The organism is Burkholderia sp. BE17 (assembly GCF_009362305.1).
Taxonomy (GTDB): domain Bacteria; phylum Pseudomonadota; class Gammaproteobacteria; order Burkholderiales; family Burkholderiaceae; genus Burkholderia; species Burkholderia pyrrocinia_C.
Map to the genome: position 1 here is coordinate 341,888 of NZ_WHNU01000001.1, position 57,271 is coordinate 399,158.

51 protein-coding genes and 2 pseudogenes (1 of these 53 only partly in view) are annotated in these 57,271 nt (G+C 61.1%); 29 read left to right on the forward strand and 24 right to left on the reverse strand.

Annotation, left to right across the window (positions count from 1 at the left end):
* On the forward strand, window positions 1-820 hold the 3' portion of the coding sequence (gene norM, locus GD429_RS01615) for a multidrug efflux MATE transporter NorM (protein WP_034183069.1). It extends 569 nt beyond the left edge of the window; 820 of the gene's 1,389 nt are visible here — the last part of the coding sequence; its start codon lies beyond the left edge, outside the window; its stop codon occupies window positions 818-820.
* 142 nt (window positions 821-962) lie between these two features.
* Window positions 963-2,357, forward strand: a complete 1,395-nt coding sequence (fumC, locus tag GD429_RS01620; protein ID WP_152855380.1) for a class II fumarate hydratase — start codon at window positions 963-965, stop codon at window positions 2,355-2,357.
* A gap of 46 nt (window positions 2,358-2,403) precedes the next feature.
* Here fumC and GD429_RS01625 read toward each other — a convergent pair whose 3' ends face one another.
* Window positions 2,404-2,916, reverse strand: coding sequence for an acyl-CoA thioesterase (locus GD429_RS01625; protein WP_014897688.1), 513 nt, complete (start codon window positions 2,914-2,916; stop codon window positions 2,404-2,406).
* A 134-nt stretch (window positions 2,917-3,050) separates the two neighbouring features.
* Window positions 3,051-3,194 carry a hypothetical protein gene (locus tag GD429_RS40225; protein WP_193727041.1) on the reverse strand — a complete coding sequence of 48 codons (144 nt, stop codon included), beginning with the start codon at window positions 3,192-3,194 and terminating at the stop codon, window positions 3,051-3,053.
* A gap of 198 nt (window positions 3,195-3,392) precedes the next feature.
* Between GD429_RS40225 and GD429_RS01635 the strand changes: the two genes are divergently transcribed.
* Both GD429_RS01635 and GD429_RS01640 read left to right on the forward strand, forming a co-directional pair.
* A complete protein-coding gene (locus tag GD429_RS01635) occupies window positions 3,393-4,100 on the forward strand; it encodes an ArsR/SmtB family transcription factor (RefSeq protein ID WP_152855381.1) in 708 nt (235 codons plus the stop codon).
* A gap of 162 nt (window positions 4,101-4,262) precedes the next feature.
* Complete coding sequence (locus GD429_RS01640) at window positions 4,263-6,860, forward strand: DUF6600 domain-containing protein (protein WP_152855382.1); 2,598 nt, start codon at window positions 4,263-4,265, stop codon at window positions 6,858-6,860.
* 99 nt (window positions 6,861-6,959) lie between these two features.
* Here GD429_RS01640 and GD429_RS01645 read toward each other — a convergent pair.
* Window positions 6,960-7,169 (reverse strand): annotated as a pseudogene (locus GD429_RS01645) (thymidylate synthase); the annotation flags it as partial.
* 305 nt (window positions 7,170-7,474) lie between these two features.
* On the opposite strand from GD429_RS01645, the gene GD429_RS01650 reads away from it, so the two are divergent.
* The 7 genes from GD429_RS01650 (at window position 7,475) to GD429_RS01680 (ending at window position 16,096) form a co-directional block, all read left to right on the forward strand.
* Entirely contained in the window at window positions 7,475-8,707 is a 1,233-nt protein-coding gene (locus tag GD429_RS01650) for a tyrosine-type recombinase/integrase (protein ID WP_152855383.1), read from the forward strand.
* Window positions 8,700-10,820, forward strand: a complete 2,121-nt coding sequence (locus GD429_RS01655; protein WP_152855384.1) for a tyrosine-type recombinase/integrase — start codon at window positions 8,700-8,702, stop codon at window positions 10,818-10,820. Before GD429_RS01650 ends, GD429_RS01655 begins: the two co-directional genes overlap by 8 nt.
* Entirely contained in the window at window positions 10,817-12,706 is a 1,890-nt protein-coding gene (locus GD429_RS01660) for a site-specific integrase (RefSeq protein ID WP_152855385.1), read from the forward strand. The genes GD429_RS01655 and GD429_RS01660 overlap by 4 nt, the downstream gene beginning before the upstream one ends.
* Complete coding sequence (locus GD429_RS01665) at window positions 12,699-13,154, forward strand: hypothetical protein (protein WP_027805394.1); 456 nt, start codon at window positions 12,699-12,701, stop codon at window positions 13,152-13,154. The genes GD429_RS01660 and GD429_RS01665 overlap by 8 nt, the downstream gene beginning before the upstream one ends.
* Before the next feature lie 12 nt (window positions 13,155-13,166).
* A complete protein-coding gene (locus GD429_RS01670) occupies window positions 13,167-14,000 on the forward strand; it encodes a thymidylate synthase (RefSeq protein ID WP_027805393.1) in 834 nt (277 codons plus the stop codon).
* Window positions 14,001-14,306: 306 nt separating this feature from the next.
* A complete protein-coding gene (locus GD429_RS01675) occupies window positions 14,307-14,993 on the forward strand; it encodes an ImmA/IrrE family metallo-endopeptidase (protein WP_051656958.1) in 687 nt (228 codons plus the stop codon).
* Between the two features lie 44 nt (window positions 14,994-15,037).
* The gene (locus GD429_RS01680; RefSeq protein ID WP_227791514.1) at window positions 15,038-16,096 is read left to right on the forward strand and encodes a toll/interleukin-1 receptor domain-containing protein; all 1,059 of its coding nucleotides are present in this window, start codon (window positions 15,038-15,040) and stop codon (window positions 16,094-16,096) included.
* A 113-nt stretch (window positions 16,097-16,209) separates the two neighbouring features.
* Here the strand turns inward: GD429_RS01680 and GD429_RS01685 are convergent, their stop codons facing one another.
* The 5 genes from GD429_RS01685 to GD429_RS01705 all read right to left on the reverse strand — a co-directional run bounded on the left by GD429_RS01685 (window position 16,210) and on the right by GD429_RS01705 (window position 21,789).
* The gene (locus GD429_RS01685) at window positions 16,210-18,213 is read right to left on the reverse strand and encodes a DUF3732 domain-containing protein (RefSeq protein ID WP_152855386.1); all 2,004 of its coding nucleotides are present in this window, start codon (window positions 18,211-18,213) and stop codon (window positions 16,210-16,212) included.
* Between the two features lies 1 nt (window position 18,214).
* On the reverse strand, window positions 18,215-18,688 hold the full coding sequence (locus GD429_RS01690; RefSeq protein ID WP_124714686.1) for a three component ABC system middle component: 474 nt from the start codon (window positions 18,686-18,688) through the stop codon (window positions 18,215-18,217).
* Window positions 18,689-18,695: 7 nt separating this feature from the next.
* A complete protein-coding gene (locus GD429_RS40230) occupies window positions 18,696-19,997 on the reverse strand; it encodes an ABC-three component system protein (RefSeq protein WP_193727033.1) in 1,302 nt (433 codons plus the stop codon).
* 264 nt (window positions 19,998-20,261) lie between these two features.
* Window positions 20,262-21,260: an HNH endonuclease signature motif containing protein gene (locus tag GD429_RS01700; protein WP_152855387.1), complete on the reverse strand. Its 999-nt coding sequence runs from the start codon at window positions 21,258-21,260 to the stop codon at window positions 20,262-20,264.
* A 214-nt stretch (window positions 21,261-21,474) separates the two neighbouring features.
* Window positions 21,475-21,789: a helix-turn-helix domain-containing protein gene (locus GD429_RS01705; RefSeq protein ID WP_119566615.1), complete on the reverse strand. Its 315-nt coding sequence runs from the start codon at window positions 21,787-21,789 to the stop codon at window positions 21,475-21,477.
* Between the two features lie 327 nt (window positions 21,790-22,116).
* Here GD429_RS01705 and GD429_RS40235 point away from each other — a divergent pair, with 327 nt between their 5' ends.
* The 3 genes from GD429_RS40235 (at window position 22,117) to GD429_RS01725 (ending at window position 23,955) form a co-directional block, all read left to right on the forward strand.
* Window positions 22,117-22,662: a hypothetical protein gene (locus GD429_RS40235; RefSeq protein WP_321574343.1), complete on the forward strand. Its 546-nt coding sequence runs from the start codon at window positions 22,117-22,119 to the stop codon at window positions 22,660-22,662.
* Between the two features lie 248 nt (window positions 22,663-22,910).
* Entirely contained in the window at window positions 22,911-23,111 is a 201-nt protein-coding gene (locus tag GD429_RS01715; RefSeq protein WP_027805384.1) for a BPSL0761 family protein, read from the forward strand.
* Window positions 23,112-23,463: 352 nt separating this feature from the next.
* Complete coding sequence (locus tag GD429_RS01725; RefSeq protein WP_152855388.1) at window positions 23,464-23,955, forward strand: hypothetical protein; 492 nt, start codon at window positions 23,464-23,466, stop codon at window positions 23,953-23,955.
* 418 nt (window positions 23,956-24,373) lie between these two features.
* Here the strand turns inward: GD429_RS01725 and GD429_RS01730 are convergent, their stop codons facing one another.
* The gene (locus GD429_RS01730) at window positions 24,374-25,183 is read right to left on the reverse strand and encodes an H-NS family nucleoid-associated regulatory protein (protein WP_152855389.1); all 810 of its coding nucleotides are present in this window, start codon (window positions 25,181-25,183) and stop codon (window positions 24,374-24,376) included.
* A 344-nt stretch (window positions 25,184-25,527) separates the two neighbouring features.
* Here GD429_RS01730 and GD429_RS01735 point away from each other — a divergent pair, with 344 nt between their 5' ends.
* The 5 genes from GD429_RS01735 to GD429_RS01755 all read left to right on the forward strand — a co-directional run bounded on the left by GD429_RS01735 (window position 25,528) and on the right by GD429_RS01755 (window position 35,633).
* Complete coding sequence (locus GD429_RS01735; RefSeq protein WP_152855390.1) at window positions 25,528-26,922, forward strand: hypothetical protein; 1,395 nt, start codon at window positions 25,528-25,530, stop codon at window positions 26,920-26,922.
* 231 nt (window positions 26,923-27,153) lie between these two features.
* A complete protein-coding gene (locus tag GD429_RS01740; RefSeq protein WP_080289067.1) occupies window positions 27,154-28,050 on the forward strand; it encodes a PIN domain-containing protein in 897 nt (298 codons plus the stop codon).
* Window positions 28,051-28,101: 51 nt separating this feature from the next.
* Window positions 28,102-29,874 (forward strand): hypothetical protein, encoded by a 1,773-nt coding sequence (locus tag GD429_RS01745; RefSeq protein ID WP_152855391.1) that lies wholly within the window; start codon window positions 28,102-28,104, stop codon window positions 29,872-29,874.
* A 110-nt stretch (window positions 29,875-29,984) separates the two neighbouring features.
* Entirely contained in the window at window positions 29,985-30,809 is an 825-nt protein-coding gene (locus tag GD429_RS01750; protein ID WP_034196319.1) for a hypothetical protein, read from the forward strand.
* 840 nt (window positions 30,810-31,649) lie between these two features.
* A complete protein-coding gene (locus tag GD429_RS01755) occupies window positions 31,650-35,633 on the forward strand; it encodes a DUF4365 domain-containing protein (protein WP_152855392.1) in 3,984 nt (1,327 codons plus the stop codon).
* An 89-nt stretch (window positions 35,634-35,722) separates the two neighbouring features.
* On the opposite strand, the gene GD429_RS01760 is transcribed toward GD429_RS01755, so the two are convergent.
* The 3 genes and pseudogenes from GD429_RS01760 to GD429_RS01770 form a co-directional block, all read right to left on the reverse strand.
* Complete coding sequence (locus tag GD429_RS01760) at window positions 35,723-35,923, reverse strand: hypothetical protein (protein ID WP_027805380.1); 201 nt, start codon at window positions 35,921-35,923, stop codon at window positions 35,723-35,725.
* A 273-nt stretch (window positions 35,924-36,196) separates the two neighbouring features.
* Window positions 36,197-36,961 (reverse strand): annotated as a pseudogene (locus GD429_RS01765) (thymidylate synthase); the annotation flags it as partial.
* Between the two features lie 41 nt (window positions 36,962-37,002).
* Window positions 37,003-38,400 (reverse strand): sigma-54 dependent transcriptional regulator, encoded by a 1,398-nt coding sequence (locus GD429_RS01770; RefSeq protein WP_152855393.1) that lies wholly within the window; start codon window positions 38,398-38,400, stop codon window positions 37,003-37,005.
* A gap of 587 nt (window positions 38,401-38,987) precedes the next feature.
* On the opposite strand from GD429_RS01770, the gene GD429_RS01780 reads away from it, so the two are divergent.
* Both GD429_RS01780 and GD429_RS01785 read left to right on the forward strand, forming a co-directional pair.
* On the forward strand, window positions 38,988-39,224 hold the full coding sequence (locus GD429_RS01780) for a hypothetical protein (RefSeq protein WP_227791515.1): 237 nt from the start codon (window positions 38,988-38,990) through the stop codon (window positions 39,222-39,224).
* 273 nt (window positions 39,225-39,497) lie between these two features.
* A complete protein-coding gene (locus tag GD429_RS01785) occupies window positions 39,498-39,998 on the forward strand; it encodes a dihydrofolate reductase (RefSeq protein WP_152855395.1) in 501 nt (166 codons plus the stop codon).
* An 83-nt stretch (window positions 39,999-40,081) separates the two neighbouring features.
* Here GD429_RS01785 and pmbA read toward each other — a convergent pair whose 3' ends face one another.
* Window positions 40,082-41,452 carry a metalloprotease PmbA gene (gene pmbA, locus GD429_RS01790; RefSeq protein WP_152855396.1) on the reverse strand — a complete coding sequence of 457 codons (1,371 nt, stop codon included), beginning with the start codon at window positions 41,450-41,452 and terminating at the stop codon, window positions 40,082-40,084.
* A gap of 127 nt (window positions 41,453-41,579) precedes the next feature.
* Between pmbA and yjgA the strand changes: the two genes are divergently transcribed.
* Window positions 41,580-42,185: a ribosome biogenesis factor YjgA gene (gene yjgA / locus GD429_RS01795; RefSeq protein ID WP_321574346.1), complete on the forward strand. Its 606-nt coding sequence runs from the start codon at window positions 41,580-41,582 to the stop codon at window positions 42,183-42,185.
* Window positions 42,166-42,777, forward strand: coding sequence for a molybdopterin adenylyltransferase (gene mog, locus GD429_RS01800; protein ID WP_152855398.1), 612 nt, complete (start codon window positions 42,166-42,168; stop codon window positions 42,775-42,777). Before yjgA ends, mog begins: the two co-directional genes overlap by 20 nt.
* 34 nt (window positions 42,778-42,811) lie before the next feature.
* On the opposite strand, the gene orn is transcribed toward mog, so the two are convergent.
* Window positions 42,812-43,432, reverse strand: coding sequence for an oligoribonuclease (orn, locus tag GD429_RS01805; protein ID WP_152855399.1), 621 nt, complete (start codon window positions 43,430-43,432; stop codon window positions 42,812-42,814).
* Between the two features lie 117 nt (window positions 43,433-43,549).
* Between orn and GD429_RS01810 the strand changes: the two genes are divergently transcribed.
* From GD429_RS01810 to GD429_RS01820, 3 genes are all read left to right on the forward strand, one after another.
* Window positions 43,550-44,809, forward strand: a complete 1,260-nt coding sequence (locus GD429_RS01810; RefSeq protein ID WP_152855400.1) for a M48 family metallopeptidase — start codon at window positions 43,550-43,552, stop codon at window positions 44,807-44,809.
* Window positions 44,806-45,747 (forward strand): ribosome small subunit-dependent GTPase A, encoded by a 942-nt coding sequence (gene rsgA / locus GD429_RS01815; RefSeq protein WP_152855401.1) that lies wholly within the window; start codon window positions 44,806-44,808, stop codon window positions 45,745-45,747. The genes GD429_RS01810 and rsgA overlap by 4 nt, the downstream gene beginning before the upstream one ends.
* 62 nt (window positions 45,748-45,809) lie before the next feature.
* The gene (locus GD429_RS01820; protein WP_034183057.1) at window positions 45,810-46,127 is read left to right on the forward strand and encodes a hypothetical protein; all 318 of its coding nucleotides are present in this window, start codon (window positions 45,810-45,812) and stop codon (window positions 46,125-46,127) included.
* A gap of 63 nt (window positions 46,128-46,190) precedes the next feature.
* Here the strand turns inward: GD429_RS01820 and GD429_RS01825 are convergent, their stop codons facing one another.
* From GD429_RS01825 to rpsP, 6 genes are all read right to left on the reverse strand, one after another.
* Complete coding sequence (locus GD429_RS01825) at window positions 46,191-47,129, reverse strand: CobD/CbiB family protein (protein WP_152855402.1); 939 nt, start codon at window positions 47,127-47,129, stop codon at window positions 46,191-46,193.
* A gap of 120 nt (window positions 47,130-47,249) precedes the next feature.
* The gene (locus GD429_RS01830) at window positions 47,250-47,936 is read right to left on the reverse strand and encodes a CoA pyrophosphatase (protein WP_034183055.1); all 687 of its coding nucleotides are present in this window, start codon (window positions 47,934-47,936) and stop codon (window positions 47,250-47,252) included.
* A gap of 87 nt (window positions 47,937-48,023) precedes the next feature.
* On the reverse strand, window positions 48,024-48,416 hold the full coding sequence (rplS, locus tag GD429_RS01835; protein WP_011883860.1) for a 50S ribosomal protein L19: 393 nt from the start codon (window positions 48,414-48,416) through the stop codon (window positions 48,024-48,026).
* Between the two features lie 132 nt (window positions 48,417-48,548).
* A complete protein-coding gene (gene trmD / locus GD429_RS01840) occupies window positions 48,549-49,343 on the reverse strand; it encodes a tRNA (guanosine(37)-N1)-methyltransferase TrmD (RefSeq protein ID WP_152855403.1) in 795 nt (264 codons plus the stop codon).
* Between the two features lies 1 nt (window position 49,344).
* Entirely contained in the window at window positions 49,345-50,022 is a 678-nt protein-coding gene (rimM, locus tag GD429_RS01845) for a ribosome maturation factor RimM (protein ID WP_152855404.1), read from the reverse strand.
* Window positions 50,023-50,064: 42 nt separating this feature from the next.
* Window positions 50,065-50,319 carry a 30S ribosomal protein S16 gene (rpsP, locus tag GD429_RS01850; protein WP_006476550.1) on the reverse strand — a complete coding sequence of 85 codons (255 nt, stop codon included), beginning with the start codon at window positions 50,317-50,319 and terminating at the stop codon, window positions 50,065-50,067.
* Window positions 50,320-50,471: 152 nt separating this feature from the next.
* Here rpsP and GD429_RS01855 point away from each other — a divergent pair, with 152 nt between their 5' ends.
* Both GD429_RS01855 and GD429_RS01860 read left to right on the forward strand, forming a co-directional pair.
* Complete coding sequence (locus GD429_RS01855; protein WP_152855405.1) at window positions 50,472-51,611, forward strand: PQQ-dependent sugar dehydrogenase; 1,140 nt, start codon at window positions 50,472-50,474, stop codon at window positions 51,609-51,611.
* Window positions 51,612-51,720: 109 nt separating this feature from the next.
* Window positions 51,721-52,188, forward strand: a complete 468-nt coding sequence (locus tag GD429_RS01860) for an NINE protein (protein ID WP_034183440.1) — start codon at window positions 51,721-51,723, stop codon at window positions 52,186-52,188.
* Between the two features lie 52 nt (window positions 52,189-52,240).
* Here the strand turns inward: GD429_RS01860 and GD429_RS01865 are convergent, their stop codons facing one another.
* Both GD429_RS01865 and GD429_RS01870 read right to left on the reverse strand, forming a co-directional pair.
* The gene (locus GD429_RS01865) at window positions 52,241-53,419 is read right to left on the reverse strand and encodes a PA0069 family radical SAM protein (protein WP_152855406.1); all 1,179 of its coding nucleotides are present in this window, start codon (window positions 53,417-53,419) and stop codon (window positions 52,241-52,243) included.
* Window positions 53,420-53,509: 90 nt separating this feature from the next.
* Window positions 53,510-53,998 (reverse strand): Lrp/AsnC ligand binding domain-containing protein, encoded by a 489-nt coding sequence (locus tag GD429_RS01870; protein ID WP_012492860.1) that lies wholly within the window; start codon window positions 53,996-53,998, stop codon window positions 53,510-53,512.
* A 145-nt stretch (window positions 53,999-54,143) separates the two neighbouring features.
* Between GD429_RS01870 and GD429_RS01875 the strand changes: the two genes are divergently transcribed.
* The gene (locus tag GD429_RS01875; RefSeq protein WP_152855407.1) at window positions 54,144-55,430 is read left to right on the forward strand and encodes a D-amino acid dehydrogenase; all 1,287 of its coding nucleotides are present in this window, start codon (window positions 54,144-54,146) and stop codon (window positions 55,428-55,430) included.
* A gap of 103 nt (window positions 55,431-55,533) precedes the next feature.
* On the opposite strand, the gene GD429_RS01880 is transcribed toward GD429_RS01875, so the two are convergent.
* Both GD429_RS01880 and GD429_RS01885 read right to left on the reverse strand, forming a co-directional pair.
* Entirely contained in the window at window positions 55,534-56,469 is a 936-nt protein-coding gene (locus GD429_RS01880) for an electron transfer flavoprotein subunit alpha/FixB family protein (protein WP_152855408.1), read from the reverse strand.
* A gap of 16 nt (window positions 56,470-56,485) precedes the next feature.
* The gene (locus GD429_RS01885) at window positions 56,486-57,235 is read right to left on the reverse strand and encodes an electron transfer flavoprotein subunit beta/FixA family protein (protein ID WP_152855409.1); all 750 of its coding nucleotides are present in this window, start codon (window positions 57,233-57,235) and stop codon (window positions 56,486-56,488) included.
* Window positions 57,236-57,271 lie beyond the last annotated feature (36 nt).

The following is a 57,271-nucleotide window of genomic DNA, read 5'->3' on the forward strand; positions in this document are numbered from 1 at the left end:
GATCCACGGCGCATTCGGGCTGCCGCGCCTCGGCTTTCTCGGTTCCGCGGTCGCGACGACGATCACGATCTGGCTCACCGCGCTCGCGCTGATCTGGCTGCTGCACGGCCGGCAGCGCTTCCGCCATTTCGTGACCGCGGCACGCCCGAAGCTGCCCGTGATGGGCGAGTTGATCGGCATCGGCTGGCCCGTCGCGATCACGTACGGGGTCGAATCGACGCTGTTCCTCGGCACCGGCCTCACGGTCGGCGTGCTCGGCGCGACGTCGCTGGCCGCGCACCAGATCGCGCTGAACGTCGCGTCGGTGTCGTTCATGGTGCCGCTCGCGATCGGCCAGGCCGCCAACGTCCGGGTCGGCTACTGGGTCGGCGCGGGCTCGCCCGTCGCCGCGCGGCATGCGGGCTTCGTCGCGCTCGCGCTCGGCGTCGCGTTCATGTCGCTGTCGGGCATCGTGATGATCGTCGCGCCGCACACGATCGTCGGCCTGTACCTTCACCTCGACGACCCGGCCAACGCGGCCACGGTATCGCTCGCGGCGTCGCTGCTCGGCATCGCCGCGGTATTCCAGATCGTCGACGGGATGCAGACCGTCGCATCGGGCGCACTGCGCGGCCTGAAGGACACGCGCATCCCGATGCTCGCCGCGACCTTCGGTTACTGGGGCATCGGCTTCCCGACCGGCTACTGGTTCGCGTTCCACGCGGGCCTCGGCGCGCGCGGCCTGTGGTGGGGCCTCGCGGCCGGCCTCGCGAGCGTCGCGGCGCTGATGGCCTGGCGCTTTCATCTGAAGACCGCGTCGCTCATCGCGGCGCGGCACTGAGCGCGGCACGACACGAAATCGCGGCCGGCGCTATGCTTGTCGGTTGAAGTCCCGAAGACGCCGCGCGAGCGGCGCGACTGCCTCACGATACGCCCGATGCCGCGCAACGCGCGGCCTTCCCCCTTTCCAAGAGGAGTGCATCATGAACGAAGCAGTTCGGATGGAACGCGACACGTTCGGCGAGATCGCCGTGCCGGCCGACCGGCTCTGGGGCGCGCAGACCGAGCGCTCGCTGCAGAATTTCCGGATCTCGACGGAGAAGCAGTCGCCCGAGCTGATCCACGCGCTGGCGATCGTCAAGCGCGCCGCGGCGGCCGTGAATCAGTCGCTCGGCGTGCTGGCCGACGACAAGGCGCGCGCGATCATCGACGCGGCCGACGAGATCATCGCCGGCAAGCATCCGCGCGAATTCCCGCTCGCGGTCTGGCAGACGGGCTCCGGCACGCAGACCAACATGAACCTCAACGAGGTGATCGCGAACCGCGCGAGCGCGCTGATGGGCGGCGAGCGCGGCGAAGCGCGCAAGGTTCATCCGAACGACGACGTGAACCGCGGCCAATCGTCGAACGACGTGTTCCCGACGGCGATGCACGTCGCGGCCGCGTACGCGATCGTCAACCACCTGCTGCCGGCGCTGCGCACCCTGCGCACGACGCTCGACGCGAAATCGAAGGCGTTCGCCGACATCGTGAAGATCGGCCGCACGCACCTGCAGGACGCGACACCGCTCACGCTCGGCCAGGAGTTTTCCGGCTACGTCGCGCAGCTCGACCAGGGCATCCGTCACGTCGAATCGGCGCTGCCGCACCTGTACGAGCTCGCGCTCGGCGGCACCGCGGTCGGCACGGGGCTGAACGCGCATCCGGAGTTCGCGGTGCGCGTCGCCGACGAAATCGGCCGCCTGGCGAAGCTGCCGTTCGTGACGGCGCCGAGCAAGTTCGAGGTGATGGCGGCGGCCGACGCGCTGGTGTTCGCGCACGGCGCACTGAAGACCGTCGCGGCCGGCCTGATGAAGATCGCGAACGACGTCCGCTGGCTCGCGAGCGGGCCGCGCTGCGGGCTCGGCGAGCTGTCGATTCCGGAGAACGAGCCGGGCAGCTCGATCATGCCGGGCAAGGTGAACCCGACACAGTCGGAGGCCGTGACGATGCTGTGCTGCCAGGTGTTCGGCAACGACGTCGCGGTCAACGTCGGCGGTGCGAGCGGCAATTTCGAGTTGAACGTGTTCCGGCCGATGATCGCGCACAACGTGCTGCAATCGGTGCGGCTGCTCGCCGACGGCGCGCGGAGCTTCAACGACCACTGCGCGGCGGGCATCGAGCCGAATCGTGCGCGCATCGACCTGCTGCTGAACGAATCGCTGATGCTCGTGACGGCGCTCAATCCGCATATCGGCTACGACAAGTCCGCGCAGATCGCGAAGAAGGCGCACAAGGAAGGCACGACGCTGAAGGCCGCCGCGCTCGCGCTCGGCTACCTGACCGAGGCGGAATTCGATGCGTGGGTGCGTCCCGAGCAGATGATCGGGTCGCGGTAACGGCGGAACGACGGGCGCTGCGCGAAAGGCGCGGCGCCCGCGACGCTCAGACCGTGCCCTTCGCGACCTCTTCCGGCTTCATCTCGACGATCTTGTCGAGCGCGGCCCGCACGTCGGCCGCATATTTCGCGAGCACCTTCTGCTCGTCGGTCTCGGGTACGAACGGCGGCACCGGCACCGGGTTGCCGTTCTCGTCGACCGCGACGAACACGACGAGGCAATCGGTGGTCTGGCGCAGCACGCCGCCCTTCGGATCGCCGGCGTGCACGGACACATGGATGTGCATGCTGGTGCGCCCCGTCGCGACGACGCGCGCCTTCAGCTCGACGAGATTGCCGACCAGGATCGGACGCTGGAAACGGATGTTGCCGACGCTGACCGTCACGCAATAGCGGCTCGACCAGACGGCCGCGCACGCATACGCGACCTCGTCGATCCACTTCATCAGCGCACCGCCATGCACCTTGCCGCCGAAGTTCACGGACGACGGCTCGGCGAGGAAGCGGAATACGGTTTCGGTGCGGTCGAGGGCGGCCGGTACGGGGGACGGTTGGGACATCTTGTTGGCTCCAGGCGGCAGGGGCGCTGTAATCGGGCCATTATACGTTGCACTGCGGCAACGCGGCGCGGCGCGGCGCGCCCCGCTTGGCGCGACGGTAGCGCGGCACCTGAACGCATACGGATCGGCGCCCGTCAGCGGCGTATCGTGATGCCCTGGTCGATCGTCCCGTACATCTCGAGGCTGCCGCCCCGCTCGCCGACGGCGCCCGCGCCACCCTGCGCACAGGCCGCACAGACGAGCGCGGCCGCCAACAGGCAGAAAATCGTCTTCATCATTGCTTCGTGTCACGTGCGGCGGCCCGCTGCCGCCGCGTCCGGCCATTCTACGCGCGCCCCGCACGGGGCCGCAGTCCGGTCCGCCGCATGGCCTGTGCCCGTGCCGGCACCGGTGCATCCGACATTTCAGCCGGATCCGAAACATCGAATGCCCGCACCCACTACACTGCAAGTCATCCCGCCTGACGAGACACGACGATGACCGATCAAGACGACCACCACTTTCCGGGCCTGAGCCGCATCGGCGCGCTGATCGCCGACCCGGGGCGCGCCGCGATGCTGTGGGTGCTGATGGACGGCAGCGCACGACCGGCAGGCGAACTGACGATGATCGCGGGGCTGTCGCCGTCCGCGGCAAGCGCACACCTCGCGCGGCTGACCGAAGGCGGCCTGCTTGCGCTCGACGTGCGCGGCCGGCATCGCTACTACCGGATCGCGTCGTCCGACATCGCGGCATCGCTCGAGGCGCTCGCGAACGTCGCCCGCGCGGCCGCGCCGCACCGCCCGGTTCCGCCGCCGTCGCGCACGGTGCCGGCCGAACTGCGCTACGCCCGCACCTGCTACGACCACATGGCCGGCGAGCTCGCGGTGCGCATCTTCGACGGGCTCACCGCGCGCGGCTGGCTGCGCGCGGACGGCGATGAGATCGAGACCACCGAACTCGGCACCCGGGCGCTCGAGCAATGGGGCATCGACGTCGCCCAGCAGCGCGCGCGCCGGCGCCGCTTCGCGTGCGGCTGTCTCGACTGGAGCGAGCGGCGCTCGCATCTCGGCGGCGCGCTCGGCGCCGCACTGCTCGACAGCTTCTGTGCACATGGCTGGATCGAGCGCTCCGCCCGGCCGCGCGTGCTGCGCGTCACCGTGCCCGGACAGCAGGTTTTCGACGGGTGGCTTACGTCCACTTGACGCCTGCATTGCAGCTGCACGACAACGGCGCGCGATGGACAGGTTTTGTTACATGGCGTGCCATCCGGCTTACAAAACACCGAGCACTGAAACAGGCCGAGCGGATATCGTGAACTCAACGGCACGAATCGACGCGCCGCGATAACGACGAAGACGCTCACCATGGCACCCCTGTTCACGCTCAAGCGAACCGCCCGCTACACACTGCTCGCGTTCGTCGCGCTTGCGGCACTGCCCCCCGCATTCGCGCAATCAGCCGATGCCCCGCCGTATGCGGCCGCGGCCCGGCAACCGGGCGGCGATCCGCCGGGCCGCGTCGCACGGCTCAATTACCTGTCTGGCGCCGTGACGACCGAACCGGCCGGCACCGATACCTGGTCGTATGCCGCCGTGAACCGGCCGCTGACGACCGGCGACCAGCTCTGGAACGATGCCGGCGCGCGCTCGGAACTGCACATCGGCTCGACCGCGGTGCGGCTCGGCGATTCGACGAGCCTGTCGGTGCTGAACCTCGACGACACGACGACGCAGCTGAAGGTTGGCCTCGGCACCGTATCGACGCACGTGCGAGAGCTGCCGGCCGGCAAGTCGTATGAAATCGACACGCCGAACCTCGCGCTCGGCATCACGGGCCCCGGCGACTATCGCGTCGCTGTCGCGCCGGACGGCGCAAGCACGACGGTTACGGTGCGCAGCGGCAGCGCGACCGTCTACGGCAGCAACGGGCAGTACCCGCTGTCGCCCGGACAGCAGGTCGTGTTTACGGGCACCGACCTGCAGGTTGCGCAGCAATCGCAGGCGCCGGGCCCCGATGCGCTCGACCAGTGGGCCGCCAGCCGCGACGCGGCCGAGGAGCGCTCGGTGTCGGCCCGCTACGTGTCGCGCGACATTCCCGGCTACCAGGATCTCGACGCGAACGGCACGTGGCGCGAAACCCCGAATTACGGCTCGGTATGGGTGCCGAACGACACGCCGGCCGACTGGGCGCCGTATCACGACGGCCACTGGATCTGGCAGGCGCCGTGGGGCTGGACGTGGGTCGACGATGCGCCGTGGGGCTTCGCACCGTATCACTACGGCCGCTGGGCGTATGTGGACGATAGCTGGGCGTGGGTGCCCGGCCCGATGGTCGTCAGCGAGCCGCCCGTCTATGCGCCGGCGCTCGTCGCGTTCGTCGGTGGCGGCGGCGGTCCCGACTGGAGCGTCGCGCTCACCGTCGGCGGCGTCGCCGCGGCCGGCTGCGCATGGTTCGCGCTCGGCCCGGGCGAGCCGTGGCACCCCGGCTGGGGCGGCTGGAGCCCGCACTACTACGACCGCGTGAACCGCAACATCGTGGTGAACAACGTCAACGTCAACGTGAACAAGACCGTGAACGTGACGAACATCACCAATATCACCAACATCAACAAGACGTACGTGAACTTCCACGCGCCGCACGCGATCACGGCCGTGCCGGCCTCGGCGTTCGTGCACGGTCAGCCTGTTGCGCACTTCTCGCAGCACGTCGATCCGCAGCAATGGCGCAACGCACACGTGACCCCTGGTACGCCCGGTATCGCGCCGGTGCGCCAGAGTTTTACCGGCGGGCTGCGCAATGCCGCCTACCGTCCGCCGGAGGCGATCGCGCAGCACCCGTACGTCGCGACGCGCAATCCTGCCGTGCCGGCCGCGTATCGCGACCAGGCCGCCGCCCACCTCGCGCAGCAAGGCGGGCGCGTACCGGGCGCCGGCGCCCCCGTCGTGAAGACGAACGTGCCGGCCGACTACACAGCTCGCCCGGTTCGCGTTCCGGGCAACCCGAACGGCGGCGCCTGGGCGATGCACAACGTGCAGCTCGTGAATCCGCACGGCCCTGTCGTGCAGCCGTCACGCGCGCCGCGCGAAGGCCAGCCGCCAGCCGTGCAGGCCGGACGGCCGGGCGCACCGGTGCCGGTGCCGGTGCCGGTGCCGGTGCCGGTGCCGGGCGCGCCGAATGTCGCACGGCCGGCGAACGGCGAAAACCCCAACGCGCCGCGCTTCGCCAACGGCGGCATGCCGCAGGCACCGGGCAACCCGGCGCCGCGTCAGGCATTCGGGCCCGGAAACGGCGTCCCGCATCCGCCGGTGGCCGGCAATTTCCCGTCGGGCAACGGCAACGCGCACGCAGCCGAGGCGCCGTCACCTGCGTGGATGCAGCCGCACACGCCGATGGAGCGTCAGCGCCCCAACCCGCCGACCGCACTGCACGCGGCAGGACAGAATGCGCTGCCCCCCGTGCGCAGCGCGGTGCCGGTGCCGCATCCGGACGGCGCGCCGGCTCCGCAGGGCGCGCAGCCCGGCGGCCGGAACGAAGCGCCGCGCGCGCTGCCGCAACCGAGGATCGACAATACGGCGCAGATCCCGCAGCCGCGTCCGCGCCCCGAACTCCCGACGCCGGCCCAGCATGCGCAGCCGCAGCCGCAACCGGAACGGGCCGCCCCCGCGCCGCAACCGCGCCCCGAATTCGCGCAACCGGCGCCACACCGCGAAGTCGCACCGCCGCGCGTGAACGAGTACCGTCCGCCGGCCCCCGCCGTACATGAAATGCCGCGCCCGCAGCCGCAGCCGCAGGCGCCGCGCATGGAGCCACGGCCGTCGTTGCCCGCGCCGCACGTGGAACCGCACCCATCGATGCCCGCTCCCCGGATGGAACCGCGGCCGCAACCGGCGCCGCACGTCGAGGCGCCGCGCCCGAGCAACCCGCCGCCGCAAGGCGGTCACGAAGAGCGGCACCGCCAGTAAGTGCCGCAAACGTGAAACACGAAGGCCCGACCGGCTGATGCCGGTCGGGCCTTCTTTCTGCTGGAGCCGCGGGTCGGTGAAACCGCCCGGGCCGCGCGATCAGACCGCCATCGGCGCGGTCAGCGGCTCATGGTGACGATAGCCGACGAGCGAGAAGTCCGACGGCTCGATCTGCTCGAGCCACTCGGGCGCATAGACACCCGTCTTCGCGTAGTCGGGCACGCGCTCGGCAATCTCGAGCCGCGGGCTTTCGTACGGCTCGCGCGTGAGCTGCTGCTGCAGCATGTCGAGCTGGTTCTCGTAGATGTGTTTACAGAACCTAAAAAATCAGGCCAAACAACAACCAAAAATCCAGAAACAGGGGAATTTTCCGGCCGCCAAACCGACATTTAAAACAACTAGAAGTCGGCACCATTCAATCAACGAACGCTCGATTCCAACTTCCGCCGCACCTGCTCGCATCCCGTTCCCCGAAAATTTTTCAAACTGAGATGACGGACCATCAATTTATTTTAAAAAAAATTTCTAACTTTTAATCAAAATAGTTCCTACTGTGTATCCCAGCGGACCACAGGCCGCGCGGACATCCTCGAGATAAAGGGGGCGGGACAGCGATGGCAGCCGATGACTTTCTTGGTGCGCAGTTCATCCAGATAGGAACCGTCCCTAAGACGGTCACCATCCAATCGAAAGGACATTCGCTAGACCTGACCGCAGCGCGGAGCAGCGGCCCGGTTTATTGCATCCTAGATAGCCGTGGAGCTATCGTCGAGACGGTGACCGACTGGGTCAAGAGCCTCGTAGAGGCCGCAGGCGTCTCAAATGCGCTAAGTTCCGCCGTTCAGTACGGCCGCACGGCAAGTTACCTGTGCCGCTGGATTGAGAAGAGCGGCCCCTTTCCGCACCTGACCGTGGATGAAAACATCCTGCGCTTGAGCCGGCAGCACCTGACGGCATGGTTGAATCATATGAGGAAGGATGAAGGCCTCGAGCCCACGACCGTTCATAGTCGCGAGGTCGCCATCCGAACACTGATGGAGTGGCTCTCGACGAAAGATGCGGGGCGACTTCGAGACCCCGAAAACTCGCCTTATGGTCGCGATGGGATGCTTCCCTACATCACGCGGACACCGAAGGCGCTCAGCCCTAAGTTCATCCCTGCAGAGTACGTCGTCCAGATTCTGAACAGCATGTACAACGAGTGCGAGCGTTGCATGTTTCACACTCAATTTGATTCCGGCCTCCGAATCTCGGAAGTTGCGAATCTGAAAAGAAGCGATATTCCTGACCTCGCGCGTTTCGATACCGCTCACGAGTTCCTTCCTTTTGTCGCGAGGCGCAGTAAGGGAAGAGGCGGAAACAGCTCCGAGAAGACGACTTTGATTTCTCGCGCAGTGCTCAACCGAATCAAGCGGTATCACGCCAGCATTGAATACAAGCTCGCCCCTGATTGGAACATTAACGACCCCCACAAGCCTGCGTTCCTGACCTGCAACCAATTGAAATGGAGCACGAGGAACGCTTCAAAGCAGTTCAAAGAAGCTGTCCGCCGCTCCAATGTTCATCATGACGTTTCGACACACTGGTTCCGTCACGGGACCGCCTATTCCGTTCTGAGGTCTGACATCGGAAAGACCTACGAGGAGAAGATGCTGCTCATCCAGCAGATGTTGGGACACGCGTCTTTGAAAACGACTGAGATTTACACCCAGGTCCCGGCGGCGCTGCTGACCAAGTTGACCATAAAAGGTAAAGAAATCAACCGACTCCACGAGGCGGAATTCATCCGCGAACAGACGTTTCTCGGTTCTCTACAACATACGGAAAAGCGTGGCCACAATGGCTAACTTCGTCGAACTCCTATATAAAGCACCGGAGCCGACCTTTGACGACCCTCACGCTCAAATAAAATGGATGTTTGAGCAGCTTGAGTCAGAACATGTCGAACCGTATGTCTCCGGAATTAAATGGGCGAAAAATACATATATTAAATTTGTAATCGAGACTAACGCCTCATACCCTGAGCTCAAGAAAGACAATCGGTTTTACTTGAGCAGATACTGGGAACATGATGCATTGAGCAATTTCAACGAGTGGCTGATTTCGAGGAACGACATCACCAGCAAAACTCGCTATGGCGCGCACAAAATTGTGCGGCAGGTCATGCGTTTAGCCTATAGCCTTCGAATCATCGATACCGTGGTCTATAACGCAGCTTTATCGAAAGGCGTTCCAGAAACGAACCAAAAATCAGCATATGATTCGGAAGAAGAAGAGTTGGTCAACGCTGCCATTGCTCGCTGGGTCGGATTAGCCAATAGCGTGTTGCTTGGGTATAAGTCCACCGGCAAGGGAATCCGTTTCCGCCCCAACAAATTTGAACTCGCACCTTTGGTAATCGACGGCAAAACATACTCTGCCAACGAGGCGACGAAACATTTCGGCGTGTCATATAAACGCATTTCCGAGCGAATGCGAACAGGATGGACGGCTGCGCAGGCAGTCGGCGTAGAACCGTGCCCGACCTTTGATAAAGTCGAGAATTTTGAAGTTGAAGGGGTCGTCTACGAATCCTTGAGGGCGGCTGGAACGCGGTATGGTGTTAGTCACCGCGTTATTTCCTCAAGGCTTCGTAAAGGATGCTCGCCCGAACAGAGTGTCGGAATCACTCCCATCTACGTCCCTCACAAGGACGAGCGCGCGCTATTGTGGCTCTTTGAAAACGAATTCGAATGTGACGCCAAGAAGATGTACGACCGAATCTATCGGGAAAAATGGCACCTGATACCTTCATATGGATGCAGGCTCTCCCGCATCCGCAGTCTCTTTATGCGATGGGGCGTATGGCCGTTTATTGATGACCGGCTCATCATGCCACTGGCCGCCGAGCTTGCAGTAGTTTCAGGACTGAATGTCGAAGCGTTGAAGAAACTAGAGATTGACAGCTTCCAAAAGCAACATCGGCTTACCGGACAGCCCGTTCTTACCTACGCGAAAAATAGGTCAGCAACCAGCAGAAGGCCGGCCGAGAGAGAATTGCATGTTCCTATTATTGAAGAAATTTTCCCGGACGAGAAAGCGGCAGAACAGATAGAAAAGCTGCTCTCAATGGTCATCTGCCTGACCGCAGAGATAAGGAAGCTTGCACCTGCCAATATCGCCAATCGGTTATTTATCTTCGAAGATGTGGACCACTACTACAAAACCGATACTCAAAAAATTGTCGCGATAGAGCCGAAGGGAAAGGTTGCGACCTGGTACAACCGATTTTTCGCGGAGGAGCGACTCGAGAAGGCCATTGGCAAGAAATTCAGATTCACTTTGTCTCGCTGCCGCCCTACCTTGGCAACGAATATGGTGCTCGCCGGTGCGACGCTTTTCGACGTTCAGGTCACCTTGGGACACGCAGACATCAGCACCACGGGAAGCTATGTCCAAAGCAGAAATCTACAGCCGGCCTTCCATCGTACTATCTCACAAGCACTCACTGCCCTTACTGAGCGGTCGGCAAAAGAGAAAGAATTGGCTGATGCAGCCTCGAGAATCGAAGCCGCCAAGATGGATTCCGACCGAGATATTTTTTACGAAACGCTGTCCGGATGTGGCTGCAAGAACCCCTTCAATCCGAGTAAGGATGTACGAGCAGTTACGAAATATAAGGAGGGAACGCCATGCAAAAATTGGAACATGTGTCTCCGCTGTGACCGAGCCGTTGTGACAGAGCATTCATTGCCAAAATTGATTACCTATCGCCGCCGCTTAGGAGTAGCCCTCGAGACACAATCTCCTGCCATACAAAATCGAAAAGGACTTTTCGAGGACACAATTAAGCTTATAGATGGAATTTTGGCAGAGGACGTGGTTTTTGACGCCGCCACTCTTAGGCTAGCGGAATATAGAGCCACCACCTACGATGAAATTTTAGTTGACCATCTGATTTATCAGGGGATGCAACTATGAAAAAACCTGCACTGTCGTCCATCAACACCGATGTGATTAATGGGACAGTACGCTTTCGTGCAGATATGCCCATATTTGATGGAAAATTCGGAGACCCTGTCTGGCCGTTCAGAGACCCAGACTCGGAACGATACACCGGGCCGACTTCTAGCAGCATTGTTTGGCAAGATTTCATCCATGGGAGAGGCACGACATTCGGGCACGCCGCATCGAAATCTTCAAGCAAATATGACCTGTGCTTGACACCTGAAATAGTCGAAGATTTGAAGATTGCCGCGGTCATCCAAGCAAAATTCCCAAAGCTTCTGGCACGCTCTCGTGCACCTAGCGGGAAATTGAAGCCAATCACTGTTTATGGACGAATTTCTGATTTAGCGAACTTTCTCTCTCACCTTATTAGCGGGAACAAAAATGAGGGGGACACCAAAATTGTCAATCTTAGTGACATACCGTTTTCCACACTGAAAAAATCCATTTCCACATTCCGTGGGAGCAAACAAGGATTACAGCGCGCACTTGGTCTCATTTCGGATACCGTCGTCCAACAAAATTTGAGCGCTCCGCTCCAATGGACCAAGCTGGATTTGAAAGACCGCTCGATTCGCTGGCCGGCCGCCCCCGATTATAAAGGCATCGACACACTACGGGACGAGCAGTTTCTCTTCCTTATGGCGTCTTGCAAGTCAGCCATCGCCAATTTCAAGTCTGCACTCGGACTCCCGATTTACGACAAGGATTGCCAGGTCATAGCACAGGCTTCCAAATGGTCAAACAGTGAAGGCGCTGCTGAGGCAATCAACGGCTTTTACGACAGCTATCTATGGGAGGCGGAGAAGTTTTACAAGGAGTATCAATACTCCCGCAACGAAATCAAAGACGTCATTGACTTTGGACATGTAGCCTCGATAGCGATTCTCCTCGTTCTTACAGGCGTTCGTAGGTCAGAGACATCGTACATGAAGAGAGACTGCCTGGAATTCCAACTGGGCTATTGGTTCTTGCTTTCAAAGGTCGTTAAAAATCGACCGGAGGAAACGCCCATCATCGATGGCTGGCTCGCAATAGATTTGACAAGAGACGCTTACGACATTTTGATGTTCATCACGGGCAAAACCGGAAATAACTATCTTATTTCCAGCCCGTCCCTAGGACGAGGAAGGCAAGGCAAGCGAGCCTACGCAGAGGGTACGCTCGCCCAGCGAATCTCAAAATGGATTAAGAAGATTGATACGGAAGGGGTATTCGACAACTGGCTCTTTTCGGTTCACCAGCTTCGAGAGACGCTGGCCGCTCAGCTCGCGAACCAAGAGGTCGGCCTACCGTTTATCAGCATGCAACTCAAGCACTTCCACAGCCAATTCACCACCATGCCCAATGCAGTTACGGCTGGGTACGGCCAGATTCGGAAGAGGCTGACGACGAGCGTCACGAATCGTCTCGCGACATCTCGGCATGAATCGCTCGCCAGCGTGTTGGCGGAAGACGCTAAGTTTGCCGGCGGCGGCGGGGAAGCACACAAGGCGAGAATTGACGCCTTCTTCAACGGCATGGCGTTGTTCGGCAAGGAACGCGAAGCATACATCAAGGAGCTGGCTCGGACCGGCGTCACGTTGATGCCGACCAGCATTGGACATTGCGACAAGAACTTCCTTGAGCTTGCCGACAATGAAAATCCGCCATGCTATGGCGACCATCGGTGCGACCCGGACTGCTCGAGCCACGTCATCACTGCTCGGTCGGCGAGTATACTGAAGATGCGCCGAGAGGCTGCGCTCAATGAGGCCCAACTCGAGACCAGACAAAGCCATAAGGTCATCTGGCTCGGTCTCGTGGAACAGTTGGACAAGCACCTGTCCAAGCTCGATTCGGGGGTCTCTCATGACTGATGGCCGCCCAACTGAGCTGGTTGAGTACCACGAAGCCGCCAAAGAGAAAAATGATAGACTCATTACCGATGCCCTGATGGAGCTTGAAGACACTTCGAAGCGAGGCAAACGCAAAGCGACCGTGGCGACCGTCTGCGATATGACAGGTTTGTCTCGGAATTCAATTCGCGGTCGTGAGTGGGCGCTAGTCCGCCTCAGAGCTATCAAGGACGGCATAAAGAGCGGAGCTACTGCGGACTCCAGTTCGCTTTCCGAGGAAGAAAAGCCCGAAGCCACGCCCCGTCTGCTGAGGCAGCGTATCAAGCTCATCCTCGAACAGAATGCGCTGCTCTACGCGGAAGTTCTGTCCCTCAAGACCATCATCGCGAATCAAGAGACTGAGATTCAAGCCCTCATTTCTCGAAGCAAAATTTCACTCGCACAGCCTCCTGGGCGGGTATCCGAATAATTGGATAGCGACATGAAGCAATACCTCGAACTCCTAGAAGACATCTTGGAGAACGGTGTCCAGAAAGGCGACCGCACAGGCACGGGGACGACGTCTGTGTTTGGCCGCCAACTCCGACACAACTTGGCGAAGGGCTTCCCTCTGCTGACCACGAAGAAGCTTCATTTCAAGAGCATCGCGAACGAGCTTATCTGGTTCCTGAGCGGCAACACAAACGTCAGTTGGCTCAAAGAGAACGGCGTCTCCATCTGGAACGAGTGGGCCACCGAAGACAACGAGCTCGGCCCCGTCTACGGCAAGCAATGGACCGCCTGGCCGACCAAGGACGGCGGGACCATCAACCAGATTGACTACGTCATCAAGACGCTCCGGGAGAAGCCAAACAGCCGGCGCATCCTGTTCCATGGCTGGAACCCCGAGTATCTCCCGAACGAGTCCATCAGCCCGCAAGAGAACGCGAAGCAAGGTCTCATGGCATTGCCGCCATGTCACCTGCTCTACCAGTTCTACGTTGCGAACGGCAAGCTGTCATCGCTGCTATACATCCGCAGTTCGGACAGCTTCCTCGGCCTCCCGTACAACATCGCTTCGCTGGCTCTGCTGACGCACATGGTCGCGCAACAATGCGACCTGATTCCACACGAAATCATCGTCAGCATCGGTGACCTGCATGCGTACTCCAACCATATGGAGCAGATTCAGACACAGCTCGCACGAGATGTTCGCGAGCTGCCCAAACTGAACATCAAGCGGCGCCCCGATTCGATTTACGACTACAAGTTTGAGGATTTCGAAATCGTTGGCTACAACCCGCACCCCAGTATCGCTGCGCCCATCGCAGTCTAGGACACATCTACAGTCAATATGTCTGCGGCTCTCTTCACTTCTGAAGGGCACCGCGGACACCGCAGCCCGCAGTAAGCTCCCCGCCGCTCCGCGTCTACGCATGCCCAAGATTAGATGCTCCGTCAGGCGCTCCCTCGGCCCTACACGAAGCCCCGAACGACCGCGCAATTAAATGCCATGGTGAATCGCCAATAAAAGGGTGCGACTCCAATTAAAATTTTTGCAAACCCTACAATCAGTTGTATATATTGGCATGTGAAGCACTATATCTAGTGTTATATGATGAAACCTGTTCGGGGTTCCCACATGCACGACATCGACAAAGTTGCCATCGCGGCGGAGGTGCGGCGTTTCCAGTTTGAAATCTGGCAACGCGCAGGGACAACCCACAGCACCGTCCCGCACCTGCTGCAGCTTTTCCGCCCTGACCACGCTGCTGCCGTCCATGCAATCGAATATGAAGTGGTGGCCGGCTCACTAGGCGTGCACGGTGTCGGCAATGCCCAGTATCAGGTCGCGGGGCTGGTCGACGTGCAACGTTCAACTATCCGTATTGCCGGAAATCTTCCGTACGAGGTCCAGCGGTTTACAGGGGCGCACGAACTCGGCCACATCGTCCTACACCCTGGACTGTCGCTTCATCGAGACCGCCCGCTCCTTGGCGACGCCCCTGTTCCCGACCGTCGCGAGCGGGAGGCCAATTTCTTTGCCGCATGCTTCCTTGCCCCAGAGAAGCTTTTGCGCCGCGCCTTCGAAGAGCGATTTGGCACCGACATGCTTCACCTGGACGACCGCGTCGCGTTCGCCATCGCCGGCAACGGCGCTCAGGACCTTCTCCGGTCGAAAACGGGGTCCCTAGAATTCCCGCGTGCGGTGGCAACCGCGCGGAAGTTCGGGCTCGGCAACCACTTCAAATCGCTCGCGGAAGAGTTCGGCATGTCGCCGACCGCTATGGCAATCCGCATCCGGGAACTCGACCTGGTCAGCTACTGAACAGCGTGCGTGCCGGCGCGGAGTGCTCCACTCCATGCGACCGCTTGGCCACATCCTCGTGCTATCGTGGAAACCGCATCAACGGCTTCGACAACGGCCTGAATTTCTTGGTGGACACCTGCATGGCATCAGTTTTCTTCTCATACACACACGTAGACGAGGCACTGCGCGACCAGCTCGAAGTGCACCTCTCGCTGCTGAAGCGCGAGGGGCTCATTTCTGCATGGCACGACCGGCGCATCGTCGCGGGCGACAACTTCGACGACAGTATCGACGAGCAGCTCGAAAGAGCAGACATCATCTTGCTGCTAGTCAGCGCGAACTTCATCGCATCGGAATACTGCTTCGCGACGGAAATGAAGCGGGCAATCGAGCGCCATGAGGCTGGCCAGGCACGCGTCATCCCGGTCATCCTGCGCGCTTGCGACTGGCACAGTGCCCCATTCGGCAAACTGAACGCGGTCCCGACGGACGGCAAGCCCGTGACGTCCTGGCCGAACCAGGACGAGGCGTTCGCCAATATCGCGAAGTCCATCCGCACTGCAGTCGCAGCAAAATCGGCGTCACCAGCGCCGCGTGCGCATGACGCAGCGCCGGCAAGCGCTCCGTTGACGAGGCCGGCAGCAGTTGAGCCCGGGTTCAACACGCAATTACCCCGGTCCAGCAACCTGCGCGTGAAACATCAGTTCTCGGACCTCGATAGGGATACGTTCGCTTCGGAGACCTTTGACTTTATCGCCCGCTTCTTTGAGGGTTCGCTTCTGGAGTTGGAGAAGCGGCACAGTCAGTTTCAAGGACGATTCTCGCGCATCGATGGCCGCCGCTTCACTGCGAGCATCTATAAGGACGGCAAGAGCATCTCGCAATGCAGCGTCGCACACGGCGGCGCCTTCGGCGGAAACAGCAACCGCGAGATTACCTATTCAAGCCAAATTGCCACGCACACGAACAGCTTCAACGAAGCGCTCACCGTCACCGAGGACAGTCAAACCCTGTACCTGAAGCCGATGATGAACATGGCGAGAGGTGTAGCCGACAAGTTGTCTGACACAGGAGCCGCTGAATATTTCTGGTCGATGCTGATGGAGCCCATCCAACGTTGAATTCACGTCGCCGGCGCGCCGGGGTGCTTCACATCTGGGCTCCGGCACAGCCCGTCTGTAGGACGCTCCCTGCGCGTGCGACTGGCAGGCCCTGTTCGGCGACGTCTCAAGATTTACGCGCCATCGTGCTCGGCGCTCTCTCCTTCTTCCAGCCAGGATGTCGGAACGAGCTTGACCCCGTTCCGCCACTCTTGGACGAAGTGAATGCCCTTCTGTCCATCCCAGAACTGGTGCCCTGCATGGTCAAGCACAATAATCTGCAGGTGGCCTTTGTATGTGGACGCAGCCGCGCCAAAGGTTTTGAAGAATCGCTTCACGGCATCCGAATCCTCGTCCGGTACCTTGTAGTTCTCTTCGATGCTGCCGTCCGTGAGCCGCCTAGGAAAATACACTTGACTCGGTTGGTCAAAAACGAGCAGCCCTGGAACAGGTGAGTGCTGCTCTCGCGAGAACAGAAGATGGAGCGCCAGAAGTGCTGCAACGTGGTAGGTGAGCCAATTTGCACCACTTCCGAGCTGCCAAAGGTAGTCAGAGCCGCCATTTTCGTTACTCACCTTGACGGTCAGCTCTTTCATGTCGAGTTGCACCGCGGCATCTTCGTCTTCGGCATCAAGGTTCTCGGCAATTCGCCCCATCCACCGCGTGAGCCGTGTCTGAACCCGTTCAAGCCTTGCGTGGTAGGAGTGGCCTGACAGCTCAGCCTTCAACTGTTCAATGCGAGCCAACATTTTGTCGAGTTCGTCTCGTGACGCGCTGCTCTCTCTGCCTTTATATACTTCGAGTGCTTGTTCAAGCGCACCGATGAAGCGGGCGGCCTGCGTCACCAACAACCTTTGCTGCCTCGCTCGCTGATTCCGCGCCTCAATTCCTTTCCTGGTTGCGGCGACTGCGCCGAGCGCATCGACGAGCTCACGCAGCTTTTTTTCCAAAGCGACCCAGTCTCGGTCGTACACCGACGGCGCACGTGCAACTCGCCGCGCTTCGGACTCGACAACCACAAGCGCATCGACAAGTGTCTCGACTTTCTCAGCGTGACCATCGAGAGACTGGCTGCACACAGGACAAGCTGCGTCGACTGTCTCTTCCGTATGAACGCGCAGCCACCTTGAAAGTCCAAGACGTTCCTGCCTCGTACCGAGTGATAGTTCGAACTGATTGACCGAAGACCGAAGGTCAGAAAGTCGGCTCATGCGATGCCGAACTTCAGCTATCTCAGCGGTCAGTTGCGCCTCTTGCTTTGTCAACTGCCCATACTCATCAGCAGCTTTCGCGATGACTTCGGCACTTGGGATGGGGTCGGGCAAGTTGGCCGCGGTCAACCCCGAGAGAGCTTCCAATATGGCTGGCTCCTCAGCATCCTTCAGCGAATCTACTGGCAAAAATCCGAGCTCATAAGCCTCCGTCACCCAGTTTCCAAGGTTGGCTCGCCAAGTCGCGGACGCCCGCTCGTAAGCAGCCAGCTCTTTTTCCAGCACGCGCACCGCTCTCCGAAGGCTTTCGTACTCCCACTGTTTCTCAAGGATTTCTGGCGTCGTGACGCCCAGAACATAGGGGAATATCGCCCGCAGTTTCTCTCGGTGCTCAGTTGTGTCCGCACGATAGAAAAGAACGTCGGGATTGGCGACCAAGTTCTGCGGCTGGAAGCAGAACGCCATCAAGTCCCGGAAGCTGGGACGGCCGGCGTAGCCACTCGTAGTGTTTTGAGCGTCTGTACCGAGGCGCGTCAGCCTAGCCAGCCGGTCCATCGTCAGCTTGACCCTGTCGACGTTCGTATTCGCGACGGGAACATCCAAAGGAGTCGCCCCTTCCGTCACGGGCTTGACGTACATATCGGTAGAGGTTGACTGCCTCCCCGGTTCAGGCCGAGCAAGCAACATCAGCCCCTCGTCGGTATCAACCACTATGCCGAACCAAGCGACTGCCTTACGGATAACGCCAACCGGGATTGCGCAGCGTTCAGATGCCAGGCAGTAGTCGATGATTGGGATAATCGACGACTTTCCGGTCTTCGATGCCCCAGTGATGATGTTCGCTTTGTTTCGCTCGAACGGTACAACCTGAGGGGCAATGCCTGCCTTCCGCGGCCACAAGATGAGTTCGATGATTTGCAGCTTCAATCTACAACTCCAGACGAAAAACGAAGCAGAATTCCCGCAACGACACCTCTGCGGCCCAACGTCCCAATTTTTCAGCTGCCTTCATGAGTTCTTTTGGCATCTTCCCATCCAATATCGGAGGCGCCGTTACACGAGAACGATATGTAGCGTCTTCCGCCTGGACCGCGACCAGGCCAGCCCGAAGAGCAATAGCGAGACTCTCACTCGACAGGCTACGCATGTTCAGAACGTTCGTTTGCGCCGTCGTCGCGATAGACTCATCGTTGGTCAGCTTTTCTTCAATCTTGCGCAGCCCCTTATTGGTCTTAACAACGACATCAAGAGTCGATTTGTTGTACAGCAATGGGATAACGAAGAATGCATATGGAAGCGGCACTGCCGCCTCGGTCTGGGACGCGAACGCGCGCCCGAACTGCCATATCAAGGCGGCACCGAGTCCAGGGTTTTGGACCTGCCACATCTCTTTGTTAAGCATAAGGGACCTATTCCGCGGGCGTGGCAACGAGCGCCTTCCAATCGGGATGCCACCCAATTTTTAGTTCGTTCGCAATCTCGTGAAAGCTTCCCCGGGAGAAATAGGCAGGAACATCCACCTTCTGAATTCGCATATCTTTTTTCATACAGAGGATGAGAAGCTTCACTCCCTGCTGAATCGGTGTCTTATCCGTGTCGAGTGTCTCTACTTCCAGTGCACTTTGCTGCCAGTGGTCTTGAAGCTCTTCAACGAATGGCCCGAGGCTGTTCGAGTTCAGATACCCAAGAGCCGCCCAGGACGTCCGTGCAGACGACGCCCGCAAGAAGTCTTTGATATAGGCTTCAATTCTGTCTTCCTTCAGTTCAAGAACGTTGAGCTGACGGACAAATATCGAGCCGTCGAGATGCTCTTCGATTTCACTTCTCTGGGGTATTAACGTGTGCTCTGGGAACGCTTTCAGAGTTCCCAGCACTCGCTCGTGGACGATGAGGCGATACGCCCTGAAGTCATCGTAGGCGATTCCGACAACCCGCCGCGCTTCAATCTGCGCCATCACTTGGGTCTTCGTCCAGCCGAGAAGGGATTCGGTCACTTCGTTTACGTGCTCGTCGGGAACACTCGCAGAAATTGCGCCCCTTACCTCGTTCACTGGAGAGGCGGTCCCTTTCTCGATGGAAAAATAGACCACGATGGAGGCGATAACCTCGTCGTCATGGTCAAACACTCTACGAAGCTGCTTGATGAGCGCTGCGGGGCTCTTTTCGTCGTCACCATCGTCGCTGACAACAGCACTGCCATCGCCTGCGGCGATGGCCCGCTTGCCCCCCTTCGTCACGGCGCCTTTGGCCGCTTTCTTACTGACATCCGTTTCGAGGTCGTCTGCGAAGTGTTTCCGAAGCTTCGCGACAAGTTGGAGGGCCTCGTCGGTTTTGTTACAGCGGTGCAGCTCGTCCGCTATTGGGCCGTCGTACGGTTGTGCCACGTACAAAACGTATATTGACGCTGCCGGCAGTGAGCCGGCACGCCGAGCATCAATCCAGTTCGCCAGGGTTTTCCATAGAGAAACTGCTCTATCCGCAATCGGATTGTAAGTGAACCCACTCTTATCCTCTTCGGATACGACTCGGCCATCTGCGGCCTGGGTGGAGACGTCGCCAACGTGCTCGAATGCCACTACATCACCGGTCCTCGCATGTAGAAGATGCCATAGGACCCGAACCTCTTGAACTAGGTAGCCGTATGCTTGACCGGGAACCGACGGGCTCCGCTTCACACGCGGTTTCTTCGCAACCTTTTCTTTGGTAGACATGGCAGCATTTTCACAATGGAATCATTTCTGTGATGAAGCCGAGGTGGTCCTTTCTTTACAACCCATCTGATACACCGCACACCCGAGAAACGTGACCATCGCGGCGCATCATTGCTCGCCGTGTACGGCATCTGGCAGGTCGGAAAAAGTCATGCAGCTCGTTGCCAAGCACATGGTAGACCCCTCTAATATGCTCGGGTCGCTGCGAGTCGAATCGCATGGCTTTCATTGAGACCGACAGTTCAACGGCCGGAAACCTCCGTCCTACGTTTCAACTTTATTTTCTTCTAACCGCCTTAAGCTGGTTTCGTTTTGAGCAATTTGATGGGACTTTTCGTCGAGACCTTCGAAGAACTCCTCGTCATGAGGATATTTTTTCGCAAGTACGTCCCAAATCATGGTGTCACGGAGTTCATGTCGGTCCTCTCCGAAATGCGCTTGCCGATGGTCGTCCGCGCAAATAGCGACAACATTTCGTTCATCGTCAGCCCCACCGCAATTCAGCGGAATGACATGGTGCGCTTCCAAGTAGTACGCGCCACTTGCCGTCACAAACCCCCTCTTGCCACATAGCTCACAGCTCCCATCTGCAGCTCGCAGCTTCGCTGCACGCACTACCGCCGAGTCACGCTCGTAAATCGCCGTGGCCGGAGCTATGACCTTCTTCGCAGGAACAGCAGGAGCCGGAGGGGCTTTGTGCTGTTTCTCATACTCTTGGTCTTCGGCGTAGCCGTCGAACTCGGCCGGTTGCGGCTTGCCGCGGATAACCACAATCCGCCGTTCTTCATTTCGGTGATGAGGGTACCAGAGGACAGGGTCAAGCTCGCGCTGATGAGCCTCGCTCGTCTCTCTCAGCCCCTTCTTTCTCCGTACTCCGTCGAGGATAGCCACATGAATCGGCTTCTTGCGGTAGTAGGCTTCTACCATCAGCGCAGATACGGCGTCCGCACGATTCAACTGGACTGGAGTGGCCGTGTCGATATTATCTTGCGCCCAGTCGGAAGCGGTGTCGATAAAGAAAATCTCGTCGCCAGCCTCATCCATGCCGTCATGCCAGATGTTGACCAGGTAGGGACCGCCATCGCCTTTGAAGCACCAATCGTACTGCGTTGTCATAGGCACACCGACTTTCTCGGCGATGTCTCGGACGAGCTGCTTCGTTACTGGTTTCAGGTCTGCCAGAGTTGTCATGTATTTTTCTGAGAGTGGGAGCGCCTGACGTTTTGCAGGAAGCTCGCCGCGCTTTACGTCATCAGTCGTCAAAGCCGCAATCGGTCAGCCTCCTCGGTGTGCCACCAGTGGTCGAAACCGGTACTCCGAGCAGGTCTTCCGCCCATCCGGCTGTCGGCGTGTCGCAACATTCGCCAGTAGTCTCGAGTACAAACCCTGCGTCAGAAGCTTCTTGGACTGGTTAACTTGCACCAATGTTACCTAGTCGCCTGAGGCATCGCTCGGTAACACTCAATCGGGAAGGAATCTACTCCGAATGAGGAAGCTCAGACTTCTTCTTCCGACCGCCCTTAAGCGGCGTCGGCTCTTCGTGGCGCTCAACCAGCAAGTCAATTGCATCAACGCCGAGCGCGGCAGCCAACGATACAAGCGTATCAACCATCACGTTGGACCGCCCGCGCTCAATTGCGCTGACCTGCGTGCGATGCAAACCAGCACGGTCCGCAAGTTTCTCTTGGGACATGCCTCGGTTGCCGCGAAGTAGTTTGAGGTTGTTCGCGATTCGCCCGCGGACTTCCGCCTGGCGCGCGTCGACGTTCTCTGCCATATGGGGCAGGAGCATCCGCTATCGCAGCGAGTAAATCTACAGTTCATAAACTACCAGTTTTTAAACTGGCAGTCTCGACACTACATATTTTAGCCATTACACTGCGTACGCCCCGGGCCAGCAGTCCGTTCATATGCCGCGCTACCGTCGATTGTCAACGTCACGCGACGAGCACGTCGGCGGCGAGCTTTACTTTCAAAATCACTCCCGGCGAGGGACTTGTTCGTCCTGCCGCAGGTCAATAACGGAGAATTCTTGGTGACTGCTCCTCGAGCACAACGTCGCGCACGGTCAGTTGAAAACTCGCCGGCAGTGCGCCGACAGGTCAAGTTGGTTGAACCCGTGAACACCGAGCTGCATCCCAAGCCACGCTTGTGGATGCTGAATGCTTGGCAGAATGACCTGTTCTCGCGATTCCCGCTCTTCTTTCGCGCGGTGCATCACCCCGATTCATACCCTGCGAACATCTCGCACTTCGGCATTCAGTGCGGAGTCGGCTGGTATCCAATCATCGAGGCGCTGGCGCGCGACATTGAGTTTGAGCTGCGAACATTGTGGCGCGAGCAGGTTCAGTTTCCGGAGAAGCTCGCCGAACTGGATAGTGCGCTGGCGTCCGGCCGTGCCACCTACCCGCTCCTTCCCCTCTGCACCGACATCGGACAAGTCGCGGGTGAACTCGTAATAGCGCTCGTGCACGGGAACATGTGTCCTATAGAAGCTTGGGCGCGCATCCGCGCGTACGTAGAAATCGCGAAGGCGAGTGCCCGATGCATCTGCGAGAGCTGCGGCAATCCGGGCAAGTTTCGAGAAGACTATTGGCGGCGTGTCTATTGTGACGACTGCATCACACCGGTAGTCAACCTTGAGCGCGCCGAGTCGCGTGCATAAGCTAGCCAGGAGTGCAGAGCACGACAGAGCCAGCCAATGTCCCTGATGACTTCCCTCGTGAGGCAACGTCCGGCATCGTTATCGGCGCGAAGTCGAAGTTCTGCGCCGCCTTGGTCGAGGGCAAGTATCTCGCCGGGCGAACGACAATCGGGAGCGAAGAGCGTTGGAGCATCTGCGAGGACTTCGCGCACCAATTCGTCCCGCAGGCCCGCAGCTCCTCCTGAGCAAAGCTACGACGTCAATCTCCCATGACCACAGCGTATGAGCGCACGAAAGCAGTCATCGAAACGCGTAAGCTTTTGCAGCTGCTTGGCTCCCGCACCAGCACCGCCACGCGCGACGCAATTCAGGACGCCGCACTGCTACTGCTCCGGCACTATCCGCTGGACGTTGACCTCGAGATATCAGCCGCGGCATTGCCGGAAATCTGGGCTACTCCTCAGCGCTAACGCACTGCCGCGACAGGAGTCTCGAAGAAAATTGTGGCGGCTCGCTAATCTGGGGATGCCGCAGTGCGCTGCGAGTTGAGTTGCTCGAGACCACTTCATGACACAGAATCAAGATGCATTCAGACAATCACATCGACCTGGAGATTGCCCTCCGCAAGATTCACGAGCTGGCGATGGCCGAAGGTGACTTAGGCTACGCGTATTGGTACAAAGTCGGACGGCTTCTACAACGAGCCGCTACCATGCAGGCTGAAATGGATTTGCTTTGCAAAGAGTTGGAACGGTGTCGCGCAACGCGCGCCAAAGCTAACAGAGCCGTTAAGCAGCGCCAGCAGAGGGCGAACAAGGCGAGATGACACGGCAGCTTCGGGATATTTTGGGCAAGTTATACAAGCGGCCGGCGAATGGCACACGCCAAGTATTCGCGCTGTCGCGACGTGACGCCGAGAAACTGCCGCGGTCACCGTCGATTGCCATCATCTCGGTCACCGCACCGGAACGCCCGCCTGCGAGCCTCGATGGCTTCGCCCATTTGCTGCGCCTGAGCTTCGCAGACGTCGATTTCCTGAGCCCGAATCTCTCGAAGAAGTCGCGAGGCAAGCTCGTCCACGCGTTTACCGCGGAGCAGGCTCAGGCGATTCACTCCTTCATCGAGGCCCTGTCGACGGAGGTGGTGTCAGTAGTCGTACACTGCGAGGGCGGTTATTCACGTTCATGCGCCATCGCCCTAGTGCTCCACCGACTATACGGTTACCAAGCGGAAATCGAGCATCTTTCGCAAGCCAACCCATCAATCGTTCGCATGATGCTGGGAAATGACCGCGCACATCAGGACCCATCGTGACTCGTTTTCCAGCCCCATGAGTAAAGTCATTTCTATCGAGTTCTACACCACGGGGTTGTGGCCGAATGCACTGAAGGTGCGGAAGACTGCGATAACAATCGCCCTGCGCGATGAGGCGCTTGTTTCGGCAGGAATCGTGAAACGCAGACGCCATCGCAGCCCGCCACCGGAAGCACATCGCCACCGTGAATAGCATTTCCAGCAGAAGACCAAAGGTCCCCACCCGCACGTCCTCGCCGGCTGCTCGAAGTCCCTCCGCTCAAGCGCCCCTCTGATAGGAGACCGCGCAGCGGTCAAAGCATAGCGAGACCGGCGGTGGTCGTTTCGCTGGAGATGCGCTTCGAGCAGAGGCAACAACTCTCCCCGAAGCGAATGTAGTGTCGCGAGAATCGTTCACGACTCACACTGAAAGGTGCGCTCAGGTGGTCTCAGCGCCCTCGGTCGGACCGGCTACATTCGCGACTGTAGCAGCGTCGGCCACCGCGCTGATTGCAGCTCGGCGGGCGACATGCTTCGCCGGAGCCTTCTTCGCTGCTGCCTTCTTCGCTGCTGCCTTTTTCACCGGAGTCCTCCTAGCAGGTGCCTTCTTCGAGGCCTGGACAGGCGCCTTCGTCGCCGCCTTTTTGACTGGCACCTTCTTCGCAGTTGCCGGCTTCTTGACCGCTACCTTCCTGCGTGCCGAGCTCTTCCTCTTGACCGCCGGCTTCGCAGCCGAGGTAGCTTCGTCAGCAACGTCAATCAAGAACTTTGAGGGGTCCTTTGCGCCAGCGAGCCATGCTGGCGCGCGACCACGGCCACTCCAGGTCGCGCCCGATTTCGGGTCCCGATACTTCGGAGCCTGTGGGCCTCGCACGTAGTTCCCGGCCTTCGCTGTCTTGGACGCGGCACGAACTGACTTCGCAGGACCCACCTCGACGAGAAACTTCGTCCGGTCCTTCGCATTCGCAATCCACGCCGGGGCACGCCCATGACCAGTCCACGTTGCGCCGGTCTTAGGGTCCAGATATTTCGCAGCGGCTGCGCCCTGCTTCGGTGCAACGGCGGCTGCCGACTTGCGACCACGCTTCTTGCCGCCGATAAACGACTCGATGTCTGCCGTCGTAATGCCGTGCTTTTGCATCAGCCCGTGGATTTTTTCGAGAGCGCCGGAAGACTCTTTCCGGACGAGAGCTTCCGCCTGAGCTTGCAGCTTCGCAATTTTCGCTTGTATGTTTCCGAGAGTAGCCATCGGCTTCCCTTACGCGTGAATGATGGGCTCACTATGCCATACCGCGCGGCTGTCGTGCAGAAACAGCATTCAAGAAAAGAAGAATCTATTGCGCCCCTTCATCAGCCGACCGAATGCAATCTCAGGTCTGTAAAACTTAATGTGCATCAGGTCGACGCGGAATGCTCAATACATCGAAAGATGGTGAGGTCTGACCTGCATGCAAAGCACGTTGTGGTCGTCGTAGGCGAAGCCGGCGTCGGAAAAACGGCCGAATTCGAAGACGAAATGGCGCGCCTGAGAACACAGAGCAAGGTTGCCGCGTAGAATCTGGTTTTTACCGGCAAGACCACTCCGAGACTTAAATGCCAGCGAAGTTTTCGAACGAGACTTTCAGAAATGCACCGCCGACGTGGGCGAATGCATGCGTAGGAGATAACGGCTCCCCTGACGTCGTAGAATATGCGGAAGGCTTCGCGGACGCAGCGAAGGTGCTGCTTGGCGAGGTTTTGCGACACCGAGGACTGAAGCATCCGACTGATACGTTTGTGTACCCAATCTGCTTCAACATGCGTCACTCGATAGAGTTGTATCTCAAGGCGGCTATCGACGTCCTGCGTTCGCTCGTCCATCACGAACTCAGTCTTCCGAAAGTCGACATCGACACTTCGCACGATATTGGCCGTTTGTGGGCCTACTTCAAGGAGCACTCTGTGGTTGTCGACCGACGCTACAGGAAAGTTGTCGAGGCCCTCGATAGAGACATTACAGACTTCGCAGAAGTAGATGCAACGGGACAAGTCTTCCGCTATCCGTTCGGACGTGAGAATCAGAAACACCTAACTGACTTGGCAATTATCAACCTCGGTGTTCTGTGGAAGAAGTTTGGCGCGTTGATAGAAAACCTTCGAACCATGAATTACGTAGGAGATTCGCTCAGCCGCGAGTACGGATACGAGACCTACACAGCACATCTGTCAAGGTTCGACCTCATCTGTGTCGCCTACCGGCTTCCTCCCAAGCATGATTGGAATACTCACGAGTTTGATGAAGCGAAGAAGGGTATTCGCCAGCACTTCGACCTTAGCTCAAACGAGTTCTCACGAGCGGTCAACCTCATCAAAGAGAACCTCGAAATGGCGGCAATCATCGAGGCACCTCGTCCACTCCTCTATACTAATCTTGGACAATTGCGCACTTTCTTCGATTCGTGGCGTGAGCTTCACGACCTTGAAACTGTGAGGGAAAGGTATTCGGGTGCTCCTCCGGACCTAAACTCGTTGCTTGCCGAAAAGGACACATTTGAGCAGTTTATCGAAGGAATCGAGGCAGACACAAAAATTCGGGACGAGACCTGGCCACGCCTCATGTCTGAAGTAACGCCCGAAGGGTTCGGAGAAATCGAAGCATTACTTTATTTTGCCCGTGACAACATGCGCTACAGCGAAGCATTCGAGGAGCAACGCGAGCTGTCAGTTCGCGACTTCTTGGCGGACCGCAACGCGGGCGAGGCCCGATTACGGCACTCTGCTTTTCACCTACTTGATAAAACCTCGGCTTTGCAACACATTTTGAACGCCTTGCTGTTCTTCGGACATGTCGAAACGGTAACTGACTTGGTGCACCGCTACGGGCTGGCCGACTGCGCAGGCCAACTGCTAGAGGAGAGTAGCCGATGGATGCGCGAGAAACATGGCGAAGCATCGGAAGCTATGGGGGAAGCCCTACGTCATCCCGCCAATGCCACCGTCGTAGGTTGAGCACATTGCTAGGACCTGTGCCGCCGTTCGAACACAAACCACCGCCTCTTCAGCGAGGAGCACTCTGGCTGCCGGCACATCCCACATTACCGCCTCACGAGCCGTTTATTAATGAGGCACAATGGCACGCATGAGACGGCGCTCACATACCTCACCCTGCATTAAGTCATAAATGGACTCATCAAGCGGAACCGGCACTCCAATGCCGACTCAAGCGCTACGGGGAATACCATGCAAGACAATCACATTCGTTCCGACGCATTGAAGAAGTTCAGAGGTTTCTATGCTGATGGAGCACCGCTCGCACTGCTGGCGTCACTATTTCAGGTCAACCTGATACTCGACGCGAACGTCATTATTAAAGAACTCATCTGGGCAACAACCAAGCGAAAGAATCCGCATGGGCGGTCTGAGCTGCTCGAGGTTCTCGAGGTCGAAACCGTGATTGCGTGGGCGCCAACATTTCTTGAATGCGAAGTCGAAAAGTACATCCCTCTCATCATCAAAAAGGGCGCCAAGCACGAGGAACTGACTGCTCATTGGCGACGTTTGCGCACCCTCATAAAGTTGGTAGACGTCGGCGGCATCCCTGAAGACGGGGTTGAATACCGGGACCCGAAGGACGTGCCATATCTTCGGCTACAAGAGAAAATCAACGCAATCATCGTCACTGCTGACCAGGACATCGCGGCGATGGGCGGCAAGGTTGCGCCCATCGCCGTGATGGCAACTTTGCGCGCCTATTCCCGCGCGGCCGCTGTTCAGGTGACATTTCAGGTCAGCGGCTACACGTTTGGTGGACTGGGCCTAAAAGCGTTGTCTGGTGCAGCGAAGTTGGTTCATTCTGCAGCCAAAAAAGCGGCGGCGAATGTCCCGCGCGAGGTCTGGCTAGGCTTACTGGCATTGTTGTGTATTGCGATGGCTATCCCGCCCTCGCGAACTTGGATACGGTCGCAGTTGGAGGCAATTTCTCGGCCGCTGGGAATAGCCGTCGAGAGCCTCGCACAGGTTTCGACGATGCTGGCTACTGAATTCGGCGAGCGAAGACTTGAAGCAGACGAAGCGTTATCGAAAGTTCACGCGGTTCTCGGCATTAATCCCGCGGAGGAAAACCCCGACCGCTTATAGTTTTCAGTTCGCAATAGAAGACTTCCACATCGTTACATGAGGACGTAGTTCATGCGTTATGAATGGTCAAGGAACACGGGACATTCCGAGCTAAGAGAAGGAATTCCAGATACTGACTACCCCATCGCCGTTCTCGGCTATGGCGGGATGTCTCCTCATCTGGTCAACGGAGTTACCAGAAAGGTCGCTGTCTCCTTCCAGCAACTGGACGATGCAAATGCGCGTCCGTTCCACAAAGACGTGTCGTTCAGCCACCTTCGGGCGCTGCGCGTCGGGTCAGTGTGGCAGAACAAACGACATGTCGGTGAAGTCCGATACGACGACTTTGGATTAACAGAGTTGGACTTTTCTCCGGGTCGTTGGCGCCTCCTCTCCGCAATCACGGAAACACAGGAGGGACGTCCTGCACCGTTGAACGGCCGATACCGCGCCTCGACCAAAGATGAGCGCAAGGAACGTAGCTGGTTGCTCGAGTTTACGCTCCCCGACAAACGCATCATCCTCGTCCCATGCATGGAGTTCTTTCTCCGCTGCTACGGCGTTTCGGAACTGATACCGCGCGCGCTGAGCAGTATGTCCTGGGACGACGCGATGAAACTGTTTTTGGTGAACACGACGCGCGAAAAGAGCACGGAAGGAAAATGGGTCATCCGCCCGACCGAGCGGATGCAGGATGGCGACAGAGCCTTCCTGGGCCACATCCTGCACACTTCCTATGGCCAGCGCGCTGCTAAGTCGATTGCCGACCAGTGTGTGACCGAAAGCAAGAATCAGGAACTAATCTTTCCTCGTGTCGAGCCCTGGTTCTCGGGTAAGGTTCCAGTCTCAGCACGCGGAATCTGGGTGCGTGAGAGGCAGACATTCCTCGCGCTGCGCATGGAACTGCTCGGCGAACCCACCGGCCCCGGAATCGTGGCTGTGAAAATGAAGAAAGAAGAGGATAGCTGCTCAGAGGACGACCAGAGCAGCAAGCAAGCTCGTGAGGGACGTCGGAATTTCACGCTGCCTCCGGAGTCGAAGCTGAAAGTTCACATCCCCAACGACGCACACAATTTCGGCAGCCCCCCGCCCGAAAGGCGCGACCCCAAGGGGGAACGCTTCCCTCTCGGCCCAAAGCGCGACATTACAACCATTTTTGAACGGCAGTCGAGCATCGTCCTTTCACCCGATGGCTCAAATGAACCTGGCGTTCAACTCACATCGCCAGATGCACTCGATGTTCCCGAAGCACATCGCATAGTGATGGCTCACGGCACGCTCCTGGAGATGTGGCGAGCCCTGCAGGCGCTACAGGCTCATCACCCAGAAAACCTGCTCGGAATTCAATGGTTTCACGCGGAGCGCGGCTTCGTCAACGACGACACTCCTGAACTCATCGCCTTGCAGCCCTTCGGGGAAAACGAGCAGGTCAAACCTGACATTCGCAACTGGGTGACGCGGGACATCAAAACTGAGCCGCCCCGCGGCATCCTAGTCTTGCGTATACAAGCGAGTGTTCCGAAAACACTTGAGAAAAAGACAATCTACGTTCTCGAAGTTGAACGTCGCGTGAAGCAGCGCCGGGCTAGTATGAAGAAAGTCGACGAAGAGGCCGATAGCTATCGCGGATTGGCCGTGGTCCTGGCACCCACCACTGACTTCGACAAGTGGCTTCGTGATGTCCTCTCCAGGATTCGATACGTAGCCGGTCATGTAGTGGAACTTGAATCGTTACATCCCAACTTCATCGAAGCCTTCAAGCATAGCCAATCGAGAACCAACAACAAGATGCCGTTTCGGGCGTCGGCCCTGCTTGCATTGAAGAAGGCTGGAGTCGAACTGTAGTCGAACGCGCACTCATCGCGTAGCCATGAGTGAATTTTTCCGCACTTTGGCAGCGAAACCCCGTGCCGGCTAGTAAAAGCACGCCTAAATTAACGCTAGCGAGTTGTGCGATGACACCAGAAAGATACCGGGCAATCCTCTCCGAATACGATACGTTGATTGCTCACGCCGCCTCGATATCCCAGCGTCTCACTGGGCGCCCTATCGACGGTCAGCACATGCCGTATGTCGATACAATTTTTACCAAGCTGATTTGTCACGGCATCAGTCTGAGAAAGCTTTCGCCGCCTGCCGACGTCCATCAGAGAGGTGAAATGTGGGATTTGCCATCTGCATGCGCGGTTGGCCGGGCGCTCATCGAAACCTACGATGCCATGGGGTACATCGGAGCGGTGGATATCAGCACCTCCGAGCGAGAGTTTCGGGTATTGATGTGGGAGCTGCACGACCAGAAGCGTCGTCTCGACATGCTGGAACTAATCAGGTCTGCTGCCCCACAAGTCGAAAGCATCCGTGCCAGTGGTGATGCTTTGGCGAAGCAGATTACCAACCACCCATTTTTCTCCGGCCTATCGGAATCTGCGAAACATAGGGTCGCTCGAGGTGAAGCGCGTCACCTACCCCACCGCGAGTTGAATGCAGTGAATGGAATCGACCACGGCTACTACGAGACGGTCATCATGTTCCTCTCCCAGTACGTGCATTCGCTACCTCTCTCACTACACCAATTAATGCATTTGCGCGCTGGGGAGCCAGAGGCCATACAGCTTTCGTCAATGCCACTGCAATATGCAATGCCCTTCATCGCGAAGGCCATTGAGAGGATGGCCATGATATGGCCTGATTGCGAAGGCGCGACGAATGACAAGCTACACCTTCTTGTGGAACAATGGCTTGCGATAGCCGCCAATGGCGTAGCTCAGTTCGGTGGCTGAGTTCGAGAGGGCTACGGGCCCAAATGCCATGGAGTCCTGCAAGCGCGCACTCGAAGAAGCGCACGTCGCACTGACACATGGTATCGATTTCGGCGAAGGAGGAGCCGGCGAGTACGTTCGCCTCTCGTTTGCCACGTCCATTTCGGAACTGAATGACGGTCTGGCCCGCCTGGAGCGTTTCGTAAGGCAGGTGAGCAGATAAACATCAGGTTCAACGACTCGTGCCGATTGGTCGATTCGGTCATCCCGATAGAGTAGACTCCTAAATAGCGGCATGAATGAGGCCGTTCGCTACCACCAACGGAGGGTCCTTATGAACTGTCCAAAAGTCTCGAGTAGCGCTTCACATGCTTCGGGTGTTGAATCAAACAAGCCGGAGCGCACGTAGATTGATTTCGCGCCTCCTTCTTTGAGCAAGTTCTAATGCGACCAATGACTTGTTCCCGGTTTGCGGACCTGTACCGGCTCGAAGATGCGAAGCGAGACCTGATGCACTCGGCCGGCCCGGCCATGGCCCCACCGGCTGCCGACCTACCGTGGCATCGCGAGCTCAAGGTGCGCGCCGAGCGATGCAGGTACCGCCCGATGGATTTCCAGTCGTACTCGGCCAATTGCCGCCGGAAAATCCATTGGCCGACCGGCCGCCACTTGGCTTCACTGGACGCGCCCTTCGATGCGCCGCCCAAGCTGCCGCGCGCGCCACGTTGGCTGCCACCTGTTCCTTTGGTCAACTTGCCTCGCTATTTGAGTGCACAAAGCCGCAATATTGCCGGTACCGCGCAATCGTCGTGCGCGGGGAACGCATAAAATAGTCATCTCCTCATAAGCTAGGCAACGCAATTGACCTCCGATTCAGCAAAATTTCCAATGGAAGGGCAGTCCAAAGAAATTGGACGGTACGCCAGCTATGTGTTCATCAATGCGAAGCCTTCATCATGGATTGAGACCAATCTCGCCGGCGACACTGATTTTGGTTTTGACTATCAGATACAAGTGAAGGATGGCGACCTAGTCAAATACACTTTTCGTGCTCAACTCAAGGGCACTACTGCACCGAAGTGGATAGCGGACGGCGGCACACTGTCGTTCGCGCTCGAGGCGTCGACTCTTAACATGTATGCGAACACGGCAGACCCAACCCTGCTGGTCGTATGTGTCGTCCCGGAGTCGCTGCCACGGCCATACGAGGGCGACACCTATTTTGTTTGGGTCAATGAAGCCCTTCCGGAAAAGTTTGCGGAACAGTTCGCCAAGGGTGAACAGCAAGAAACTTACACAATCCACTTACCGACTGCAAACAGGCTTACGCCCGAGACGGACGTAACGCAGTATCTGCAGTCACATGCTGGACGTATTCGCGCGGCGGCGAGCCTAAGCGACCTTTTGGGCGAATCGCTTATCGCCGGGCCTTCGACGGTAGAACCGCTGCAGCTTCTGGAATCCTCCCTAGCCGGTCGACCAAATCTCGCCGCAGCCCTAATTGACCAGTCGGAAATCTGGCCCGCTCCGGCACAAGGGACCGCTGTTCAGGCCTTGCTCGAAATCGCTGAGAGCATGCGTCACGGCTCGTGGGAAAGAGCTGCCGAGCTACATGGGCGCGTGGACTCGACGGGGTTGACCGATGAGGAGCGGGCCGAATATCTGTTTCTGGATGGAAGGCTGCTGAATCGAAAAGGGCTATTTTCCGAAGCTGAAAAGCAATTCGAGCAGGCGCATCACATATTCGCAGCGCGTGATATTTACCTGGTCGCTGCCATCGAAGCACACGTCGCCGCGCAATCGAGCGAGGCCCCGTCGACTGTCGGGCCTTTGATTGCTCGACTTGAGGGAAGAAAGTCGACCGTCGCCGTCGCTCTGCGCGCAAGACTCTTGGCCGTCTCAGGAGACACGACCGCCTCCGACACGCAATTGCAGCTACTTTCGCCTCTTGACCGGGCCGTTCCAACCGTCGCATTGCTGTTCCACAGTTCCAAGTTTGAGGAAGCAATCGCCGCTGCCACTCTCGCGCTCGAAGAAGAGAAGTTGAAGCCACGCGACCGCACACTGCTCCTCATACTCCGGGCGCGCTGCCGTTGGTACATGACAATCGGCCCAGTACCAAACGAGAACGAACTGCCTCTCTACGGTCCTGCCGGCACCGACGTCTCGCCGCTCAAACAGGCGTGGACTGATATAACCGAGGCGCTCCCGACACTCAAGTCGCTAAATTGGCCCATTCACGGCGACATGTTCGCCGACATGGTCACGAGTGTCGCGTTGATGCTGGGGCATGCCAAGGAACTGTTTCCTGCCATGATGAGCGCAGCTGAAGCGTTGCCGTGGTCCGAAGGGGTTCAGCGGGCTCACGAGACTCTTTGCATGGCTCTCGGACGTATGAAAGACGCGCTATTAGCAAATAGTCGCCTGCAACAGACTCCTTCAAATTTGGCGCGAAGGGTCGGGCTGCTCAGTCAGGCGGAAGAATTCAGCGAGTGCGCGACACTGACCGAAAGCCACTTGACGGAGATTTTGCAGTCGAACCATATGGCGCCTATTGCCATCGGGATGGGTGCGGCTGCCGCTGCCAAATGCAATCGCCCCCTTGTGTCGAAAAATTTGATTGCAGAGCTATCTGCAAATCCAGCGTGGAATGAATACGCGGCATTTTTCCGTGAAGCGATTGACGCGCAGCGAAGAGGTAATGATGTTGAACAGTGGACGAAAGCACTCAAGCGCCTACGGAGCGAATTTCCAGACTCCGGATTCATCGCGCAGAATTTGCTTTCGAATCTCAACCCACACCAATCAGAAGAAGCTGAGACTATATTGCAGGTCGTAGCCTCGCTTAGAACATCTCAATCAATAAGCTTCGACGACACACAGAAGACCGTAAGAGCTCTTCTCACACTGCGACGTTGGCCTGATGCACTTCAGGAGGCTAATGATGCAATTGAGCGCTTCGGCGCATCGGCGCCGCTTCTGGCAATGCGAGCCATCGCATTGGACAGCTCTGGAAAAACCGCCGCGGCGCTGGCGCAGTTCGAGGCGGGCATCTCGGCATCCGATACCGCAAGCGAATTGCTGCATGCCTATCTCGGAGTATGCCTTCGCCTATCGATGTATGACGCCGCAAAATCTGCTATCACCAGTTTGCTCGAGCGTGCGCGACACGCTGTCGACGTCGTCGAACTGAAGCGTCTACATCTCATGATTGCCAGTGAGTCAAAAGTACCGCAGGAAGAATTTATCGAGCTCCTGCGCGACTTCGCTGCGACAGTGGACCAAGGTGATTCCGAGCAGGAAGCGGTGTACCTAAGCATCGTGGCACACGCTGCGTATGTTCGCGGTATGGCACTTCCTGCGGAGATGGCCGCAGAGTTTGCCTCCAGAAGCGATGCCTTCTCTGTCTCCTTCCCGGAATCGAAGCAATTTGCCGTCATCAAAACGCCCGAGAACGCCGACGGGGAAGAACTCCTCAAAAGCCTTGAACCAATCTTGGGCGACTGGCGAACGAAAAGCCAAGAGTATCTCCGGCGCGAGCGCGAGCTTAAAGACGGTCGGCTTCCAATTGCCTATATCACACGGGCGGGGTTCGCCATCCATTACATTGGCGACCCACTGACATTGTGGGAAGTCGGTAAAGCGGTACCGGCCGACCAGCGCCAGTTTTTACTCACAATGCAAATCAGGCAGGATGAGAACGCACCTTTTCCCGAAGCGACAAAGCCCCCTGCGCTTGATTTAACTGCGCTGATGGTTCTCGATAGCCTCAATTTGCTAGATGTCGTACTTCGCGTATGGGAAAACGTCGCCGTCGGGCAGCTTACCGTTTCGTACTTGTCTCAGCTCGCGACCAGTGACCTCGAATCGTCAAGGGGAACCCAATCTGCCAAGCGCATCATGGCCTTCATCCGCGAGAACGTCGCACGCATCGAACAGCCGCGGGTCGAACTGCCAGCGCGCGTCGGCCGTCTTCACCCGGCGAATCTTGTCCAGGAGGCAGAAGCTCTCAATCGCTCCGGTTACTGCCTGTACGCAGACGACGAGCTACTGAGACTCGCCTGCAAGGAATCGATAGGCGTCGAAAACTCTTTCTGCACGCTCGACCTCCTCCGATGGGCCAAGGAGCGCGAGGACCTGCCCATCGACACTGTGTGTCAGGCGTACGCGCAACTGTGCACGTGGCACGTTGGCATTCGCGTTCCCCTTGACGTGTTTCTCGCGCCGCTCGCCGGCCCAGTGCCCTCCGGCGGCTCACTTGGACAGGTCGCCGAAAAGCTTGAGAGAAACGAACTATTCACCGTGCTTTCTCGTGCAGTCTGGTGGCCCGACAAGGATTACGCTCAAATGCTGGGTCACATCGGTGCCGTCGTCATCAGTATGCTCGCCACTAAGGGCACGAGTGATGAATTAATTGCTGCTGTCTGGAGTGCTTGGCTCTCAAAAATTCAGTTTGCAAGAAGCGCCTCTGGCCAGAGAGAGTATCGTGCCGCCTCTCTTTTTCATATCGCGAGCCAACTCTCCGGCACTTCGATGCGAAGGGCGTGGAGTGCATACAAATTCACGGTAGAGCTTGAACACGGGGAAAGGATGGACAAGGCAAAAGAGAAAGACGCCATCCAACGGGCGGCGGAATTCTGCAGTGCCGCCGCCCTAGAGTATTCACCTCATGACGGTGCGAAAGTCATTCAGAATCTACAAAGTTGCGTGGTTGAAGGCACAGAAGAGGCAGAATGGTTCTCGAGCGGCCTTCTCAGCTCCATCGAGGGCCTGGCGCAGCGCGACCGTCAAATGGTGCAAGACACGCTGGAAGCAGTGCAAAAGGCGTCAAAAAATCCGGACTAATGCACGGATGGCCGCAACGCTTGGTCGATGCTCTCGCGGCGAGCTTCGAGTGCATCGGCCTGTGACGGAGGCGCCCGAGCCAATACGTCCTAATTCCCTGTGTGTGAATCCAGCCACTCGCGGAAAGCGATGTCTTGTTTTATCCGATACGCGAGCACCGACTGCGGGTCGATGTTCGCCTCCTCTTCAGGACGCTTCGGCAAGACCTCGGTTAGTGCGTCGCGCTCAATGAGCTGGCGGACGTGCGGGCGGCTGACGAAAAGAAACCGCGCAGCTTCGCTCACTGTCATGGGAAACTCCAAGTAGGCCGTTAGCGACTCCAAGGATTCATGCCGCCTATCGTTGCTTATGCGCAACACTCTCGGTTTTGCTGAGCACGAGACAAAGCGTTGGCCTCGTCGGAGAGACGGGTCGATTTGGAAAAAGTTGGGGATTGTTTGCTTGGCGGCAATGCGCCGGAGGGAGGCTACGACGTTGGTACTTTTTGAGAAAGTACCAGAGCTAAAACCGGCTCTAGGCCTTTGTCAGTGGTAGGTTGACGGTTTTTTAGGTTCCACAAACCAGTGCGCGTCGCCGATGAAATACGTGAACCAGCGCGGCGTGTAGCCCGTCAGCCGGCCGACGAGCGACAGCAGCGCGGCCCCTTCCGTCAGGTTGAACGGCGTGCCGAGCCCGACGTCGTTGCTGCGGATGTACAGGCACAGCGAGATCTCGCGCTTCGTCGCATTCGGCAGGAACTGGTACAGCAGATGGCATGCGGGCAGCGCGATCTGGTCGAGCACGGCCGGATTCCACGCGTGAAACAGGATACGACGGTCGGCCGGGTTCTCCATGATCGTGTCCAGGCACTGGCGCAGCTGGTCGATCGCCTTGTACAGCAGCACCTTCGGCGCGCCGTCTTCGTCGAAATGCGTGACGATCCGGAAACCGCGGCGCGTCGCATCGGTGATCTGCGCATCGGCGCCCGCATCGAGCACCTTGTAGCCTGGCCACTGGCGCCATTGCACGCCATACACGTCGCCGAGATCGTCGACACCCTGGCGATACGGGTTCGCGAGCCACTGCGCGTTCTCGTTCGCGTTCGCATCCCACACCTTGCAGCCGAGCGCGCGGAAATCGGCCGCGCTGCGCGACGCGCGCAGGAAGCCGACCAGTTCACCGATCGCGGACTTGAACGCGAGCTTCTTGGTCGTGACCGCCGGGAAGCCTTGCTGCAGGTCGAAGCGCAGCATCGCGCCCGGCATGCTGATGGTGCGGATCCCCGTGCGGTTCTCCTGCCAGGCGCCGGTATCGAGAATGGTACGAACGAGGTCGAGATACTGTTTCATGCGGGTTCCTTCGGCCGCGAGGGCGGCCGTACCCGCCAATTTTAGCAAGCGTGATGCGGAAGGTCCGGCAACGACGTCGGAAACCCTGTCAGCGTGTCGCCGCGATCGCGCATTCCGTGCGCGCACATCAGCCGGTAGAGCGTGACACGCGACACGCCGAGTTCGCGCGCGGCATCCGCGAAACGGCCGCGATGGCGCAGCAGCGCCTGCTCGATCGCCTGTCGCTCGGCCGCCTCCCGCGCCTCAAGCAACGACACGGGCGCGAGCGTCGCGTAGTCGTTCAGTTCGAGATCGGCCGCAGTGATCATACGGCCCTCCGACATCACGATCGCGCGGCGCACGCGATTGATCAGCTCACGGACGTTGCCCGGCCACGAATAGCCGTACAGCGAGGCCACCGCATCAGGAGAAAAGCCGCGCAGGCGGCGATGCGCGTCGCCCTTGAAACGCTCGAGCATGTGGCGCGCGAGCACCTCGATGTCCTTGCCGCGCGCGCGCAGCGGCGGCTCCTCGATCTTCAGCACGCACAGGCGATGGAACAGGTCCTCGCGGAACCGCCCTTCACGCAACGCCGCTTCCATATCCACGTGCGTCGCGCAGATCACGCGCACATCGACCGGCACCGACACGTGCGCGCCGAGCCGCTCGATCTTGCCTTCCTGCAGGAAGCGCAGCAGACTCGCCTGGCTTTCGAGCGGCAGGTCGCCGATCTCGTCGAGAAACAGCGTGCCGCTGTTGGCGGCCTCGACGCGGCCGATCTTGCGCTGGTTCGCGCCGGTGAAGGCACCGCGCTCATAGCCGAACAGCTCGGCCTGCAGCAGTGTCGACGGAATCGCACCGCAATTGATCGCGATGAACGGCGCCTGCGCGCGCGACGAGCGCTCGTGAATCGCGACCGCCGTCAGTTCCTTGCCCGTGCCCGATTCGCCGGAGATGAACACCGGCGCATCGGTCGCCGCGACGCGACGGATCGTCCTGAAAAGTCCGAGCATCGCATCGCAGGTGCCGACCATCTCGCCTTCGCTGCGTCCTGCACCGGCGGGCGGCGCAACGGGCTCGGTCAGCGCGACCATGCCATGCGCATGACCGACGGTCTCGACGATCCGCGACATCTCGTACGGCATCGTCACGTAGTCGAAGCAATAGTCGCGAATGAGATGGCGCAGCGTGGCATCCTGCAACTGGCCGCGCCGCGTCGCCGCGATCCAGCCGATGTGCTGGATGGTCAGGCAGGATTCGAGTTCGCGCAGGTCCGACGGCTTGAAGCCCGGCGAGAAATCGAGCAGGCCGGCCGTTGCAACACCGTGCTGCACGACGCGCCGTACGTCGCGCACAGTCTCCGCGAGATCGACGCGCCAACCGCATTCGTCGAAATGGCCGCGCAACGCGTCGCTCGGTTCGCGCGAATAATAGATTACGTGACGCTGATCGGCTCCCATACGCCCACCCCGTTCATCAACCATCTAACGATTGCCACGCACGCCAGATCGCGTGCGAAAGGATCGAATCGGGTCAGCCAAAGGTGGCTCGATTCGCCATGCCGATGCGCGGCAACGACAAAGCCTCGCATGATGGCGCTTATCTCGCGTCCGTTTTTTTCAAGACAGCTTAGTTATAGGCACTGAATGCGACAAACCCATTTCAGCGCCTCGGGCGATGCGGTCGAATCGCTCGGGAAGTCGACGCATGTCAATCATCTGCACATAGCACTTGCGCAGCGAAGTGTTCTTTCATCGACACACGCGTTGATTTTCATCCTTGTAGCGTATCGATTGAATCCGCAGTATTCCCGAGCCCCCTCGTTTCAGGCCTGAAACATTTTCAGGCGTTTCTCGCCACAATTATCGACGCTTGCGCGCGAATCGCAATCGTGACAAGGGTCCCGGCATGATGGCATGCATTTCGCTGAATATGGAATACATCGGAGACAGCGACCATGCGAAAACATCTGTTACTTTCTTTTGTGCCGATGGCGATTTCGCTCTCGGCTGCCGGCCCGCCCGCGCCGGCGCACGCGGATGAAAACGTGAAGCTGGATCGCGCGATGCTGCTTGCCGAAAACGCGCCAGGCATGCAGCCCGGCAACGGGTTCGGCATCGTGACCGTGTCGTCACCGCAACCGCTGCCGGCCGGCAAGACTTCGGTGACGCTGTGGGATGAGATCCCGCCTCCGCCTCAGTTGCCGACACCGCTCCCGGTACCGCAGCCACATGATGCGCAGCACGCGATGGAAAAGAACGCACAAGGCACCACGCGGCAGTGAGCATGTGTCGACCCATTCCATTAGCATTCCGAATTTACTCGAATCGGCCGGCCTGCATCGATCGTAACCACCCTCACCGACCTCGCAACATGAAACGGTTTTGTGCTCCGTCCCCCGGCGGGCACTCTTTTTATTCAATTCGTCGCTGCGTCGCATTGCGTCGCGCGTCACGGCGCACGGCACCGACGAGCCGATGCGCGCGCGCGGAATCCGGCATGCACTGCCGTTCCGGTAGAATCGGCGCCATTCCGGTTTTCCTCTTACCCGACCTTCATGACGACGTTGACCCTGATCGTCGCGCGTGCCCGCAACGGCATCATCGGCCGCGACAACCAGTTGCCCTGGAAACTTCCCGAGGATCTCGCGTTCTTCAAGCGCACGACGATGGGTGCACCGATCGTGATGGGCCGCAAGACCCACGAGTCGATCGGCCGGCCGCTGCCGGGCCGCCGTAATATCGTCGTCACGCGCGACGCAGCGCGCCGCTTCGACGGCTGCGACACGGTCACGTCGCTCGCCGACGCGCTGACGCTCGCCGCCCGTGACGGCGTGCCCGAGGCATTCCTGATCGGCGGTGCGCAACTCTATGCGGAAGGCATCCTGCTCGCGGATAAACTGGTCGTCACCGAGATCGATGCCGACTTCGACGGCGACGCATCGTTCCCTGCACCCGACGCCGCACACTGGCAGGAAGTGTCGCGCGATGCACACCAGGCTGCCGCGCCGAACACGTTCCGTTATGCGTTCGTCGTCTACGAGCGCAAGCGCGGCTGACGCGTCACGCACAATGAGCAAAGCCCGACCGGCTCGCGCCTGTCGGGCTTTTTCGTTTCGTGGCGGCCTGCGCCGCGCACCGCTTACTGCCCTGCGATCGTCATCTGCTCGATCAGCACCGAGCCCGTTTCCTTCGTACCGCGGACGATCGAATCGGCGCCGATCGCGACGATATGGCGGAACATCTCCTGCAGCGTGCTCGCGACGGTGATTTCCTCGACCGGATACTGGATCACGCCGTTCTCGACCCAGAACCCTGCCGCGCCGCGCGAATAGTCGCCCGTCACATAGTTCACGCCCTGCCCCATCAGCTCGGTCAGCAGCAGGCCCGTACCGAGCTTCTTCAGCATCGCGTCGAAATCGTCGCCCGGCTGCGTGTTCGAGCTGCGCAGCGCGAGGTTGTGCGATCCGCCCGCGTTGCCGGTGGTCTGCGTGCCGAGCTTGCGTGCCGAATAGGTCGACAGGAAGTAGCCTTCGACGACGCCGTCCTTGACGACGCTGCGCGCGCGCGTACGCACGCCTTCCTCGTCGAACGGCGCGCTGCCCATTGCGCGCGGCACGTGCGGATCCTCGACGACCTGGATGTGCGGCGCAAACACCGGCTTGCCGAGGCTGTCGACGAGGAACGACGTCTTGCGGTACAGCGCGCCGCCGCTCACGGCCTGCACGAATGCGCCGAGCAGGCCGGCCGCGAGCGGCGCCTCGAACAGCACGGGCACCTTGCGGGTGTCGAGACGGCGCGCGCCCATCCGCGCGAGCGCACGCTCGGCCGCGTAACGGCCCACCGCTTCGGGTGCCGCGAGATCGATCGCGCTGCGCTTCGACGAATACCAGTCGTCGCGCTGCATGTGACGGCCGCTGCCCGCGATCGGCGCGCATGCGATGTAATGGCGCGAGTACGGATAGCCGGACAGGAAGCCGCGCGACGTCGCGAGCACGAACTGCGAATGCTGCGCCGACACGCTCGCGCCTTCCGAATTGCGGATCTGCGGGCTGACCGCGAATGCGGCGTCTTCCGCGCGGCGGGCGAGTTCGACGGCCTCGTCGGCCGTCAGCGCCCACGGATGATAGAGATCGAGGTCGCGCGGGTCGGTTTCGAGCAGTTCGGCCTCGGCAAGGCCGGCCGCTTCGTCCTCGGCCGTGAAACGTGCGATGTTGTAGGCGGCAGCGACGGTATCCTTGATCGCGGCCGGCGAAAAATCGGACGTGCTCGCGTTGCCGCGCTTCTTGCCGATGAACACGGTCACGCCGACCATCTTGTCGCGGTTGTGCTCGATCGTTTCGACTTCGCCGCGGCGCACCGACACCGACAGGCCGTCGCCCTCGGAGATTTCGGTCGCGGCGTCCGTCGCGCCGAGTGCCTTCGCATGGCGAAGGATGTCCGACGCGATTTCTTTGAGCTGGTCCTGCGTGTGCGGGAAATAGCGCGCTTGTACGTCGAGATTGGCTGCCATCGTCTTGGTATCCGGTGGCGGGCGGGCGCCCGCATGTTCAAAATGTTGCGTATCCCGCGATCATAGCAAGGTCCGGGGACGGACACAGACAAGCTTGGGGTGTCCGCGCCGCGATACAATGCCGCCCATGACACGCAAAACCCGAATTCAGCCGATCGAGCATGCCGTCGAAGACGACGACAACGGCTACGATCGCCCCAGCAAATCCCAGTTGAAGCGCGAGATGCACGCGTTGCAGGAGCTCGGCCAGGCGCTCGTCGACCTGCCGAAGGACGCGCTCAAGCGCATGCCGATGCCGGAAGCCCTCGCGGACGCCGTTCGCGAGGCGCGCCGGATCACCGATCACGAAGGCAAGCGCCGCCAGCTCCAGTACGTCGGCCGCGTGATGCGCTCGCTGGCCGACGACGAGACGGCCGCGCTGCGCACCGCGCTCGACGCGCAGCGCGGCGTGAACAAGGCCGCGACGGCCCGCCTGCACTGGATCGAACGCACGCGCGAAAAGTTGCTCGCCAGCGACGACGCGTTGACCGAATTCCTGCGCCAGCACCCCGACGCGGACATCCAGGAAGGCCGCACGCTGATCCGCAACGCGCGCAAGGAAGCGCAGCAAGGCAAGCCGCCGCGCTATTTCCGCGAGCTGTTCCAGTGGGTCAAGACCGCGAGCGGCACGCCCGGCGGGGATGACGAAGCGGTCGACGACGCCGGAGACGACCATGACGACGACGAAGCCTAAGCGCCCGGACGAACTCGTCGTCGGTCTCGTGTCGATCAGCGACCGTGCCAGCACGGGCGTCTACGAAGATAAAGGCATTCCGGCGCTGCAGGAGTGGCTCGCCGGCGCGCTGGTCTCGCCGTGGCGTGCCGAAACGCGGCTGATCCAGGACGACGCGCCGACGATCTCCGCCACGCTCGCCGAGCTCGTCGACGTCGCCGGCTGCGACCTCGTGCTGACGACGGGCGGCACGGGCCCCGCGCGCCGTGACGTGACGCCCGAGGCCACGCTGGCCGTGGCGACGAAGGAAATGCCGGGATTCGGCGAACAGATGCGGCAGATCAGCCTGAATTTCGTGCCGACCGCGATCCTGTCTCGGCAGGTCGCGGTGATCCGCGAGACGGCCGACCATGCGGCGCTGATCGTCAACCTGCCCGGCCAGCCGAAGTCGATCCGGGAAACGCTCGAAGGGCTGCGCGACGCCGACGGCAAGTCGACGGTGCCCGGCATCTTCGCCGCGGTGCCCTACTGCATCGACCTGATCGGCGGCCCGTACATCGAGACCGACGCCGCGGTGGTCGCGGCGTTCCGGCCGAAAAGCGCGCAGCGCTGAGCGTGTACCGAGCGCTGCGCGCGTGCCGGCCCGCTCAGGCGGCCGGCGCGGACTCGCCTGCCGACGCCGACGCGGCCGGAATCAGGAAATGCTCGCGGTAGTACTTCAGCTCGTCGATCGATTCGTGGATGTCCGCGAGCGCCGTGTGCATCGCGCGTTTCTGGAAGCCCTTGTAGATCGCGGGCTGCCAGCGGCGGCACAGCTCCTTCAGCGTGCTGACGTCGAGGTTGCGGTAGTGGAAGAATTTCTCGAATTCGGGCATCCAGCGCGCCATGAAGCGGCGGTCCTGGCAGATCGAGTTGCCGCACATCGGCGACTTGCCGGGCGATACGTACTGCGCGAGGAACGCCTGCAGTTGCGCGGCGGCGTCCGCCTCGGTCACGGTCGACGCGCGCACGCGGTCGATCAGGCCCGAGCGGCCGTGCGTCGACTTGTTCCAGTCGTCCATCTTCGCGAGCGTTTCGTCGCTCTGGTGGATCGCGAACACGGGGCCTTCGACAGCAACGTCGAGCGTGGAATTGGTCACGACGACCGCGATCTCGATGATGCGGTCGTTATCCGGGTCGAGGCCCGTCATCTCCATGTCGAGCCAGACGAGGTTCAACTCGTTGCGCACGAGCGCGGGCTGGCTGGCGGAAGCGGCGGTATCGGTCATGAGTCATCCTGGAAAATGGCGGACGGCGCGCGGCGCCGCCCAGGCGGCCGGCAACGCATCTGCGGGCCCGGTCCGCAAGAACATATAATTCTCGCATAGAACCCTTTGGCGCCTTCGATGTCACCCTTTTCGTTCACCCTGCTGTTCGCGCTCGCCGTGCTCGCGATGGTCGTCACCAAGCTGTGGCTCGCGTCGCGGCAGATCCGCTTCGTCGCCGCGCACCGCAACGGCGTGCCCGCGCAGTTCAGCGCAACCATCCCGCTGACCGCCCACCAGCGCGCGGCCGACTATACGGTCGAGCGCACCCGGCTGACGATGCTCGAGATCGTCGTCAGCGCGGCCGTGCTGGTCGGCCTCACGCTGCTCGGCGGCGTCGGCGCGCTCGACACGCTGCTGACCGGCTGGCTCGGCCGCGGCTACGGGCAGCAGGTCGCGCTCGTCGCCGCGGTGCTCGTGATCATGAGCGTGATCGACGTCCCGTTCGAGTATTACCGCCAGTTCGGCGTCGAGCAGCGTTTCGGCTTCAACCGGATGACGAAGCGGCTGTTCTTCACCGACATGCTGAAAAACTCGCTGCTCGGCGCCGCGCTCGGCCTGCCGCTGCTGTTCGTCGTGCTGTGGCTGATGAACCAGGCCGGCAACTTGTGGTGGCTGTGGACCTGGATCGTCTGGGTCGCGTTCCAGATGCTCGTGTTGCTGATCTACCCGACCTTCATCGCACCGCTCTTCAACAAGTTCGAACCGCTGAAGGACGACGCGCTGCGCTCGCGCATCGAATCGCTGATGAAGCGCTGCGGCTTCGCGGCGAAGGGGCTGTTCGTGATGGACGGCAGCCGTCGCTCCGCGCACGGCAATGCGTACTTCACGGGCTTTGGCGCATCGAAGCGAATCGTGTTCTTCGACACGCTGCTCGCGCGCCTGTCCGGCCAGGAAATCGAAGCCGTGCTCGCGCACGAACTCGGCCATTTCAAGCGCCGCCACGTGATGAAGCGGATGCTCGTGTCGTTCGTGCTGAGCCTCGTGCTGCTCGCGCTGCTCGGCTGGCTTGCGCAACGCGCCTGGTTCTATACGGGGCTCGGCGTCACGCCGTCGCTCGACACGAGCAACGCGGGCGCCGCGCTCGTGCTGTTCTTCCTCGCGATTCCCGTGTTCCTGTTCTTCGCGACGCCGTTCAGCAGCCTCACGTCGCGCAAGCACGAATTCGAGGCCGACGCGTTCGCGGCCAGCCAGACCGACGCGCAGGATCTCGTCAGCGCGCTCGTGAAGCTCTATGAGGACAACGCGTCGACGCTGACGCCGGACCCCGTCTACACGGCCTTCTACTACTCGCATCCGCCCGCATCGCAGCGGATCGACCGCCTGCTGCAGCTCGCATGAGCCGGCCGTCTTCCCGCAAACCGGCCCCGCGCGCGTCGGGCGCGCAACGTGTCGAAGGCCGCGTGATCGCGGCGCACGGCCGCCACTACATCGTCGCGCCCGACGACGGCGGCCCGATGCTGCAGTGCTTTCCGCGCGGCAAGAAGAGCGACATCGCGGTCGGCGACCGCGTCGTGTACGAACACGCGTCGGCCGACCAGGGCGTGATCGTCGAGATCGGCGAACGGCGCAACCTGCTGTACCGTTCCGACCAGTTCAAGTCGAAGCTGTTCGCAGCCAACCTCGACCAGTTGCTGATCGTGCTCGCGACCGAGCCCTATTTCAGCGAAGACCTGCTCGGCCGCGCGCTGATCGCCGCCGAGGCGAACGAACTGAAGCCGCTCGTCGTACTGAACAAGATCGACGTCGAAGCCGCGCTGCCGGTCGCGCGAGAGCGCCTCGCGCCGTACCGTGCACTCGGCTACGACGTGCTCGAGCTGTCGGTAAAGGGCTCGCCCGACGACGCGCGCGCACAACTGATGCCGCACCTCGCCGGCCATTCGACGATCCTGCTCGGCCAGTCCGGGATGGGCAAGTCGACGCTCGTGAACCTGCTCGTTCCCGATGCCGAAGCCGCGACGCGCGAGATCTCGGCCGCACTCAACAGCGGCCGCCACACGACGACGTTCACGCGCCTCTACCCGCTGGAGGGCGGCGGCGCGCTGATCGATTCGCCGGGCTTCCAGGAGTTCGGCCTCTACCATCTGACTGAAGGCCGTCTCGAGCGCGCGTTTCCGGAGTTCCGGCCGCTGCTCGCGGACTGCCGTTTCTATAATTGTCATCATCTGCACGAGCCTGGCTGCGCGATTCTCGAAGCGGTCACCGATGGCCGCATCGCGCCGTCGCGGCACGCACTGTACGCGCAGCTCGTGCACGAGGCGAGCCAGATCGTCCGCTGATCGCGCGACTGGGGCACGACGGCCGGTGCCGTTCGGGCCGGCCTTCATCGACAGGAGCCGCCATGCGTTTCAAGGCACCCGATCTTGCGACGGCGCAGCATTGGGCCAACGTGCTCCAGGTGGCCGGCGTCGGTTGCGAGCTGCATAACTGCTACGCGACCGGCGCACTCGGCGGCCTGCCCGCCGACGCGTGCACGCCCGAGCTGTGGCTCGACGACGAACGCGACGACGCGCTCGCCCGCCGGCTGCTCGATGCCGCGTCGCACGGCCCGTCGGCCGGCGCCGCGCCGTGGCGCTGCCGACAGTGCGGCGAAGCGCTCGAGGCCCAGTTCACCGCGTGCTGGCAATGCGGCGCCGTGCGCGATCCGCTCGACGACTGACCCACAGCAAAAAGGCCGGCATCAAGCCGGCCTTTGCGTTTCATCGGGCGCTGCGCTGCCCCGTCACGACACCCAGACGGCGAGCGTCAGCATCAGCAGCAGGATCATCCACAGGATCACCGCACGCCAGACGAGGCCGACCGCCGACTGCAGCGTACGCGGCGTGCAATCGTCACCGACCGTCAGCGGACCGCTGTCGCCGACTGCCAGCGCGTCGAGGCTCGACGGTTCCGCGAGCGGCCCCGCGAGACGCGCACCGAGCGCCCCGCTGCCGGCTGCCAGCAGCACGCCGTCGTTCGGGTCGGGCCACTGGCGCGTGTGGTTGCGCCACGCGTAGATCGCATCCTCGAAATTTCCGACGATCGCGAAGCCGAGTGCGGTCAGTCGCGCGGGAATCCAGTCGATCACGAAGAACGCGCGTTGCGCGAACGTCGAGAAAGCGGCCGTGCGGTCGTCGCCCGGCGTCGACCAGCTGCGCGCGAGGTATTCGGAAATCCGGTACAGCACGGCGCCGGCCGGCCCGATCGGCAGCACATACCAGAAGAACACGCCGAACACGTGGCGATGCGATGCGACAACCGCGTGGATCAGCGTATGGCGGACGATTTCGCCGACCGGCATGTCGACCGTGTCGATGCCCGTCCACTCGCGCAGGATTTCGCGCGCGCGCGGCACGTCGTCGTTGTTGAGCGCGAGATGGATGTCGGTGAAGTAATGACTGAACTGGCGGAAGCCAAGCGTGAAATACACGACGGCCACGTTCCACAGGAACGCGAGCACGAAGCTCACCTTGTACAGCAGGAAATAGATCAGTGCGACGACCAGCACCCACGGCAGCACGACCGCGAGCCACGCGAGGATGCCGTGCTTCTGCTTGCCTGCGTCGAGACCATGCGCGACGGTCTCCGCATGAAACTGGAACAGCGCGAACACCGGATTGTTCGGCGACAACGCGCGGACCTGTTCGATGATGAGGGCGAGGAGAACCGAAAAGAAAGTCATGCGTGGCGCCGTCTTCGGAGTTATGTCATTTTTTGCATAACGATAGCACAGCGTAAGCCGCGCATGGCTGCCGGCGCGGTCGCCCGGCGGCCGGCCGCGCGCGTGAGCCGGTGCGCGCGTCTATGCGGCGGCCAAGAAGCGGTACAGATTGCGAAACATGGCGGCAGTTGCGCCCCAGATGAAGTAATGCCCGCCCGGTTCGCCGTTCGGATAGGGCATCGCAAAAAAACGACGCTCCCCGCCTTCCCAACGGAACACGCGGACCTGATGGTTCGCGGGATTCATCAGGAACGCGAGCGGCACCTCGAAGATCTCGGCGACTTCGAACGTGTCGGCCTGCACGGTGAACGGCGGATGCACGAGGCCGACCACCGGCGCCACGCAGAAGCCGGTGCCGGTCAGGTAGTCGGGCAGCGCGCCGAGGATCTCGACGCGTTCGGCGGCCAGCCCGATCTCTTCCTTCGCTTCGCGCAACGCGGTGGCAGTCGCGTCGCGATCGAACGGTTCGCGACGGCCGCCGGGAAAGCTGATCTGCCCGGCGTGGTCGTTCAGGTGGTCGGCGCGCTGGGTCAGCAGCACGGTGAGGCCCGACTCGCGGGTGACGAGCGGCACGAGGACGGCCGCGCTGCGCGGATCGACGCCCTCCTGCAGCCTCGCCTCTCCGGGCTCGACGTTCCAGTCGAGCGTGCGCGCGAAACGATCGCGCAAGCCGGACGGCGTCATCAGGCGGGGATCGATGGCGGGCAGGCCGGCGCCGGTGCCTTCGACCGGCAATACTTCGGGATCGATGATGGGGCGGCGGTTCAATGGGGCTCTCTGGTTCGTGTCGTATCGAGCATATTGTCGCGCCAGAATGAAAAAAGCACCCGGGTGGGTGCTTTTTCCTTACAGCTCTTACTCTTGGGAAGCTGCTGCGGTGCGATCCTTCGACACCAGCTTTTCCTTGATACGAGCCGACTTGCCCGAACGCTCGCGCAGGTAGTACAGCTTCGCGCGACGCACATCACCGCGGCGCTTCACGACGATGCTTGCCAGCAGCGGCGAGTACGTCTGGAACGTACGCTCGACGCCTTCGCCCGACGAGATCTTGCGGACGATGAAGTTCGAGTTCAGGCCACGGTTGCGAATCGCGATCACGACGCCTTCGTAAGCCTGAACGCGCTTGCGGTTACCTTCAACCACGTTCACGTTCACGATCACCGTGTCGCCCGGGGCGAATTCGGGGATCGTCTTGCCGGCGAGCGCGCGCTCGATTTCTTCCTGCTCAAGTTTTGCGATGAGGTTCATCACTGACTCCTATTGCCATCGTGTCGGCGTTTGCACCTGCCTGCTCCCAGGCCGGCCCCGATAGAGGATGGATTCACATCAGGCGCCGCACACGCATGCACGGCACCGCCAATTCCCGCCCGCGACGCCGCCTCAGGAGGCGTTCTTCGCTTCGCGTGCGAGGTTCGCGAGCCATGCCTCATCGGCACGGCTCAACAACTTTTCGCGACGCGCCCGGACGATCAGGTCCGGCCGCTTCTGCAACGTATTCCGCAATGCTTCCTGGCGCCGCCACCGCTCGATCTCGGCATGATGCCCGCCGAGCAGCACGTCCGGCACGCGCACGCCGTCATATTCCTCGGGGCGCGTGTAGTGCGGACAATCGAGCAGGCCGTCGACGAAACTGTCCTGCACGGCCGACTGCGAATCGTTCAGCACGCCGGGCAGCAGCCGCACGACCGCATCCATCATCGCCATCGCCGGCAGTTCCCCGCCGGACAACACGAAATCGCCGAGGCTGATTTCCTCGTCGACGCAACGGTCGAGCAGGCGCTGGTCGATCGCTTCATAGCGGCCGCACAGCACGACGACACCCGGCTCCTGCGCCATCCGCACCGCTCGCTCGTGCGTGAGCGGCGCGCCCTGCGGCGACATCATCACGACGCGCGTGCTCGCGATGCCCTGCTCCGCCTGCGCTGCTTTCGCGGCGCCGATCGCGGCTTCGAGCGGCCTGGCCAGCATCACCATGCCCGGACCGCCGCCGTACGGACGATCGTCGACCGTGCGGTAGTTGTCCGTCGTGAAATCACGCGGGTTCCAGGTGCGCAGCCCGAAGCGCCCTTGCTTGACGGCCCGGCTGGTGATTCCCCAGTCGGTCAGTGCGCGGAACATCTCGGGAAAGAGCGTGACGACGTCGAACTGCACCGCGCTCTCGGTAACCTGGTTCATTTCAGTAATCGGCTTCCCAGTCGACGACGATGCGACGCGCCGCCTGATCCACCGTTTTGACGTATACGCCGACAAACGGAATCAACCGTTCGTCGGTGGTCGGCTGACCGTCTTTGCCGGTTGCCGGATACTCGACACGCATGATCGAATGCACGCCGTTGTCGATCATCCCGCTCACCTTCCCGAGCGCCACCGATTGCTCGTTGACGACATCGAGACCGATCAGGTCGACCCAATAGAATTCGTCCGCGGCCAATGCCGGGAAATCTTCCCGGCGCACGAACACGCGAAAGCCGCGCATGGCCAGCGCGGCATCGCGGTCGCTGACGCCCGCGGGTTGCGCAACGACGGTGTCGCTGTGCGTCTTCGACTGCATGATGCGGACGGAAAGCCGCTCCGCACCGCGTTCCAGCCACCAGCGGCGCGCGTTGAGCAGCGCATCGCCGCCGCGACCGGCGTCGGCATGCGTCGCCACCTTGATCCAGCCCTTAAGGCCGTAGGCGTCGACCACCGCCCCGACCTCGACAGCATCGTCGGGCCAGGCTTGCGTCGCTTCGAGACCACCCTGTTCGGCAGCCTGTCCGGCGTTCGCGACAACGTCGCGCTCGACCGGCTTGCGGACGAATGCGCCGAATGACGCACGCCCGCGCCTTGCATTACCGGAATCGTGACCCGCCATCAACGCACCTCACAGCCGGCACGACCGGCACACCGTGCCATGTTAGGCAGCCGGTTGCGCCTTTTGCGCTTCCTTCACGAGACGCTGGACGGTCGGCGACAGTTGCGCGCCAACACCTTGCCAGTACGTCAGGCGGTCTTGAGCGATACGCAGCGATTCGCCCTTCGTAGCAACCGGGTTGTAGAAGCCGACGCGCTCGATGAAGCGGCCGTCACGACGGTTACGCGAATCGGTAGCAACGATGTTGTAGAACGGGCGCTTCTTCGAGCCGCCACGAGCCAGACGGATGATAACCATATGATGTCCTTCGGAAAACCGGGTTCGAAACTACTGAAACACGCGATTATAGCCGGAAACCAGAGGCACAACAAACACTTACGCGCAAAAAATCCACGGACGGCCCGTCCGCCGGGCATACAATCGTCGTGTCCAGGACGCTCCCGACCGTCATGCCGCTCCTTCGCGCCGCCCCGGCGCGCCACGCGCAGCACCGTTTCATGCCGCTGCTTGCCGGCCTTGCCTGCCTCGCGTTCGCAACGGCGTTCGCCGCGCCGCTACCGGTGGACGAACTCGTCGTGCCGCCCGGCTTCCACGTGGACGTGCTGACCGACGCGGTACCGACTGCGCGCGAAATGGCGTGGTCGCCGCGCGGCATCCTGTATGTCGGCACGCGGGAAGGCCGCGTCCATGCGTTCGAGATGCACGAGGGCCGGATCAGCGCGCGCCACGTGATCGCGTCCGGGCTCGACATGCCCGTCGGAGTAGCCTACCGCGACGGTGCGCTCTATATATCAGCCGTGTCGCGCATCCTGCGCCTCGATCGCATCGACGACCGGCTCGCCAAGCCACCGCCCCCTGTCGTCGTGACCGACGCGCTGCCGACCGAACACCATCACGGCTGGAAATTCATCGCGTTCGGCCCCGACGGCAAGCTTTACGTGCCGACCGGCGCACCGTGCAACGTCTGTCTCGCCGATCGCAGCCGCTACGCGATCATCGCGCGCATGAAGACCGACGGCAGCAGAAGCGAGGTTGTCGCCCGCGGCGTGCGCAATACGGTCGGCTTCGCATGGCACCCCGATTCGGGCGAGCTCTGGTTTACCGACAACGGGCGCGACATGATGGGCGACGACGTGCCCGACGACAAGCTCAACCGTGCGCCTCGCGCCGGCCTCGATTTCGGTTTTCCGTATTGTCATGGCGGCGATACGCCCGACCCCGAATTCGGCAGCGCCGACGTATGCCGTCGTTATGTGCCGCCCGTACTGAAACTCGGCGCGCACGTCGCGGCGCTCGGCATGCGCTTCTATACCGGGCCGATGTTTCCGGCGTCGTATCGCAATAATGTGTTCATCGCCGAACACGGCTCATGGAACCGCAGCACGAAGGTCGGTTACCGCGTGATGCGCGTGGTCGTGTCGGCGGACGGCAGCCAGGCGCGCCAGACCCCGTTCGTCACCGGCTGGCTGCGGCCCGACGGCACGGTGTGGGGACGCCCGGCCGACGTGCTGCCGCTGCCGGACGGTTCGCTGCTCGTGAGCGACGACTACGCAGGTGCAATCTACCGCGTAACCTATGCGGCACCTTGACGCAGGCCGGGGGTGACCGGGCCTGACCGGGCATCGTAGAATGCGTGCCGGGCCGCGCGCCCGCGCCGGCCCGCAGGCCACCCATGCCAACGACAATACGCCGCCATCCATGTCCAGCAGCACCGCACCGTCCCGCCGCTTCCGTTCCAAGACGCTCACCGCCGCCCTCGCATTCCTGTTCGGATCGCTCGGCGCGCACCGCTTCTATCTGTACGGCTTTCGCGACGTGTACGGCTGGGCGCACCTGCTCGCGACGATCGTCGGCATCCCGGGCTTCCTGCTGCTCGCCGCGACCCAGCGCAGTGCCGGTCTCGGCTGGTGGCTCGCGGTACCCGGCGCGATCTCGCTGCTGGCTGCGTTCCTCGCCGCACTCGTCTACGGGCTGCGCCCCGACGAAAAGTGGGACGCGCAATTCAACGCGGAAACGGGCAAGCACAGCCGGTCGGGCTGGACCGTGATCTTTGTCGTGATCTTCTCGCTGCTGATCGGTGCGTTCCTGCTGATGACCGCGCTCGCGCTGTCGTTCCAGACGTATTTCGAATCGCAGGTCGAAGCGGCAAAGCAGATTTCGCAGTAAGCGCAACGAACGCGACGCGCCAGTGCCGGCGGGCACCGGGATTGCGCGCCGCTTAGAACAGGTTCAACTGCATGTCGTCGCGCGACTTCGCGCCGGCTGCGCGAACTGCAACGCGCGGCGCGGGCACCGCGGCGGCCGGCGCGCCGCGAAACTGCGACAGATCGAGGATGCCGTTCGTGCGCTCGTTCAGCCCGAGCCGCTTGACGGCCTGGCGGAACCGCTGCCGCAACAGGTCGGCCCAGATCCCTTCGCCCTTCATCCGTTTCGAGAAATCCGAGTCGTAGTCTTTCCCGCCGCGCATGTCGCGCACGCGATTCATCACGCGCTCCGCGCGATCGGGAAAATGCGCGGCGAGCCAGTTCTTGAACAGCGGCGCGACCTCCCACGGCAACCGCAGGATGATGTAGCTTGCGTGCGTTGCACCCGCTTCCGCGCACGCTTCGAGCACGCGCTCCATATCGGGCTCGGTGACGAACGGAATCACCGGCGCAATGCTCACGCCGACCGGCACGCCCGCATCGCGCAGTGCGCGGATCGTGCGCAACCGGCGCGCCGGTGTTGCCGCCCGCGGCTCGAGCGTGCGCGAGAGATCGGCATCGAGCGTCGTGATCGTGACTGCCGCCATCACCTGCCCGCGCTCGGCCATCGGCGCAAGCAGGTCGAGATCGCGCTCGATCAGCGACGACTTCGTGATCGCGGCGAACGGCAACCCGCGATCGTGCATCACCTGGATCACGCTGCGCGTGATGCGCAGGTCGCGCTCGACCGGCTGATAGGCGTCGGTGTTGACGCCTAGCGCGATCGGCTCAGGCACGTAATGCTTGCGCGAAATCTCGCGCTCGAGCAGTTCGGCCGCATTGACCTTCGCGTAGATGCGGCTTTCGAAATCGAGCCCCGGCGACAGGCCGAGATAGCTGTGCGTCGGCCGCGCGAAGCAGTAGATGCAGCCGTGCTCGCAACCGCGATACGGATTGAGCGATACGCTGAACGGAATATCGGGCGACTGGTTGTGCGTCAGGATGCTCTTCGCACGCTCCTCGAACACCTGCGTGCGCAGTGGCGCGGGGAAGTCGGCATCGTCCGACTCGTGCGTCCAGCCGTCGTCGACCGCTTCGCGCTGAGCGAGCTCGTACCGCCCCTGCAGGTTGTCGACCGCACCGCGCCCCTTGCGGGGCACGGGCGGCGCTACCGGAAATTCGTTGTCGGACCGATCGTCCATGTGCCCACCCATTCGCCTGCGCCCAATACTGTACATTTATACAGTATTGGGCGCAGCATGCCAAGGGTGGGATAAGGGGCCCGGTAACGGGCCGCCGGCACGTCACTCGCCGACCGCGATCGTCAGCGTTTCCTTGATTTCCTCCATCACGACATAGCTCTTCGACTGCACGGCGCCGGGCAACTGCAGCAGGATGTCGCCGAGCAGCTTCCGGTAGTCGGCCATCTCGCCGATCCGCGCCTTGATCAGGTAGTCGAAATCGCCGGATACGAGGTGGCATTCGAGTACCTCGTCGATCTTCATCACTTCCCGACGAAATTGCTCGAACATGTTGCCGCCCTTGTGGCCGAGCGTGATCTCGACGAACACCAGCAGCGCGGCACCCAGCTGGCCCGGGTCGACCCGTGCGTGATAGCCGGTGATCACGCCGTCCCGCTCCATGCGCCGCACGCGCTCGATGCAAGGCGTGACGGTCAATCCGACCTGTTCCGCGAGGTCTTTCATCGCCATCCTGCCGTCGTCCTGGAGCAGTTTGAGGATGCGCCGGTCGAGCTTGTCGAGCGAGCGTACGGGCTGACGTTGCGTTCTCATTTGTTTCTGCTGAAAACCTGAAAAATACGATAACAAAACCTACACATTCGACAATACCATAGCTCAAAAAACTAGATCAGCTAGAGGTTACACGGAGCCGCGGGTGCGCCCGGCCTCGATCTGGTCCCTTCCATCTGGAGCAGCTATGCGAGTCGTCATTCTGGGCAGCGGTGTAGTGGGCGTGGCAAGCGCGTATTACCTCGCGCGCGCCGGTCATGAGGTCACTGTGATCGACCGGGAAGCCGGCCCCGCGCTCGAGACGAGCTTCGCGAACGCGGGCCAGATCTCCCCCGGTTATGCCGCGCCGTGGGCCGCGCCCGGCGTGCCGCTGAAGGCCGTCAAGTGGATGTTCGAAAAGCACGCGCCGCTTGCGATCCGTCTCGACGGCACGCGTTTCCAGCTCCAGTGGATGTGGCAGATGCTGCGCAACTGCACGACCGAGCGCTATGCAGTCAACAAGGGCCGCATGGTCCGCCTCGCCGAATACAGCCGCGACTGCCTGCAGGCGCTGCGCGCCGACACCGGCATCCAGTACGAAGGGCGCACGGGCGGCACGCTGCAGCTGTTCCGCACGCAGCAGCAACTCGACGGCGCGGCGAAGGACATCGCCGTGCTGCAGGAAGCGAACGTGCCGTTCGAACTGCTGTCGCCGGCTGACCTGAAGAATGCCGAACCGGCGCTCGCCGCCGTGTCGCACAAGCTGACGGGCGGCCTGCGCCTGCCGGGCGACGAAACGGGCGATTGCCAGTTGTTCACGACGCGCCTCGCGGCGCTCGCCGAATCGCTCGGCGTCAAGTTCCGCTACAACACGCCGATCGACGCGCTCGCGATTGCCGGCGGCAAGATCGCCGGCGTGCAGTGCGGCAGCGAGACGGTGCGCGCGGACGCGTACGTCGTCGCGCTCGGCTCGTACTCGACCAGCTTCATCTCGAACCTGATGAAGATCCCCGTCTATCCGCTGAAGGGCTATTCGATCACCGCGCCGATCGTCCACGAAGCGGCCGCGCCCGTGTCGACCGTGCTCGACGAGACCTACAAGATCGCGATCACGCGTTTCGACCAGCGCATCCGCGTCGGCGGCATGGCGGAAATCGTCGGCTTCGACAAGAACCTGCGCGCGGCACGCCGCGAAACGCTCGAGATGTGCGTGAACGACCTGTTCCCGGGCGGCGGCGACACGTCGAAGGCGACGTTCTGGACCGGCCTGCGCCCGATGACGCCGGACGGCACGCCAATCGTCGGCCGCACGCCGGTGTCGAACCTGTTCCTGAACACCGGCCACGGCACGCTCGGCTGGACGATGTCGTGCGGTTCGGGCCAACTGCTCGCGGACCTGATCTCGGGCAAGAAGCCGGCGATCCAAGCCGACGACCTGTCGGTGCACCGTTACCTGAAGGAAGTGGCCGGCCAGACGCGCCCGGCATACGCATAAGCCGCGGCGGCCCGCAGCAATGCGGGTCGGCCGGCATCGAAAAAAAAGGGGCGCTCGTAGCGCCCCTTTTTCCGTGTGCTTACCGCTGAAGCGTCACGCCGCGTCAGCCGAGCTCGGCCACGAGTTCCGGCACGAGCGCGAACAGATCGCCGACGAGGCCGTAGTCGGCCACGCTGAAGATCGGCGCTTCCGGATCCTTGTTGATCGCGACGATCACCTTCGAATCCTTCATGCCTGCCAGATGCTGGATCGCACCCGAGATGCCGACCGCGATATACAGCTGCGGTGCGACGATCTTGCCGGTCTGGCCGACTTGATAGTCGTTCGGCACATAGCCTGCATCGACTGCCGCGCGCGATGCACCCAGTGCCGCGCTCAGCTTGTCGGCCAACGGCTCCAGCACCTTCGTGTAGTTCTCGCCGCTGCCCAGACCGCGGCCGCCCGACACGATGATGCTCGCGCTGGTCAGTTCCGGACGGTCCAGCTTCGTCACTTCGCGGCTCACGAACTGCGACTTGCCTGCATCGGCCGCCGCTTCGATCTTCTGGACCGCTGCGCTGCCGCCTTCCGCTGCAACCGGATCGAAACCCGTCGCGCGCACCGTGATGACCTTGATCGGGTCGCTCGACTGCACCGTCGCGATTGCGTTGCCTGCGTAGATCGGGCGCTCGAACGTATCGGCACTGTCAACAGCCGTGATATCGGAGATCTGCGCGACGTCCAGCTTCGCAGCGATACGCGGCGCGATGTTCTTGCCGTACGCCGTCGCCGGCGCGAGGATGTGCGAGTAGTCCTTCGCGATGTTCAGCGCGGTCGCTTCGACGTTTTCCGCGAGGCCCGCTTCGAGCTGCGGCGCGTCGGCCAGCAGCACCTTCGAAACACCCGCGATCTTCGCTGCCGCGTCTGCAGCCGCTTGCGCGTTGTGGCCCGCGACCAGCACGTGAATGTCACCGCCGATCTTCGCCGCCGCCGCCACCGTGTTCAGCGTCGCGGCCTTGATCGACGCGTTGTCGTGTTCTGCAATCACCAGAATCGTCATTTCTTTCCGCTCCCTCTTACAGCACCTTGGCTTCGGTCTTCAGCTTCTCGACCAGCGTCTTCACGTCCGGCACCTTCACGCCGGCCGCGCGCTTCGGCGGCTCGACCACCTTCAGCGTCTTCAGACGCGGCGCGACGTCCACGCCCAGGTCTTCCGGCTTCACGATTTCCAGCGGCTTCTTCTTCGCCTTCATGATGTTCGGCAGCGTCACGTAGCGCGGCTCGTTCAGGCGCAGGTCGGTCGTGATCACCGCCGGCAGCGTCAGCGACAGCGTTTCCGCGCCGCCGTCGACTTCACGCGCAACCGTCGCCTTGCCGTCGGCAACCGTCACCTTCGACGCGAACGTCGCTTGCGGCAGGCCGGCCAGCGCAGCCAGCATCTGGCCCGTCTGGTTCGAATCGTCGTCGATTGCCTGCTTGCCGAGGATCACCAGCTGCGGCTGCTCCTTGTCGACCAGCGCCTTCAGGATCTTCGCGACGGCCAGCGGCTCGACGCTGTCGGTCGACTCGACCAGGATCGCGCGATCCGCACCGATCGCCAGCGCCGTGCGCAGCGTTTCCTGCGCCTGCGTGACGCCGACCGACACCGCGATCACTTCGGTCGCGACGCCCGCTTCCTTCAGGCGCACGGCCTCTTCAACGGCGATCTCGTCGAACGGGTTCATCGACATCTTCACGTTCGCGATGTCGACGCCCGTGTTGTCCGACTTCACGCGGACCTTCACGTTGTAATCGACCACTCTTTTCACTGGCACCAGGATTTTCATGCACACGCTCCAAAGTTACGAATACGACCAGAGGCC

Excerpts from the sequence above, each read along its gene's own strand:
- fumC (WP_152855380.1), top strand. The coding sequence starts at position 963 with ATGAACGAAGCAGTTCGGATGGAACGCGACACGTTCGGCGAGATCGCC.
- GD429_RS01625 (WP_014897688.1), bottom strand. The coding sequence starts at position 2,916 with ATGTCCCAACCGTCCCCCGTACCGGCCGCCCTCGACCGCACCGAAACC.
- GD429_RS40225 (WP_193727041.1), bottom strand. The coding sequence starts at position 3,194 with ATGATGAAGACGATTTTCTGCCTGTTGGCGGCCGCGCTCGTCTGTGCG.
- GD429_RS01635 (WP_152855381.1), top strand. The coding sequence starts at position 3,393 with ATGACCGATCAAGACGACCACCACTTTCCGGGCCTGAGCCGCATCGGC.
- GD429_RS01640 (WP_152855382.1), top strand. The coding sequence starts at position 4,263 with ATGGCACCCCTGTTCACGCTCAAGCGAACCGCCCGCTACACACTGCTC.
- GD429_RS01650 (WP_152855383.1), top strand. The coding sequence starts at position 7,475 with ATGGCAGCCGATGACTTTCTTGGTGCGCAGTTCATCCAGATAGGAACC.
- GD429_RS01655 (WP_152855384.1), top strand. The coding sequence starts at position 8,700 with ATGGCTAACTTCGTCGAACTCCTATATAAAGCACCGGAGCCGACCTTT.
- GD429_RS01660 (WP_152855385.1), top strand. The coding sequence starts at position 10,817 with ATGAAAAAACCTGCACTGTCGTCCATCAACACCGATGTGATTAATGGG.
- GD429_RS01665 (WP_027805394.1), top strand. The coding sequence starts at position 12,699 with ATGACTGATGGCCGCCCAACTGAGCTGGTTGAGTACCACGAAGCCGCC.
- GD429_RS01670 (WP_027805393.1), top strand. The coding sequence starts at position 13,167 with ATGAAGCAATACCTCGAACTCCTAGAAGACATCTTGGAGAACGGTGTC.
- GD429_RS01675 (WP_051656958.1), top strand. The coding sequence starts at position 14,307 with ATGCACGACATCGACAAAGTTGCCATCGCGGCGGAGGTGCGGCGTTTC.
- GD429_RS01690 (WP_124714686.1), bottom strand. The coding sequence starts at position 18,688 with ATGCTTAACAAAGAGATGTGGCAGGTCCAAAACCCTGGACTCGGTGCC.
- GD429_RS40230 (WP_193727033.1), bottom strand. The coding sequence starts at position 19,997 with ATGTCTACCAAAGAAAAGGTTGCGAAGAAACCGCGTGTGAAGCGGAGC.
- GD429_RS01705 (WP_119566615.1), bottom strand. The coding sequence starts at position 21,789 with ATGCTCCTGCCCCATATGGCAGAGAACGTCGACGCGCGCCAGGCGGAA.
- GD429_RS01715 (WP_027805384.1), top strand. The coding sequence starts at position 22,911 with ATGACCACAGCGTATGAGCGCACGAAAGCAGTCATCGAAACGCGTAAG.
- GD429_RS01725 (WP_152855388.1), top strand. The coding sequence starts at position 23,464 with ATGACACGGCAGCTTCGGGATATTTTGGGCAAGTTATACAAGCGGCCG.
- GD429_RS01730 (WP_152855389.1), bottom strand. The coding sequence starts at position 25,183 with ATGGCTACTCTCGGAAACATACAAGCGAAAATTGCGAAGCTGCAAGCT.
- GD429_RS01735 (WP_152855390.1), top strand. The coding sequence starts at position 25,528 with ATGCCAGCGAAGTTTTCGAACGAGACTTTCAGAAATGCACCGCCGACG.
- GD429_RS01740 (WP_080289067.1), top strand. The coding sequence starts at position 27,154 with ATGCAAGACAATCACATTCGTTCCGACGCATTGAAGAAGTTCAGAGGT.
- GD429_RS01745 (WP_152855391.1), top strand. The coding sequence starts at position 28,102 with ATGCGTTATGAATGGTCAAGGAACACGGGACATTCCGAGCTAAGAGAA.
- GD429_RS01750 (WP_034196319.1), top strand. The coding sequence starts at position 29,985 with ATGACACCAGAAAGATACCGGGCAATCCTCTCCGAATACGATACGTTG.
- GD429_RS01760 (WP_027805380.1), bottom strand. The coding sequence starts at position 35,923 with ATGACAGTGAGCGAAGCTGCGCGGTTTCTTTTCGTCAGCCGCCCGCAC.
- GD429_RS01770 (WP_152855393.1), bottom strand. The coding sequence starts at position 38,400 with ATGGGAGCCGATCAGCGTCACGTAATCTATTATTCGCGCGAACCGAGC.
- GD429_RS01785 (WP_152855395.1), top strand. The coding sequence starts at position 39,498 with ATGACGACGTTGACCCTGATCGTCGCGCGTGCCCGCAACGGCATCATC.
- pmbA (WP_152855396.1), bottom strand. The coding sequence starts at position 41,452 with ATGGCAGCCAATCTCGACGTACAAGCGCGCTATTTCCCGCACACGCAG.
- yjgA (WP_321574346.1), top strand. The coding sequence starts at position 41,580 with ATGACACGCAAAACCCGAATTCAGCCGATCGAGCATGCCGTCGAAGAC.
- mog (WP_152855398.1), top strand. The coding sequence starts at position 42,166 with ATGACGACGACGAAGCCTAAGCGCCCGGACGAACTCGTCGTCGGTCTC.
- orn (WP_152855399.1), bottom strand. The coding sequence starts at position 43,432 with ATGACCGATACCGCCGCTTCCGCCAGCCAGCCCGCGCTCGTGCGCAAC.
- GD429_RS01810 (WP_152855400.1), top strand. The coding sequence starts at position 43,550 with ATGTCACCCTTTTCGTTCACCCTGCTGTTCGCGCTCGCCGTGCTCGCG.
- rsgA (WP_152855401.1), top strand. The coding sequence starts at position 44,806 with ATGAGCCGGCCGTCTTCCCGCAAACCGGCCCCGCGCGCGTCGGGCGCG.
- GD429_RS01820 (WP_034183057.1), top strand. The coding sequence starts at position 45,810 with ATGCGTTTCAAGGCACCCGATCTTGCGACGGCGCAGCATTGGGCCAAC.
- GD429_RS01825 (WP_152855402.1), bottom strand. The coding sequence starts at position 47,129 with ATGACTTTCTTTTCGGTTCTCCTCGCCCTCATCATCGAACAGGTCCGC.
- rplS (WP_011883860.1), bottom strand. The coding sequence starts at position 48,416 with ATGAACCTCATCGCAAAACTTGAGCAGGAAGAAATCGAGCGCGCGCTC.
- trmD (WP_152855403.1), bottom strand. The coding sequence starts at position 49,343 with ATGAACCAGGTTACCGAGAGCGCGGTGCAGTTCGACGTCGTCACGCTC.
- rimM (WP_152855404.1), bottom strand. The coding sequence starts at position 50,022 with ATGGCGGGTCACGATTCCGGTAATGCAAGGCGCGGGCGTGCGTCATTC.
- rpsP (WP_006476550.1), bottom strand. The coding sequence starts at position 50,319 with ATGGTTATCATCCGTCTGGCTCGTGGCGGCTCGAAGAAGCGCCCGTTC.
- GD429_RS01855 (WP_152855405.1), top strand. The coding sequence starts at position 50,472 with ATGCCGCTCCTTCGCGCCGCCCCGGCGCGCCACGCGCAGCACCGTTTC.
- GD429_RS01860 (WP_034183440.1), top strand. The coding sequence starts at position 51,721 with ATGTCCAGCAGCACCGCACCGTCCCGCCGCTTCCGTTCCAAGACGCTC.
- GD429_RS01865 (WP_152855406.1), bottom strand. The coding sequence starts at position 53,419 with ATGGGTGGGCACATGGACGATCGGTCCGACAACGAATTTCCGGTAGCG.
- GD429_RS01870 (WP_012492860.1), bottom strand. The coding sequence starts at position 53,998 with ATGAGAACGCAACGTCAGCCCGTACGCTCGCTCGACAAGCTCGACCGG.
- GD429_RS01875 (WP_152855407.1), top strand. The coding sequence starts at position 54,144 with ATGCGAGTCGTCATTCTGGGCAGCGGTGTAGTGGGCGTGGCAAGCGCG.
- GD429_RS01880 (WP_152855408.1), bottom strand. The coding sequence starts at position 56,469 with ATGACGATTCTGGTGATTGCAGAACACGACAACGCGTCGATCAAGGCC.
- GD429_RS01885 (WP_152855409.1), bottom strand. The coding sequence starts at position 57,235 with ATGAAAATCCTGGTGCCAGTGAAAAGAGTGGTCGATTACAACGTGAAG.